Source organism: Lysobacter sp. CCNWLW3 (genome assembly GCF_036697405.1).
GTDB lineage: Bacteria > Pseudomonadota > Gammaproteobacteria > Xanthomonadales > Xanthomonadaceae > Lysobacter.
The window spans coordinates 1-56,743 of record NZ_JBAHWA010000016.1; the positions used below are offsets into that span (position 1 = coordinate 1).

Sequence of the window (56,743 nt, forward strand, 5' to 3'; positions counted from 1 at the left end):
GCTAGCCCTTCTCTTTGGTTACTTTCTCTTGGGCTAGCAAGAGAAAGTGACCCGCACGCGCAGCGGGCGGAAGCCGTGACCTTCGTGACCACCACGCACAGCAAAGGCAAAAGCAAATCCTCCCCAACCCGCCCGGCCAGCAGGCATAGCCGCTGTCGTTCAGCCGCGCACGAACCTACGGTTCGAAAACGCACGGCTTCACCCCTTGATAAAGGAGGGAGCCAAAAGCAGGAGAAGGTGACCAGCTGACACAACAGCCGGAATTCGCGGTCGCGGCTCGCGCCGCTCCTACAGGGAGCCCGGCAAGAGAAAGTGGCCCGCACGCGCAGCGCTTGGGAGATCGCCGCGACCCGGCCAATCCAGCCACCGCCCCACGCATAACCCCGCCACACGCCTCGGCTACACTGCTGCCCTTTCCCAGCCCCGGATCGCGCATGCACACCCGCGCCCTCACCCTGTCCGTCCTCGCCTGCGCGCTCGCGCTGGGCGCCTGCAAGCGCACCGAACCGGCCGCCAAGCCGGCCGAGCCGGCGGCCGCCGCCGCTCCCGCGACCGCCGCAGCCGGCGCCACGTCCGCCGCAGCTGCCGTGCCCGGCGCCGACGACAACCTCAACGCCGTGCTCTGGGTCCAGACCTCGGCCGAATACCGCGCCGCGACCGAAACCGTCTACCGTGCCGCCGCCGACAAGCTGGACGTGGCGCTGAAGCAGAAGAACTGGGACGCGCTGGTGCCCGACGAACGCGGCAACGCCGCCACCGGCCTGGCGCCGGCCGTGGTGATGGACGTGGACGAGACCGTGCTCGACAACTCGCCCTATCAGGCGCGCCTGGTCCGCGACGGCAAGCAGTACGACGAAATCACTTGGGACGCCTGGGTCGCCGAGAAGAAGGCCAAGCCGCTGCCGGGCGTGGTCGATTTCGCCAAGGCCGCCAGCGCCAAGGGCGTGACCATCCTGTACCTGTCCAACCGCGCCGAGCATCTGCAGGCCGCGACCATCGCCAACCTGCGCGCGGTCGGCATGCCGGTGAAGGACGACAGCGTCTTCCTCGGCCTGGGCACCTTCGTCGAAGGCTGCGAACAGAACGGCAGCGAGAAGAATTGCCGGCGCAAGCTGGCCGGGCAGAAGTACCGCGTGCTGATGCAGTTCGGCGACCAGCTCGGCGACTTCGTGCAGATCGTGGCCAACACGCCGGACGGCCGCAGCCAATTGCTGGAGCAGTACCACGACTGGTTCGGCGAACGCTGGTGGATGCTGCCCAACCCGACCTACGGCTCCTGGGAGCCGGCGCTGTTCAACAACGCCTGGGACCAGCCGATCGAAGCACGGCGCGCCAGCAAGCGCGCGGCGCTGAACGTCGCGCCCTGAGTCGACACCTCGCTTATGACATCTCAGCAGAGATTTTACATTTAAAATCAATAACTTATTTTGATCTATTTCAGGTATTGCATTAAGTTAACGGGGGACGTAGTCTGCTCCCGTCCGGCCTCGGCCGGAGCCATGCCACAACTCGAAATCCCGGCTTCGGCCGGTTTACAAGGAGGCCCAGCGCCTCCTTTTTTTATGCGCGCGGCAGTCACGTCAAGCCGGTTGCGCCGGTTGCACGTAGCGGGCGATCAGTACGTCACCGTCACCGTGATGGTGTCGCTGTAGCTGCCGATGTTCGGCGCTTGTGCGCCGACCCGGCCGTAGACCGGCAGCGACTGCGCCGCGCCCGTCCCGGTGCCGGCCAAAGTGTCGCTGCCCAGGGTATTGCCCCAGCGCAAGCTGCGCGGGCTGTCGCGATACAGCTCGTAGACGACGAATTGGCCGGCGCCGTTGCGCATGCGCCGCGTCGTGCCGCTGGCGTGGAGGCCGTTGTTGAGGCCGATCTGCCAGGCGGTGCGGCCGCTGCAGACCAGGCCGATCGACGTGGCCTGGTCCACGTTCGCGGCGATCGGCCCCGGCACGTTGCCGAAAGCGAGGCTGGGTACCGGCTTGGGGGTGAGCGTGCAGCTATTGGGCACCGAGCCGTTGACGGTGAAAGGGAACTGGCTGGAGGCGCCGGGGCTGCCGCCGGAGATGCATGAGGCCGGCATCGGCGGGGTGCCTAGCAGTTGCTCGTCATAGCGGAACTCGATCAGGGTGTCGGCGGCGGCGATGAAGCGATTGCTGTAAGTGCCGGCGTTGAGCCCAGTCTGCGCCGGAATGCGGCCATACAGGGTCACGTTCTGTGTTTCGCTGCCGCCGAGCACCGGCACGGCATAGGTGAATTGCAACAGCACCGGGTTGGGCACCGTGGCATCGCCGCGCGAACCCCAGATCGCCGTGCGCGCAGCGTCGGTATAGAGCTGCATGTTCATCGGATCGCCGAAACCGTTGACGAGGCGGCGCGGGTTGAGCGTGCCGCCGCCGTCGGTGCCGCTGCGGATGCTCACGCACATGTTGACCCTGGCGTTGGCGAGCAGCGACAGGCCGAAGGTGTTGCAGGTGACGGTGAGAGTCGCAGTGGCGTCGGTGACACCGCCGCTGGTCGGTGCGAACGTCATGCCGGTCATGCTGCCGTTGCAGGTGGTCGCCGCCTCTGCGGAGCGCGCGAACAACAACAGCACCGACATCAGGCACAAGGCCGCGGCATGCGGGAGATTCATGGCGATACCTGCCTCTGGCAGATCAGCGGCCCGATGCGCGGCACGCCGCCGCCGGCCGGATACGCGAAGCGCACGCTGCAGGCGCCGTCGGCTGTGTCGACGCGCACCGTGTTGAGCTCCTGCAAGGCGTCCAGATAGGTTTCGCCGTCGTAGCCGACGACCGCGCTCGCGCCCGAGTCCAGATGCACGCGGCTGCCGACCGGCAAGGCCTGGCCGTTGGCGTCGTGCAGCACGAGCACCGCGGCGCGGACTTGCTCGATACCGAAGCGCACCAACGTGCCGGAGCGGTCCTGCGGCGTGGCCTGGACCTCGACCCGGTCCAGGCGCAGATCGGCGGGCAGTTCCATCGGATCGATGCCGATGCGGTTGCGTTGCCAGGCATTGAGCGGCGTCACCAGCAGCATGCCGTCGCGATCGGTGCGGCCGATCGGCCGGTTCTCCAGCAGCACCGGCACCTCGGCGCGGCCGGTCGAAACCACCGCGAACGCGTCGCTGACGTTGCGCGCGGCGAAGGCATGGCCGCCCATCCACACCAGCGAGCCGCTGGCGCTGGCATAGCCGTAGTCGTTGTCGCCCTGGCGGGCGAAGCCGAGGTTGTAGCGACCGAACGAGGTCAGCCAGCCGACTTCGGCCAGGCCGCCCTCTTCGCCGTCGCCGCCGCGCGCCTGCAGGCGCCAGCCGAAACCGCCGTCGCCGGGCATCGGCCGGCTCAGGTCCAGCACCGCTTGGTCGCGATCGCGGTTGCGTTGCAGCGAAGCGCTGACCTGCAGGCGGCGATCCTCGCGGCCGTAGTCCAGGTGCATCGAGAAGCCGAGGTAGACGTTGCGATCCTCGCCGCGATCCAGATTCTGGTTGTAGGACAGGCTCAGCGTCGCCCCGCCCTTGAAGGTGCGAGTCCAGGTGGCGCTGCCGTAGCGGGCCGGTGTTTCGTCGCGATGGATTTCGTCGCGATAAACCAGGCGCACGTAACTCAGGCCCAGGCTGCCCAGGCGGCCGTCGTTCCAGCTCGCCACCGCGCGTTCGCTGATCCGCGCCGGGCCAAGGCCGTAGCGCGAGGCGACATCGCGGTACTCGCCGTGCGTGCGCTGGGTGTCGGCGGCCAGGTTGAAGCGGCCGTTGCTCCAGTTGTAGGCGGCGGCGTACAGCCAACCGGAGTCGCTGCGGTCCTGGCCGTGCGTGAGCGAAGCGCCGAATACGCCGGCGCGCCCGAGCAACCAGATCGCGCCGAGCCCGCCGTTGACCACGCCATCGCCGCCTTCGGCGTGCGCCTCCAAGGTGAACTCGTCGCTGACGCCGTAACGCAGGTCCGCGCTGGCGAGCAGTTCGCTTCCGTACGAGAACGAGCGCAGCGCATAGTCCTCGCGCGCCATGCCCAAACTCAGCGACCAATCCGACAAGCCCTTGGCGAGCAGTTGTTGCGCGGCATAGAACGGAAAGTCGAGTTGGCGGCTGCGGCCGAAGGCGTCGGTGACGATCAGTTGGGCATTGCCGGCGCCGGTGATGCCCGGGACGGTCGCGAGCTGGAACGGCCCCGGCGGCAGTTCGCCGCTGTATTGGCGGATGCCGTTGACGTACAGGTCCACCGCCGACGGCACCGCGACTTCGCCCAGGAAGGTGGGCAGCGGCGTGGTGATGCGATACGGCTGCAGGCCGAAATCGCGGCCGATGCGCACGCCGCCCAGGCGCAGGGGCCGGGTCCAGTCGAGCTGGCCGCTGATCACATCGCCGACGGTCACGCTCACCATCGAGGCTGGCGACGACCAACGCCAGCTGCTGTCCAGGCGCACCGAATCGGTCCGCCGCGGCTCGTCCTGGCTGCGATGGCTGCGCGTCACCGCGGTCTGGCTGAAAACGCCGGCGCCGAGACCGAAAGCGCGCAGTTCGGCGAAGGCGCTGATGCTGTCGCCGCGGTCGTCGCGGCTGGCATAGAAGTCGTAGTTGAGCAGCACGCCGGGCGACGCGGACGCGGTGGGAATATCGACGCCTGGCGTGTTCAGGCGCGTGATCGCCAAGGACAGCAACGACAACGGCGCGTCGATCGCCACGCGTTGCAAGGAAGCGTCGTAGCGCACGCTGACGCCGGCCAGGCTGTCGGGCGCCAGCGATTCGCCGTCCGCATGGCCCTCGAGGACGAAGCCGATCTGGCGCAGGGTCGCGACGCTGGCGAACAAACGGCCGTCGCGCAGCTCGAACGGTTGCGGCGTGCCGTAGGCGGTCTGGTTGAGGCTGACTTCCAGGTACAGCTGCAGCGGCGCGGCCGCGGTGCCGGCCTCGCCGGCATCGGCCGCGATCAACGGCGGCAGCTCCGCCCCATGGCCCGCCGAGGATGCCAAGAGCAGGCCGGCGAACATGGCTTCAGCGAGCCGGCGGGTCCAGCGCCAGGGTTCGCTCGATCGATTCGCCATTGACTCTCGCCTTGAGCGTGCCGGGACCGCGCAGCAATTCGGCCGACTCGGTCAGCGGCCAACGCATGCGTTGACCGGCCAGGGCATAACCGAGCAAGCCCGGCGCGATCGCATGGCGGCCTCCCCGCGCGTCGACGAAGGTCAGGTCGGCCAACTGCGCGTGCTGGCTGCCACGGTTGTGCACGGCCAGGCGCGTCTGCGCGCCGTCGAACTGCAGTTGCGCGCGCAGGTCCGGTGCGATGGTCGCGTCCCCGATCGGAGCCAGGAACACCGGCACCGAGTAGCGCAGTACGAACTGCAGACCGGCCTGTCGTTCCCGATCGCCGGGCGGCAGCTCGTCGACGATCAGCCGGTACGCTTCCTCGGCCGCGGGCGGTGCGCCCAGCCGGATCACGCGTACCAACTGACGCGCGCCCGGCGCCAGCGCAAGCATCGGCGGACTGGCCGCCAGCGCGCGCGTCGCCTCGAAACGTTCCTCGCCGTTTTCCTGGGTCCAGCGGAACACCCGGATCTGGGCATGCAGCGGCTGGTCGCCGGTGTTGCTGAGCCACAGGCCGTCGGCGCGTTTGCCGGCCGGCAGGGTCAGGGAAGTCGGGGTGACCTGCAGACCGGCCGCCATCGCCGGAGCCTGCGCGAACACGCCCGACAGGGCCGCGACGGCGAGCGCGGCGCGAACGGCATGCGCGAGCCAACGGCCGCTCACTCCTACGCTCCGCTCAGTAGGTCACCGTGGCGGTTACCACGTCATTGTAAGTAGCACTGGGAAAGTTGGCGCTCGGCGTTCTGCCGTATACCGGCAGGTTCTGCGCCGCACCCGTGCCGCTGCCTGCCAGGACGTTGCCGCCGCCGCCGACGGTACTGCCCCAGACATCGCCCGCACCGCGCGCGGCGGCGCGATAGAGCTGATAGGGAACCTGGTTGGTGCCGTCGCTCATCGCCCGGGAGTCGACGTCGGCGCCGTTCTGGCCGTTGTCGAGCGCGATCGTGTAGGCCGTGCCCGGCGTGCAGTTCACGGTCAGCTGGCCCTGCTGGTCGACGTTGGTCGCGGATGAGGCGACCGAACCGAAATTGACGTCGGTGGCGGCGACGGTGTGGATGTCGCAAACGCTGGTGATCGTGATGGTGACGTCGAACTGGGTGCTGTCGTCGGCGGCGTGGGCGGGCACGATGCCGGCCACGAAGAGGGCTGCAAGCAGATGACTCGGGGAAAGACGCATAGATCGGTGCTCCTTGCGCTGATCGCGTGCTGACGATCCGGCGTCTTGCCGGATCTGGCTTGTTTACTGACGCATAAAACGTGCCATAGCGGCAACGTAGCTGGACATGAACGCACACACGGTGATCGCGGTCACGAATACGCGCGGAGACCTGTTCAGCTCAATTTCCGTGAACCGTCACAGTTTCATCTTCGCGCTGAAAATTAGGACTAGTAGACGCGATATGTCAGCTATGGCGCTTTCTGAGCGCCCCCGGCCGACGGCTTGTGTCGGCCCGGGCGCACGGCCAAGATGCCAGTCCGCGACTGGGGAGCCGCCACCGATGTTCACCGCCCGACGCGCCCTGGCCGCGTTGCTGCTGATCGTCGTCGCCTGCGGCGGCTGCGATCGCGCGCCGCCGACCGGCCACGACGCGCCGCCCAAGCTGCCGGCCGAGGCGGTGCAGCAGTTGGTGCGCGACCTGCGCCGCAACGATCTGGCCGGCTATGCGCGCCATGCGGTGCCGCCGGTCCTGCACGACCGTCTCGAAACCGCCTGGCGCGAAGGCCGCACCCTCTGGCCGCTGACCGAGCTGCCGCTGGAAGACCGCCTGCCCGGCTTCCTGCAGGCCCTGGCCGCACCGGGCGCGGAGAAGAAACTGCAGGCCGTCTACCAACGCCAGTTCGCCGGCGCGCACGCCGAACTGCGCTCGGCCGCCGCCACTTTGGGCCTGTTCGCGACCCAGTACGTGCGCAGCGAGGGCGACTACAGCGCCGAAGAGCGCGACCACTACGCCCAACTGATCGGCGCGATCAGCGCCTGGGGCCAGCGCGCGCCGTTGGGCGATCCCAAGCGCGCCCGCATCGCGATCCCGCAGCTGGCCGCGGCCGCGCGCCAGACCGGCCTGACCGGCCCCGACGCGCTGTCCATCACCGGCATGGACCGCAGCCTGGAACGGCTGGGTCCGTTCTTCGGCCGCTTCAAGCAGGTGCTGGTCGGCTATGGGCTGGATATCGACGCCAGCCTGGACCGGGTCGAGGCGACCCTGGCCGAACAGACCGGCGACAGCGCGCGCGTGCGCATCCGCTACACCATGGCCGGTCAGCCGATCGATGCCTATGTGCGGGTCGAACGCCACGACGGCCGCTGGTACCTCAGCGACGTGCTGCGCCACGCCGAAACCGAAGCCGCGCGCAGCGTCAGCGCGCGCAACGCCGACTCGCGCGCGCCGGTCGCCAAGACCGCGCCCTAGCGCGGGCGCCGCGCGCCGCGTCCGATCGGGGCGGCGGCACGCGGGATGCCGCCGCATCCGCGCAAGCAGCCCCAATCCGAATGGGCATAATGGCGCCGATGCCGAAACAAACGCCCCTGCCTTTCCCCGACGCCGCACCGGCCCGTCCGGACGACGCCCCGCCCAGCGCGACCCCTGAAAGCGAGCCCGCGGCCCAGGCCACCGCGCCCGGCTCCGCGCCCGCCGCAGACTCGACCGCACCCTCAGCCGACACCGCACAGAATGCGGAAGGCGGCATATTCGGCGCCGATGTCGGCGCGTTAACGGACGAATCTGTGCAGAACCAGAATTCAGCCACCCCGCCCGCCGACCCGGTTGGCGCTCCGGAATCGTCGGCCACCGCCGGCGACGCCAGCCCGGCCGCGCACGCCGCCGACCCGGCCCTGCCCGAGCACGCCCACGCGATCGAACCCGAGCACGACCCGTCCCAGCCCGAGCTGCCGATGCCGCCGCCGGCGCCGTCCGCGGCCGAAGCGCGCCCGCTGCCGCCCGCGCGCCGGCCCTGGTGGGCCAAGCTGCTCGGCCGCCTGATGGCGCCGTGGGTGCAGCTGACGATCGAGCCCAAGTCGCCGTCCGAGCACGTCGCCGAGGAATGGAACGGCCGCCCGGTCTGCTACGTGCTGGAAGACTACGGCCTGTCCAATGCCCTGATCCTGGAGCGCGCCTGCCGCGAGAGCGGCCTGCCTTCGCCGCTGCAGCCGCTGCCCGGCGATCCGCTCGGGCGCAAGCGCGCCTACGTGGCGCTGTCGCGCCGCAACGCCGGCGGCACCCTGGCGCCGCTGCAGTCGCTGGGCGAATCCCTGGGCGGCGCCGCGCCGCAGCCGCCGCCGGCCAAGACCCATTCCGGCTCGCTCGCGCGCCTGCTCGACGCGCACCGCGCCGATCCGGAGCTGGACGTGCAGCTGGTGCCGGTGTCGATCTTCGTCGGCCGCGCGCCCGACCGCAGCACCGGCTGGTTCTCGGTGCTGTTCTCGGAAAACTGGACCCTGGTCGGCCGCTTCCGGCGCCTGCTGGCGATCCTGCTCAACGGCCGCCACACCCTGGTGCGGTTCTCGCCGCCGGTGTCGCTGCGCGGCATCGTCGCCGAGGGCCTGCCCGCCGAACGCACGGTGCGCAAGCTCTCGCGCGTGCTGCGCACCCACTTCCGCCGCATCCGCGCCGCGGTCATCGGCCCCGACCTGTCGACCCGACGCCTGCTGGTGGATCAGGTACTGGCCTCCGAACCGGTCAAGGACGCGATCGCCGACCAGGCCCGCCGCGACAACAGCTCGCCGGTCGACGCCTGGAAGAAGGCGCACGCGATCGCCTACGAGATCGCCGCCGACTATTCGCACCCGGTGGTGCGCTCGGCCAGCTTCCTGCTCACCCCGGTGTGGAACCGCATCTACCGCGGCGTATTGGTCCACCACCTGGACAAGCTCAAGCAGGAAGCGCCCGGTTTCGAAGTGGTCTACGTGCCCTGCCACCGCAGCCACATGGACTATCTGCTGCTGAGCTACCTGCTCTACACCAAGGGCATCGTGCCGCCGCACATCGCCGCCGGCGCCAACCTCAACCTGCCGGTGGTCGGCACCATCCTGCGCAAGGGCGGCGCGTTCTTCCTGCGCCGCAGCATCCGCGGCAGCGCGCTGTATTCGGCGGTGTTCTCCGAATACGTGGCGCAGCTGGTCGCGGGCGGTTATTCGATCGAGTACTTCATCGAAGGCGGGCGCTCGCGCACCGGCCGGCTGCTGCCGCCCAAGGGCGGCATGATCGTGATGACCGTGCGCGGCTTTCTGCGCCAGCCCACGCGGCCGGTGCTGTTCCAGCCGGTCTACATCGGCTACGAGAAGCTGATGGAGGGCAACAGCTACCTCGACGAGCTGTCGGGCAAGCCCAAGGAAAAGGAATCGATCTGGCAGCTGCTGTGGGGCATCCCCAAGGTGCTGCGCTCCAACTACGGCCAGGTGGTGGTGAACTTCGGCGAGCCGATCCGGCTCAACGACGTGCTCGCCGAGCACGCGCCGGAATGGGATGGCCGCCCGGTCGGCGAGGACGACAAGCCGCAGTGGCTGTCGGACACCGTCGCCGCGCTGGCCGAGCGCATCCAGGTCAACGTCAACCGCGCCGCCGACGTCAACCCGATCAACCTGCTGGCGCTGGCCCTGCTGTCCACGCCCAAGCACGCCATGGGCGAGGCCGACCTGCTGGCCCAGATCGCGCTGTCCAAGACCCTGCTGGCCGAGCTGCCCTACTCCGACCGCGTCACCGTCACCCCGCACACGCCGCAGGAAATCGTCGCCCACGGCGAAGAGATCAACGTGCTCGAGCGCATCGCCCATCCGCTCGGCGATGTGCTGGGCGTGGACGGCGAAGACAAGGCGGTGCTGCTGAGCTATTTCCGCAACAACGTGCTGCACCTGTTCACCGGCGCCTCGTGGATCGCCTGCTGCTTCCAGCACAACCGCCGCATGAGCCTGGCCGGCGTGCTGCGCCTGGGCCGCAGCGTGTATCCGTTCCTGCAGGCCGAGCTGTTCCTGCCCTGGACCGAGGACGAGTTCGCCCAGCGCCTCACCCTTACCGTCGAAGTGTTCATCCGCGAAGGCCTGCTGGAACGCGTGAGCGAAGACGACGGCGGCATCCTGGCGCGCAACGCCGGCCAGACCGACGAAGTGTTCCGCCTGCGCGCGATCGGCCACTCGCTGCAGCAGGCCTTCGAGCGCTACTACATCGCGATTTCGGTGCTGGTGAAGAACGGCGCCGGCACCATGTCGGCGGGCGAACTGGAAAGCCAGTGCCAGCTCGCCGCCCAGCGCCTGTCGCTGTTGTACGCGCCGGCCGCGCCGGAGTTCTTCGACAAGACCCTGTTCCGCGGCTTCATCCAGAAGCTGCGCGAACTCAAGCTGGTCTGGCCCGACAGCAACGGCAAGCTCGCCTTCGACGCACGCCTGGACGCCTGGGCCAAGGACGCCAAGGTCATCCTCGGCCGCGAACTGCGCCACACGATCGAGAAGATCAGCCCGGAGATGGCCAAGCCGGTGGAAGCGCCGGCGCCGGTCGCGACGGCGCAGTAAGGCGCCGGATACTCCGGACGCTGGCGACGACCGCATTGCGATCGTCGCCGGCGCGGCGCGCCCTCAGGGTCGAGACTTCGCCTCGGGCAGGTTGACCTCCAGCGCCAGCGATGCGTTGTCGCTCTCCCACATCGCCGCGTCGATCTTCTCGTGGACCGTCACGAACAGCAGGTACAGGCCTGCCTGCGCCGGGCGGAACGCGATCTCGCCGGCGGCGTCCGCGCGCAGATTGCTCTCACGCACGTTTTCGACGTCGTACAGGTCTCCGATCCGGTGCGCCACGTAGTGTTCGTTGTCGGCCACCACCACCATACGCGCATGCGGAACCGGCTTGCCGTCGCGCAGCACCCGCAGGCGCAGCTCGCCGCCCAAGGCCAGGCGATTGGGCGACGACAAGGGGATGATCTCCACGCCTTCGTTCATCGGTCGCGGCGTATAGCCGGGCTCGCCTTTCGCCAGGTAGACATCCGCACGGCTGGCGTACTTCAGCGAGGTGGCCACGCCCTGCTTGCGCGCGATGTCGTCGGAGAAATAGAGCTTGCCTTCCGCGGTTTCGACGGCCTTGTAGGTCGGGCCCGGACGCACGCCGGTGCTGATCCGGTAGGTACCGTCGGACGCCAGCACCGGCTCCAGGTAGACCGCGCCACGGGTTTTCGCGCTGGCCTTGATCGGATCTCGCGTGCCGTCCGGCGCGGTGATCGAGAAGTTCGGCGAGTCCATCGCGAAGTCGGCCTGGAACGGAAACTCCGTGAAGGCGGATTCGACCTGCACCCGCGCGTTGAGCACGTTGAACTGGTTGGGCTTGAGGAACGGAACGTGCGCGCTAGCGGATGCGGCGGCAAGGCACAGGGCCAGGCCACCGAGGGTGGTCTTCAATCGGGTCATGGGGGATCCGGAATAGGGGCGGAATCGCGCCGACGATTCTAGTCCGGCGGCAGCGCAGGCACGATGCGACTTGCTAGGATGCGCCGTCGTCACCGAGGAAGGACCCGATGAGCGTTTCCGCCGCCAGCCCAGCCTCCGCGGCCTCCATGCAACTGCCCGTCGAACGCGCATGGCTGGAGATCCCGCTGCTCAGCGCCCGCCTGCTGTGGCGGCACTGGCCGGTGCTGGCGTTCTGGTTCTTCGCCCAGCGAGTCTGCTACGACCTGTTGATGGATCTGGCGGTCAAGCTCGACGAGCGTTCGATGCTGAAGCGCAAGGACCAGCACGCGCAATCTTAGAATCGAATGGCACGCAAACACTCTTTCCTCAACCGAGATGCATAGTAAGCCGACTCAGCTGCTGGGCGTCAGGCTGCGCGTCACCTGGCCGATGATGCGCTTATTGCATGTGGGATTTTTCGGCTGCTGCTATATGTTGACAGTGCAAGTAGTAGGTAACGCCACAACTCAGATGCCGAAACGCATAAAAAATGTGCATGCACTTCTCGATCACTGACCATTTTACTGACCGACGTGTTGGTTGTGATACAACTCGGAACTTCAGTTCATCAGTTCATAGGACGTCGGCAATGAAATTGGCAAATGTCTTTTTGGCGCTTGCGCTGACCTTTTCCCTTGGACAGGCTACCGCAGCTGACCTCATTAACGTCAACGTTGCGCAGCTAATAGAAGAGTTGGCGGATCTCGAGCAAAAGTGCGCGACTAGCTGTAGCTCTGCGGACAGGGCACGCATCGAATCGCTTAAGCGCTTACTTCAAGACCTCCTTGTCGAGGAGCCGAAAGACGGTGGCGGCTGGTAGTCTTACTTCGCTTGCCAAGCAGAACGAAGCAGCTTTCAGCCCTGCTGTCGCCCTGCCCAATTAGCCCCGTCACTCAGGGCCGGCTCGCCGGGAAGCAACACGCTTTTCAGGCGCGCGATACAGTTTTTTAGGTGCGTCGGTCGCCGGCACCGGCTACAGGAGAGCAGCCCGCCGGATTTTCGCGCTGGCCTTGATCGGCCCTCGCGTGCCGTCCAGCGCGGCGATCGATAAGTTCGGCGAGTCCATCGCGAAGTCGGCCTGAAACGGACTCCGCGAAGCGGATTCGACCCGCACGCGCTCGTTGAACGGGTTGTGCTTGAGGAACGGGATGTGCGCGCCGGCGGAAACGGCGGGCAGACACCGGGTCAGGCCGCCAGGGCGGTCTTCAGTCGGGTCACGGGAGGGATCCCGAATATGGGAGACATCGCAACGCTGATTCTAGTCTGCGGCGGCGCAGGCACGACAGGGCTTGCTAGGATGCGGCGTCGCCACAGAGCAAGGATCCGATGAGTGCTCCCTCCGCCAGCCCGGCCTCTGTGACCGCGCACCTGCCCGTCGATCACGCGTGGCTCGAGATCCCACGGCTCGCGGCGCGCCTGCTGTGGCGGCACTGGCCGGCACTGCTGTTCTGGTACTTCGCCCAGCGCGTGGCCTACGACCTGTTGTTGGACGGTGCGATCGCGCTGGCCGAAACCAGCGTGTTGCTGTCTTACGCGGCGATCGCGCTGCTGATCGTGACCCAGCTGGCGGGCACCATTGCCATGTTCCTGGCGCTGCGACCTTCGTTGAACAGTCTCGCCACGCATGGGCGCACGATCTCGGCTGCCCCAAGCCAGCCTTGGCTCGATGCGCTTGCGGTTGCGCTGCTGCCGTTCTTCGCCTACTACGCAAGCTGGGGTCTGCTCGAAGGCGTCAAGCGCGATTTCGCGCTCAACTATATTTTCGGCGTGTCTTTCGAGCATCGCGAGAACTTCAACGACGTGCTGCAGCTGCGCGGGCTGTGGATCGCGTTGCTGGTGGCCTGGGTGGTGCGATACTTGGCCAAGCGCCGCGCCGCGAACAGCGGCCACGCTGCGTGGACCGTTCTGGCCACGATCTGCGAAGCCTACTGGGTGTTCGTAGGCGTCGCCGCGATCGCCAAAGGTCTGGCCTGGGTCAAAACCTGGTGGCAGGCGCGGGTGATCTACGCCGCGATCGCCGACTGGTGGCAGAACCCGTTCCTCGGACTGTTCTCGCTGGCGCCGATCAAGCGCGCACTGGATCCGGCCTGGGACCTTCTGTCCACCGCCGCTGGCGCCGTGGTGATGCCGCTAGTGTGGTTAGCGATCGTCGCCATCTTCTACGGCCTGGATCTGCGTCGCCGGCAACGCCTGGACGGCGCCGACGCGCATCTGCACCAGGTCGGCACGCGCTATCGCAGGCTGCATCTGGTATGGCGCACGTTGGCAGACAAACTCAGCGCCGGATGGACCAGCAAGGGCGTGCCCGTAGTCAACAGCCTGCGCCTGGTGCTGCGCGCCGGATTGCCGGCATTGCTTACCCTGTGTCTGTGCTGGCAGCTGCTCGCCTACGCCGACGCCGCGGCCTGGCGTGTGGCGGTTCATCTGATTGGCGCACACGATTGGCAGACCTGGAACGTGATCGGCCAACCGGTGTCGTTGCTGTTCAACGGCCCGATGTCGGTGCGGCCGGCGCTGTTCACTGAGCTGTTGCGCGTGGTCCTGCTGGCGGCGACCTTCGACCGCGCGATCGCGCGCTTGGGCGGCCGGCCGATGCGACTACAGACTGAAACGCAGGTAATGCCCGGAAGGTTGGACGCCCGACGCCGGCGGCAGCAGTAGTTCAGCGCGCAATTCACGTTCGGGTTGCGCCGCCGGAACCAAGTACAGATGACGGAAGCGGAACGGCCGGTCGGCACGCGCGCGCACACGCTCGAAGTCGCGCCCCAGACGCGAACCGCAGCCGTTGCCGAGCTCGTCGCGCGGCCCGAGCAGCCGCGACAGCGACGTCGACCCCGCACGCCAGCGGCGGCCGTCGGCGTGCGATAACCGGCTCTCGCAGCGGTCAAGCCGATCCGAAAGCGCCGTGGCCCCAGGGATCACCTCGTAAGTCACCGCCAGCAAGGATGCCGGCGCGCTGAGGTAGCCGGCAGCGCCAGGCTTGAGGCCGTCGACACGGCGTACTTCGACCACGCGCCAGCGCGAATCCTCATAGTCGCCCCAATCGCCGGCCGCTACCTCGATCGCGTGTTGCGGCGCGCGCCGCTCCTGTTCGCGCAGCGCGCTGCGATAAGGCAAGGCGAACGCCAGCGAGCCGAGCACCAGCGCACCCAGCAGCCAAAAGCCGTTGCGGCGCAGCCAGCCGCTCGCGGTGGCATCCGTGGGCGAGTTCGTATTCATCGCAAGTCGAGCACCGGTTTGGCTTCCTGCAACAGACGCTGCGTCTTCGGTCCGTCGAGACCGAGGTCGATGTCGATCAGATGGTCCATGGGACCCGGCGCCAGCGGACCCCAGTAGAACTGCAGGTGCGCGCCATGCAGGCGATCCGACGGCACGTCGAAGAAATAGCCGCCGGTGCCGCGTAGTCCGGTCGCGAGTTCCTGGCCGTTGAAGTTACTGCCCGGTAGCTTGGGACGGCTGCTGCCACTGGCCAGATAGACCAGGCCATCGCGTGTGCGAAGCTGTGCGCCGATGTAGCCCGGCTCCTTCAGCGCTTCGGCTTCGGTCAGCGCCGACAGCCAGATCCCGTCGGGCTTGAGCATGCGCGGCTGCGGATGCAGGTAGTCGCCACGCACCAGATAGGCGCGCGCCAGGCGTATCCGCTTCACTTCTATCGCGAAGTTGCGCGCCTCCACCCTCTGCGCTATAGCCCCGGGCAACGTCAGCGGCGCGAGCTTGGCCTCGTAATCGGGCTCGGCTTTGCGCAGATAGACGATCGCGGCCAGCGTCAGCAACGAGGTCGCGACCAAGGACCACCGAATGGGCAAGCGGCGCGCGCTCGGCTCGGTGCGCGCGTTCATGGCGTCGCCGTCCCGGTTCGGTCGTCCACGGTCAGCAGCAGTCGGGTGTCGGGCTGTTGCTGGATCCACGCGGTTTCGCCCGTCAGGTAGGTGCGGGCGACGTAGTCGCGTCGGTAGGTGCCCCAGGCGGTACCCGGCGCCAGGCGCTCGCCGGCACGCAACTTCCAGACCAGATCGAGCGTAGTCGGCAGGCGCGGCTGCAGGGTCACGTCGAAGCCATGGTCGTCAGCGCGCAGCAACACGTCGGCACGACGCTCGCCGGAACGGCCATCGGGAAGCCAGACCAAGTCCTGCTGTAAATAGGCGATCGCGGCGATGCCGCTTTCGGTGAGGTTCTCGGCGCGTAACTGCAGTACCAGGTAGCGCTGACCGGAGCGGTCCGGCGGGCGCCCCGGCTGCGCGTCCGTTAGCCACGCACGCAACGGCGTGAGCGCTAGCGCGCCGGTGTCCACGCGCGCGCCGGCACCAGACTGCGGATGCTTCTGCGCCGATTGAGCTCGGCCGAAGCCGCCCAACGCGGCGGTGACCAATGCGGTCAGGGCCAGGGCGACCACCGCGGTCCTCGTGGCGCGATGGCGCCACAGCGCCTGCAATTGCTCGCGGTCCCGTCCCTGCCCTGTCATGCGCGATCGTCCTGGATCATCCGTAGCCTCGGCTCACGCCGGCTCGTCGGGAATCAACGCGCTTTCCAGGCGCGCGATGCAGTCCTTCAGCCATAGCTTGCGCTTCTTCAATCGTTTGACCGTGAGTTCATCGGCGTCGGTGTCCTGGGCCAGGCGGTCGATGGCGGCATCCAGGTCGCGATGCTCCAGCCGCAGTTCGGCCAGCTTGCGTGCTATTTCGGCGGGATCGTCGCTTTCGCTCATGTGCTGAGCTTAACGCGCGACGATGGCGTCGCCATATCTCCTTGAGCCGTCGCTTTCGGTGTCGACATCGAGGCGCCGTAGCGCATGCGTAAAACCGCTGTGGCCATTACGCGCCCAAGCCGGCTCGGGAGGCGCGGGCCGGCCGCTGTCCGGCGCCTGAATAGTAAAAATTTCGTTCATATTTAGTTAGAAGATCGTTTGCCTATCCTGCAGCCGCGGATCGCCCGCACACCAAGGAGAGGTCTGATGGATCGGTTTTCGAATCGCCTGGTTCTGATATCCGCTTTCGCGTTGCTCGCCTGCACCTCGCCGCTGGCCGCGGCCAAGAACGTGGTCATCCAGGGCGAGCGCGGCACCCGCTGGTGTTGCCCGGACGGCAAGAAAGGCCCCGACTGCAAGCAATTCCCGGCCAGCGTTCCGCTGGGCGCCGACTGCAAGCTCAATATCGCGATCGTCCCCGACCCCAGCATCACCCCAGCCCAGGCGCCCGTGCGCGACAGCCACGAGCTGACGCTGAAGCCGGTGGCGGAGGAGAGCCCGGCCCCGGTTCGCGGCAGGGAAGCACCCGCGCGCAAATGATCGCTCCCGCCGACCGCCTCGCAGAACGGGCGGCGGCTTTCGGCGGCAGGCGTCGGTTTTGCCGCCACGACGGCGCGGTCCACCGCGCCGTTCGTTTGTGCGCGGACCTGTCGCGGCCCAGGCTCGGATCGCAGCCGCCCCATGGCTGCCCGTAGAATGGACGGTCTGATGAGCACCGTCCTGCCCCTAGCCGAACCCCTGCGCCACGTCCGCGCCGACCAGCGTCGCGGCCACCAACATCAGCGCCTGGCCAAACGCCTGCGCCACCAGGTCGGCCGCGCGATCGCCGACTTCGGCATGATCGAGGACGGCGACAAGGTCATGGTCTGCCTGTCCGGCGGCAAGGACAGCTACACCCTGCTGGACATCCTGCTGCAGCTGCGCAAGAAGGCGCCGGTGCGGTTCGAGCTGGTCGCGGTCAATCTGGATCAGAAGCAACCCGATTTCCCCGAGCACGTGCTGCCGGCCTATCTGGAATCGGTGGGCGTGCCCTACAAGGTCCTCGAGCAGGACACCTACTCGGTGGTGACCCGGGTCGTGCCCGAGGGCAAGACCATGTGCTCGCTGTGCTCGCGCCTGCGTCGCGGCGCCCTGTACAGCTACGCCGAGCAGGAAGGTTTCACCAAGATCGCGCTGGGCCACCACCGCGACGACCTGGTCGCGACCTTCTTCCTCAACCTGTTCTTCCACGCCAAGCTCAGCGGCATGCCGCCCAAGCTGCTGTCGGACGACGGCAAGCACGTGGTGATCCGGCCGCTGGCCTACGTGCGCGAGGACGACATCGCGCAGTACGCCGCGGCGCGCGAGTTTCCGATCATCCCTTGCAATCTGTGCGGCTCGCAGGAGAACCTGCAGCGCAAGCAGGTCAAGAAGATGATGGACGTCTGGGAACTCGAGAGCCCGGGCCGGATCGAAACCATCGCCCGCGCTCTGGGCGATATCCGCCCTTCGCAGCTGTCCGATCCCAAGCTGTTCGATTTCCTCGCCCTGGGCCGCCTCGGCCAGTCGCCGCTGCCGGACGCGCACGCGTGGCTCGCCGGCGAACCGCACGAACCGGAAACGGGCACCGAGCCTGCGGCCATGTAAGGCCCGGCCGCGGTTCGGCTCCGTTCCCCTTCCTCACTTTTCGGGACTTCGATGTTCTTTCGCAATCTGACGCTGTTCCGCTTCCCGACCACCACCAAACTCGACGAACTCGAAGCAGGCCTGGAGGAGTGCAAGCTCAAGCCGGTCGGCCCGCTGGAGCTGTCTTCGCGCGGCTTCATCTCGCCCTTCGGCCGCGACGCCGAGGCCATGTCGAACCGCATCCAGGACGCGATCTGGGTGAGCGTCGGCGGCGAGGACCGGCTGCTGCCGGGCTCGGTGGTCAACGACATGCTGGCCAAGAAACTGGCCGAGATCGAGCAGAAGGAAGGCCGCAAACCCGGCAGCCGCACCCGCAAGCGGCTCAAGGACGAGCTGATCGTCGACCTGCTGCCGCGCGCCTTCATCAAGCCCAGCCGCACCGACGCCCTGCTCGACCTGGAGCACGGCATCGTCGTGGTCGACACCTCCAGCCGCAAGAGCGGCGAGAACGTGGTCAGCGAGATCCGGCGCGCGCTCGGCAGCTTCCCGGCGCTGCCCTTGAACGCCGAAGTCGCACCGCGCTCGATCCTGACCGGCTGGCTCGCCGGCGAGCCGCTGCCCGAAGGCCTGAGCCTGGGCGAGGAATGCGAGCTGCGTGATCCGATGGAACAGGGCGCGGTGGTCAAGTGCCAGCGCATGGAGCTGCAGGGCGACGAGATCAACAAGCATCTGGAAACCGGCAAGCAGGTCACGCGCCTGGCGCTGAACCTGGACGACCACGTGTCCTTCGTACTCGGCGAGGACCTGGTGATCCGCAAGTTCAAGCTGCTCGACGGCGCCGTCGACACCCTGGAGAACACCGAGCGCGACGACCTGCGCGCCGAGCTCGACGCGCGCTTCGCGCTGATGAGCGGCGAGGTCAAGCGCCTGTTCAACGTGCTGGAGCCAGCGTTGAAGTTGAGCAAGGCCGAGGCCTGAAGCCCGCGGCGCGGATCGCCTGTTTGGGTACGCAACGCCCTGCGCATTGAAAGGCCCTCTCCCGCTGGCGGGGTGAGGGGCAGCGCTTGCGAGCCATCGGCTCGCGCTGCGCCGAACGCCCGATCGCCAGGCGATCGGGCCGGGGTGCGGGTTGGGGTGAGGGTCTGCACGCGAGCGTGCAGCTCCGACCTCGCACGCTACCCTCGGCCGCCCTGCGGGCCCCTTCTCCCGCAAGCGGGAGAAGGGAAATCAAACGCCTTGCGCATCGAGAGCCTCTTTCCCGCTGGCGGGAGCGAGGATCGGCCTTGCGACGGAGCAAGGCCGCGATCGCCCTGCCCCGCAACCGTCATTCCCACGCGCTATCCTCAGCGCATGGCGGAACCGCATCCATGACCAGCCTGCTGCGCCTGCTGACCGGCCAGTCGCGTCCGGTCGCGCGCGGGGTCGAGCGCGAGACGATCACGGTCGTGCTCGACGACGGCCGCAGCGTCGACGTGCTGCGCGTGCGCGATCCGCGCGCGCGCCGGCTCAAGCTCAGCGTCGACGAACGCGGCGCGCGCCTGACCCTGCCGGTGCGGGCCAGCGATCGCGCCGGCGAGCGCTTCGTGCGCGAACACGGCGCCTGGCTGGCCGCGCAACTGGCCAGCACCCGCAGCGAACACGCCGCGCTGCAGCCGCACGTGGATACGCAACTGCCTTTGCGCGGCGAGCTGCGCTCGCTGCGCTGGAGCGTCGGCCGCTACCTGCGCATCGCCGAGGATGCCGACGGGGCCATCGCCATCGTCGCGCCCGAGGCGGTCGCACCGGCCGCGCTGCGGCGCGCGCTGCGCGATTTCTACGAAGCCCAGGCCCGCGCCGACATCGGCCGCTGGCTGCCGAAATACCTGCACGGCCTGCCGCGCGCGCCCGCGCGCATCCGCCTGCGGGTGATGTCCTCGCAATGGGGCTCGCTGTCGCCCGACGGCGCGCTGTCGCTGGACCTGGCCCTGGTGCTGGCGCCGCCGGCCGCGTTCGAGTACGTGCTGGTGCATGAGCTGTGCCACCTGATCCACGCCGACCATTCGCGCGCGTTCTGGCGCGAGGTCGAAGCGCGCTGCCCGTACTGGCGCGATCAGCGTGAGTATTTTCGCGCCGAGGGTCGCCCGCTGAAGGCGGCGCTGAACGCGCTGTGCGGCAAGATCTGACCGCCCCGGCTTTCAGGTAGGAGCGGCGTAAGCCGCGACCGCGCAGCTTCGGCCATGAAGCAGGTCGCGGCTCGCCCCGCACCTACCCCGCGTCGCGAAGCCTCGCTCTCCGTGGGAGCGGCGTAAGCCGCGATCGGAAGCTCGCGTAGCTTCGGTCTGGACCGCGGGCGGCCGAAATCGCGGCTTACGCCGCTCCTACAGGAAGCAGGCGACCCTTACAGCGGCCGGGTCAGAAAATCGCCGATCGCGGCCATGACCGCGTCCGGGTCTTCCATGTGCAGGTGATGGCCGCCGGGCACCGCCGCGCTTTCGCCGTGGCGCAGCAGCGCGATGCGCGCATCGCGCAATTCGGCGTTGAAGTACTGGAACGCGGGCTCGACGTAGATCACCCGGGTCGGGCACTGGATCGACGCGACCACATCGCGGACCTGGGCCTCGGTCATGCGCACCGCGGTGGCCAGGGTCAGGCGCGGATCGCTGCGCCAGACGTAGCCACCGGCCGCGTCGTCGGCGTAGCGGCCCGCCGGCACCGGGGCGATGCCGCGTTCGACCAGCAAACGCGCCACCGGCTCGCTCAGGCCGTTGGCCTGCATGCGCGCGCGCACCGCGGTGGCGATGTCGCCGAACACGCGCAGCTGCTTGCCGGACAGCGCGGCCTGGTCGGCGAAGGCCTCGCGCAGGCGCGCGGCGGTGCGCGTTTCGGTTTCGGACAATCCGCCCAGGGCCTCGATCAGCTGCAGGCGCTCGATGCGCTGCGGCGCCGCGGCGGCCATCAGGCTGGCGGTGGCGCCGCCCATCGAATGACCGAGCAAGGCGAAGCGGTCCCAGCCCAGCGCGTCGGCGACCGCGAAGGCGGCGCGCGCGGCGGCGACCAGGGTGTACTCGGCGGCCGGCGGCAGGTGCGCGCTGACGCCGTGGCCGGGCAGGTCGGGCGCGACCAGATCGAAGCCGGCCAAGTGCGGCGCCAGGGGCGCGAAGCTGGCGGCGTTGTCGAGCCAGCCGTGCAGCGCGAGCAGGCGCGGCGCGCCGTGGACGTTGTTGCGCAGGCCGCCGAGGCGGCCGAACGGCGTGTCGACGGCGAACTCGCGCAGCGCCGCGCCCGTGCGCTGGCCGTCGCCGCTCATGCCCAGGCCTCCAGTTCGCGGCGCGCGATCGCCGCCAGCGCCGCGGCGTGCTCGGGGCTGTCGTTGAGGCAGGGGATGTAGCGCAGCTCGCCGCCGCGGCGGGCGAAATCCTCGGCCAGCATCATCGCCACCTCTTCCAACGTCTCCAGGCAATCCACCGCGAAGCCCGGCGCGACCACGTCGACCCGATGCACACCACGCGCGGCCAGCGCCTCCAGCGTGGCCGCGGTGGCCGGCTCCAGCCAGCGTTCGCGGCCGAAGCGCGATTGGTAGCTCAGGGTCCAGGCGTCGTCGGCCAGGCCCAGCGCCTGCGCGATCGCGCGCGCGCCGGCCTCGCATTGCTGCGGATAGGGATCGCCGTCGTCGGCCAGGCGCTGCGGCAGGCCGTGGAAGGAGAACAGCAGGTGTTCGCCGTCACCGTTGGCCTGGCGGTGGGCGCGGATCGAATTCGCGACCGCCGCGACCCAGCCCGGATCGCGGTGGTAGTCCTCGACCATGCGCGTGGTCGGGCCTTCGCCGCGCGCGATCACGTCGGCCACCGAGGCCGAGGTCGAAGTCGAGTACTGCGGGTACAGCGGCAGCACCAGCAGCCGGCGCACGCCCTCGGCGCGCAGCGTCTGCAGGCTGCGGCGCAGCGAGGGCTCGCCGTAGCGCATCGCGGCGAGCACGCGCGCCTGCGGCAGTTCGCGCTGCAGTGCGCGCGCCAGGCGCCGGGTGTAGACGGCCAGCGGCGAACCGCCGTCCTCGCCGGGCAGCCAGATGCTGGCGTACTTGTGCGCGACACGCGACGAACGCAGCGGCAGGATCGCGAAATGCAGCAAGGGGCACCACAGCCAGCGGGTCAGGCTGACCACGCGGCGGTCGTGCAGGAATTCGGCCAGATAGCGGCGCACCGCGGCCGCGGTCGGGGCCTCGGGCGTGCCCAGGTTGACCAGCAGCACGGCGGTGTCGGGCGCGGCTCCGGAGGCGGAACCGGCGCTCGAATCGGGGGTATTGGGGTCGATGCTGGCGTCGGCGGGCATGCCTATAGGATGACAGCACCGGCGCGGCCGGGCAGCATGCGCGGGTCGCGACACCGCATCGCCACGGTTCCGTGGCGATTCATCGCCGCGTTACTAGCCTGAACCACGGCGCGTCCTCGCGGTCGAACGCGTGCGCCATCCCTCTGCAGTTCCAGTATCCCCCGCCGGAGTCCGTCCATGTCCCGTCCGTCGCGCCTCGCCGTCCTCGTGCTCAGCCTGAGCTTCGCCGCATCCGCCGTCGCCGGCCCCGATGAGGACGCCCGTGCGCGCAACGCGGTGCGTGTGCTCGGCGACATCCAGCAGATCCCGGAGTCGGCGATTCCCGACAAGCTGTTCGACGAGGCGCGCGCGATCGTGGTCGTGCCCGACACGCTCAAGGTCGGCCTGGTGCTGGGCGGCCGCCGCGGCCACGGCCTGGTCTCGGTCAAGAACCCCGACGGCACCTGGTCCAACCCCAGCTTCGTCAAGCTCACCGGCGGCAGCGTCGGCTTCCAGGCCGGCGTGCAGTCCTCCGACATCGTGCTGGTGTTCCGCGGCGAGCGCGGCCTGGATTCCATCGTCAACGGCAAGGTCACCCTGGGCGCCGACGCCGGCGTCGCCGCCGGCCCGGTCGGGCGCAGCGCCGCGGCCGCCACCGACGGCCAGCTCAAGGCCGAGATCTGGTCCTGGTCGCGCGCGCGCGGCCTGTTCGCGGGCGTGGCCCTGGACGGCGCCGTGCTGCAGATCGACGATCAGGCCAACCAGGTCGTGTACGGCAACGGCACCACTCCGCGCATGATCTTCGAAGGCCGCTCGGCGCAGGCGCCGTCGGAAGCGGTGGTCGATTTCCGCGACCGCCTGGAGGAAGCCAGCGCGACCGCGCGCGCCAACCGCCAGGAAGAGCCGCGCCCGGCCACCGGCGCCACCGTCTACCCCTCCACCCCGGCTGCCGCGCCGCAGGCCGCACCCGTCGCTCAGCCGGCCGCGCCCACCGAACCGGTGAACGATCCCAACCAGCCCAAGGTCGAGCCGCTGCCTTAAGCGCCGCGGCGACCTGTTCAGGCCCACCATGCCCGCGGTCACGGGTTCCGTAACAAGGCTTGCGGTATCCTGAGCGTCCCAACTCTGGCGGAATCACACATGGGCGGTTTGAGTCTTTGGCACTGGCTGATCGTGCTGGTGATCGTGGTGCTGGTGTTCGGCACCAAGCGCCTGAAGAACGTGGGCCAGGACCTCGGTGAAGCGGTGAAGGGCTTCAAGAAGGGCGTGCAGGACGAGGACAAGCCGGCCGCGCAGCTCCCCGACGAAACCCGGCGCGACGACGCCAACGCGCAGACGCGCAACGACGAACAAACCCCGCGCTGATACGCCTTAGCGTCCCCCACGACGTTTCCGGCGCGCGGTCATGTTCGACATCGGCTTTTCCGAAATCTTCGTCATCGCGGTCGTGGCCCTGCTGGTGCTCGGCCCCGAACGCCTGCCCAAGGCCGCGCGCTTCGCCGGCCTGTGGGTACGGCGCGCGCGCGCGCAGTGGTATTCGGTGAAATCCGAACTCGAGAACGAGCTGGCCGACGAGGAACTGCGCCGCAGCCTGCGCCAGACCCAGGCCGATCTGCGCGAGGCCCAGGAAAGCCTGCGCAACCAGATCCACGACAGCCGCGACACCGTCCAGCGCGAACTGCGCGAGGCCGAGCGCAGCGTCGAGGCGCTGAACGAGGCGCCGACCGCCGAGCCCACCGCGCTCCCCGCCGCTTCCACCGCACCGGCCCAAGACGATGAGCGACGCTGACCCGCGCGCCGCCAGCTCGGCCGAGGACGAGGCCGGCGCCGAGCCGCGCCTGCTCGATCACCTGATCGAGCTGCGCGCGCGCCTGCTGCGCGCGGTGGTCGGCCTGCTGATCGTGTTCCTGGCGCTGATGCCGTTCGCCTCGGAGATCTTCTCGCTGCTGGCCGGCCCGCTGCTGGGCAAGCTGCCCGAATCGGGCAAGCTGATCGCCGCCGATCCGGCCGGCGGTTTCTTCGTGCCGGTCAAACTGGCCTTCTTCAGCGCGCTGTTCCTGACCGTGCCGTGGCTGCTCTACCAGGCCTGGGCCTTCGTGGCGCCGGGCCTGTACAAGCGCGAGAAGCGCCTGGCCCTGCCCTTGCTGGCCTCGGCGGTGACGCTGTTCTACGCCGGCTGCGCCTTCGCCTACTTCCTGGTGCTGCCGGCGGTGTTCGGCTTCCTGGTCAAGTTCACCCCTTCGGTGGTCGCGATGACCCCCGACATCGGCAAGTACCTGGACTTCGTGCTGGTGATCTTCCTGGCCTTCGGCGCCAGCTTCGAGCTGCCGGTGGCGCTGGTGATCCTGGTCCTGCTCGGCTGGGTCACCCCGCAACAGTTGAAGGAGGGCCGCGGCTACGCCGTGGTCGGCATCTTCATCATCGCCGCCGTGATCACCCCGCCGGACGTGGTCTCGCAATTGATGCTGGCGATCCCGATGTGCGTGCTGTACGAGCTGGGCATCATCGCCGCCGGATGGGTCAAACCGCGCGAGCCGGAAACGGCGGGCTGATCGAGCTCGCGGCGCCGATCATCGCGATCGGCCGCCGTGTCGCCGTGGTAGCGGGTCGCGGCTCACGCCGCTCCTACCCCCAAGCGAAACGCCCCCCTGTAGGAGCGGCGCAAGCCGCGACCGCGCCACCGCACTCGCGTCGAGGCTTCTCTCCCGGCGCAAATCCGGGCGCTGCGGTCGCCCCTCCAGCGCTCCTATCGAATCCGCCAGATTCGGCAAAGCGCCCACGCACCGCGTATTCGCGGCCCCGCGCGCCTGCTCCGCACCCACCGACGAGACGCAGCGATGCATTCGCGCCGCTGACGCGTTTGCTGCAATGCACAATAATGCCCAGTCTCCCCTGTTGCGGATCCCGCCATGCCCGACTCCGGCATCCCGATGTCGCCGACCCTGTCGCGGCGCCAGATCGGCCTGATCCTGTTCGCCCTGGCCATGGGCGGCTTCGCCATCGGCACCAGCGAATTCGTGGTGATGGGCCTGATGCCCGACATCGCGCGCGGCCTGGGGGTGACCGAGCCTCAGGTCGGCCATGTGATCAGCGCCTATGCGCTGGGCGTGGTGGTCGGCGCGCCGCTGCTGGCGATCCTGGGCGCGCGCCTGCGCCGGCGCAGCCTGCTGCTGGCGTTGATGGCCTTCTACGCCCTGGGCAACATCGCCAGCGCGCTGGCGCCGAACTACCCGACCATGCTGCTGTTCCGCTTCATCGCCGGATTGCCGCACGGCGCCTACTTCGGCGTCGCGGCGCTGGTGGCGGCCGCGATCAGCCCGCCCGAACAACGCGGCGTCGCGGTCAGCCGGCCGCTGCTGGGCCTGGCGATCGCGTTGCTGATCGGCAACCCCTTCGCGACCTGGCTGGGCCAGGTGCTGGACTGGCGTTACGCCTTCGGCCTGGTCACCGCGATCGCGGCGCTGACCGTGGCGATGGTCGCGCGCACCCTGCCGCCGGACCCGGCCGAGCCGCGCCAGGACCCGATCCGCGAACTGCGCGACTTCAACCGCGCGCCGGTATGGCTGACCCTGGGCATCGGCGCGATCGGTTTCGCCGGCATGTTCTGCGTGTTCGGCTATCTGGCCCCGACCCTGATCCACGTCACCGGCGTGCCCGAGTCGTGGACGCCGGTGGCGCTGATCGCGTTCGGCATCGGCGGCATCCTCGGCAATCTCGCCGGCGGCTGGCTGTTCGATCGCCTGCAGTTCCGCGCCGCCGCGGCGGTGCTGCTGTGGTCGACCCTGTTGCTGTTGGTATTCCCGATCGCCGCGCACTCGGTGTGGGCGGTGCTGCCCGCGGTGATCGCGGTCGGCACCATGGGCGCGCTGGCGCCGGTGCTGCAGGCGCATCTGATGGACGTGGCGGCCGAGGCGCAGACCCTGGCCGCGGCCTCCAACCATTCGGCCTTCAACGCCGCCAACGCGCTCGGCCCCTGGCTGGGCGGCATGGCGATCACCGCCGGCTACGGCTGGACCTCGACCGGCTACATCGGCGCCGCGACCGCGGTGGCGGGATTGCTGATCTATCTGTGGGCGCGGCGCGATCTGCGCCGCGGCGCGGCCCTGCAAGCGGCGGCCTGATCCAGGGCTGCGCCGCTCGCGGCGCGAGCGCCATGCGGTCCGACCGTGGCCAGGCCGGAGGTTGCGGCCGTCAGGCCTCGATGTGGCCGTTTCCGGCCGGCGGCGGCACCGGCGCGTCTTCGTCGCCGAAGGTGTCGCGCCACGCCAGATAGCTGCCGCCGACCAGCACCACCAGCACCGCCGCGCCGAAAGCGGCGTACAGCAGCACCGACAGCAGCGCGCCCAGAATCGGATGGATCAGGCTGCCGATCACGGCCGCCAGCAGGCCGAGCACGCCGACGATCAGCGCGGCCAGCAGCATGGCCGCCGTGAACAGGCCGCCGGCCAGCAGGTTGGCGCCGACGTTGAACACCGATGCGCGCAGGCTGGCCTTGACCGCGTCGACCAGGCCGGCACGGGAAAACAGGATCAGCGGAATGCAAAGCAGCAGCAGGGTGTAGGTGAAATAGTTGAAGACCAGCTGCACCAGCATCATCAGGCCCGGATGGTTGGGCTGCGGCATAACCGGAGTACCGCCGGTCATCACCGTGCGCATCGCGGTCATGTAGTCGGTCCAGTAATCGTCGCCGGCCAGCAACACCACCAACAGGATGCTCGCCGCCGCCAGCACGATCTGGATCACGCCCAGCAGCGCCAGGGGGCCGGCCTTGCGCAGGCGGAACGGCGCGAACAGATCGCGTGCGCGCACCGGGCGGCCGGCCTCGGCTTCGCGGATCACGTGCATCAGGCCGCCGAGCAGGATCGGCAGCACGAACACCAGCATCAGGAACAACGGCGCCATCGCGGTCAGCACCCGCGCCGGATCCGGCGACGCCGTCGCGCCCTCGCGCACGCTCGCGGCAAACGGCAGCACGAACAGCAAGGTGAGGGTGTACAGCGTGGCGATGAACAGCAGCGCCGCACCGAACACGGCGCGCGGATTGCGCGCGCCGATATTGACGGCCTGCATCAGCCATTGAACGCCCTGGCTGAGCGGCACCTTGCGAATCTGCATCATTCCGATCTGTTCCCCGGCCTGTAGGCCTGTAGTTGCCGCGAACCGCGATCTTGCGTCGCCGCCTCAGCGGCCGTGCAAACCGCGCGCGTGGTGGACGAACCGGCGCAGCACGCGGCGCGCGTGCGGCGTGGCGGCGATGTTGCCGGCGATGGTCTTCGGGCAATGCCCTTCGCGCTGCAGCGCGACCTTGCGCGCCTGCACGTAGCCGCGCATGTGGGTGGCGCTGAACTCGGGATGGAACTGCACGCCCCAGGCGCGATCGCCCCAGCGGAAGGCGTGGCAGGCGTCGTGCACGGAGCGCGCCAGCACGGTCGCGCCGTCGGGCGCGCGCAGCACGGTCTGCAGATGGGTGGCCTGGGCGTCGAACCGCGTGGGCAGGCCGGCGAACAGCGGATCCTCGCTGGCCTGCGCATGCAGCTCCAGCGCGATCGTGCCCATCTCGCGGCCCTGCGGGTGATCGCCGACCTCGCCGCCCAGCGCATGCGCGAGCAGCTGGTGGCCGTAGCAGATGCCCAGCAGCGGCATGCCGGCGTGGGCGGCGTCGCGCAGCCAGGCCGCGCTGCGCTCGCTCCACTCGGCGCGGTCGGTGACCATGGCGCCGGAGCCGGTGACGATGGTGCCGGCGAAGCCTTCGCGCGTGCCCGGCAGCGGCTCGCCGGCCTCGACGTTGACCGTGATCGCCTCGTCGCGCTCCAGACCGGCGGCCACGCGGATCCAATGCGGAAAGCCGCGGTGGCGGCGCATCGTGGCGACCGGTTGGCCGGTCTCGAGGATCAAGAAGGGGGCGCTGTTCATTCCTGCGGGGGCAATACCGATACGACTTCGGGAATTGTAGTCAATCCCAGGGCCACCTTTTCGGCCGCGGCCACCCGCAACGAGCGCACGCCCTCGGCGGCGGCGGCGCGATTGAAGTTGGCCAGGTCCATGTCGGGCCGGATCAGCCGGCGCAGGCCGGGGCTGATCGGCAGCAATTCGTACAGACCGACCCGGCCCAGATAGCCGGTGCGGCGGCACTCCAGGCAGCCGACCGGGGCCTGCGCGCCGGCGCCCGAGGGCGCGGCCTGGCCGGCGCCGAGCAGGGTCTGCCACTCGGCCTCGCCGATCGGGCTGGAGCGCTTGCAGTGCGGGCACAGGGTCCGCACCAGGCGCTGCGCGAGCACGCCGTTGAGGGTGGAGGCGACCAGGTAGTGCGGCACGCCCAGGTCGAGCAGGCGGGTGATCGCCGAGGCGGCGTCGTTGGTATGCAGGGTCGACAGCACCAGATGGCCGGTCAGCGCAGCCTGCACCGCCATCTGCGCGGTCTCCAGGTCGCGGATCTCGCCGATCATGATGATGTCCGGGTCCTGGCGCAGCAGGGTGCGCACGCCGCTGGCGAAGTCCAGATCGATCGAGGGCTGGACCTGCATCTGGTTGAACTCGGGCGCGATCATTTCGATCGGGTCCTCGACGCTGCAGACGTTCACGTCCGGCGTCGCCAGCTGCTTGAGCGTGGAATACAAGGTGGTGGTCTTGCCCGAACCGGTGGGGCCGGTCACCAGCACGATGCCGTGCGGGCGTTGCACCAGGTCGTTCCAGCCCGCCGATTCCTGGGCGCTGAAACCGAGCTGGTCGATGGTTTTCAGCGCGGTATCCGGGTCGAACAAACGCGCCACGCACTTCTCGCCGAACGCGGTGGGCATGGTCGACAGGCGCATTTCGACCTCGCGCCCGCCCGGCGAGCGGGTCTTGATGCGGCCGTCCTGCGGGCGCCGGCGCTCGGCCAGGTCCATGCGCCCCAGCACCTTGATCCGGCTGACCACCGCGTTCATCACCGGCGGCGGCATCTCGAACACCTTGTGCATCACCCCGTCGATGCGGAAGCGCACCCGGCCGATGTCGCGGCGCGGCTCCAGGTGGATGTCGGAGGCGCGCTGCTCGTTGGCGTACTGCAGCAGCCAGTCGACGATATGGACGATGTGATGATCGTCGGCGCCGACCTCGCCGACCCGGCCCAGTTCCACCAGCTGCTCGAAGCTGGGCATGCCGGTGTTCTGTTCGCGATTGCCGTCGCGGGCGCCGCGCACCGAGCGCGTGACGCCGAAGAACTCCATGGTGTAGCGGTGCAGGTCCAGCGGATTGACCACCGCCAGCTCGATCTCGCGCCGGGTCAGGTGGCGCACGTCGGGCAGCCAGTCCAGGTCGTTGGGCTCGCTGGTGGCGATCAGCACGCGATCGGCGCTCACCGCCAGCGGCAGGATCCGGTGCCGGCGCGCATAGGCGTGCGAGACCACCGCGGTCGCGGCGGGCACGTCGACGCGGGTCGGGTCGATGCGCAGATAGCGCAGGCCGGTGACCTGGGCCAGCCACTCGCTCAGCCGTTCCAGGCCCAGATCGGTGCCCGGGGTCTGCCCGGAGGCCAGCTTGAGGTTGGCGATCAGCACCAGCGGATGCACGTCGCTGGCGTGGCGGGCGCCGGCGGGCAGCTGCACGCGCTTGACGTCCTCGGCGCCGATCAGACCGTCCTCGGCCAGGGCCGCGGCCACGCGTTCCAGGCTCAGGCGGCCCGGCGGCAGGCGCGAGGCGCCGCGTCCGCCAGCCGACGCGGGGTCCGATCGTTGCCGCTGTTCCACCAGTACCGCTCCTGCCTGCTCAGACACCGTGGGGGCGGCCGCTATACTAGCGCGCCCCGTCCACGACACTCTTTGAACATGTCTGCGAATTCGCGAGCGAACGGGAACGACGCGCCGACCTTCCAGCAGCTGATCCAGCGCTTGAACGCCTTTTGGGCGGATCAGGGCTGCGTGCTGATCCAGCCGCTGGATCTGGAAGTCGGCGCCGGCACCTTCCACCCGGCCACCTTCCTGCGCGCGCTGGGCCCGGAGCCGTGGAACGCCGCCTACGTGCAGCCCTGCCGCCGTCCCACCGACGGCCGCTACGGCGAAAACCCCAACCGTCTGCAGCGCTACTACCAGTACCAGGTGGCGATGAAGCCCAGCCCCGACAACATCGTCGAGCTGTACTTCGATTCGCTCAAGGCGCTGGGCGTGGACCCGCTGGTGCACGACCTGCGCCTGGTCGAGGACAACTGGGAATCGCCGACGCTGGGCGCCTGGGGCCTGGGCTGGGAAGTCTGGCTCAACGGCATGGAAGTGACCCAGTTCACCTATTTCCAGCAGGCCGGCGGCCTGGAATGCCGGCCGGTGCTGGGCGAGATCACCTACGGTCTCGAGCGCCTGTGCATGTACCTGCAGAACGTCGACAACGTGTTCGACCTGGTCTGGACCTACGGCCCCGACGGCACGCCGGTGACCTACCGCGACGTCTACCACCAGAACGAAGTCGAACAAAGCGCCTACAACTTCGAGCATGCCGACGTGGCCGAACTGTTCCATCGCTTCGACGCCTGCGAGCGCGAGGCGCTCAAGCTGATCGAACTGGGCCTGCCGCTGCCGGCCTACGACCAGGTCTGCAAGGCCAGCCATTCCTTCAACCTGCTCGACGCCCGCCGCGCGATCAGCGTGACCGAGCGCCAGCGCTACATCCTGCGCGTGCGCCGCATCGCCCAGGGCGTGGCCGAGGCCTATCACGCGCAGCGCGAGAAGCTCGGCTTCCCCGGCCTGAAGCGCGCCGATGCGCAGGAGGCCGCGTGATGTCCGACGCCACCTCCATGCAGCCGCTGCTGATCGAACTGGGCACCGAGGAACTGCCGGTCAAGGCCCTGCCCGGCCTGGCCCAGGCTTTCTTCGACGGCGTGATCGACGGCCTGGCCAAGCGCGGCATCGCCTTCGAACGCAACGGCGCCAAGCCGCTGTACACGCCGCGCCGCCTGGCCGTGCTGCTGCCCGGCGTCGCCGTGGAGCAGCCGGAACAGAAGTCGGAAGTGCTCGGCCCCTATCTCAACATCGCGCTCGACGCCGACGGCCAGCCGACCAAGGCCCTGCAGGGTTTCGCCGCCAAGGCCGGCATCGACTGGACCCAGCTGGAGAAGACCAGCGACAACAAGGGCGAGCGTTTCGTCCACCGCGCGACCAAGCCCGGCGCGCGCACCCGCGACCTGCTGCAGGGCGTGATCGGCGACGCGCTGGCCGCCATGCCGATCCCCAAGCCGATGCGCTGGGGCGGTCACGACTACGGTTTCGCCCGCCCCGCGCACTGGCTGGTGGTGCTGCTGGGCAAGGACGTGGTCGAGGCCGAAGCGCTGGGCGTGCGCAGCGATCGCATGAGCCGCGGCCACCGCTTCATGCACGACAAGCCGGTGTGGTTCAGCACGCCGTCGGACTACGTCGAGTTCCTGCGCGGCGCCAAGGTGCTGGTGGATCCGGACGAGCGCCGCGAGCGCATCGTGCTGGAGGTGCAGGCCGCGGCCAGCGCCAACGGCGGCAGCGCTCGCATCGACGAGGGCATCCTGGAAGAGGTCAACGGCCTGACCGAGTGGCCCAAGGCCATCGCCTGCAGCTTCGAGGCCGGGTTCCTGGCGGTGCCGCAGGAAGCGCTGATCGCGACCATGGAAGCGAACCAGAAGTTCTTCCCGGTGCTGGATGCGAACGGCAAGCTCAGCGAGCGCTTCGTCGGCATCGCCAACATCGAAAGCCGCGACGAGTCGGAAGTGCGCAAGGGCTATGAGCGGGTGATCCGTCCGCGCTTCGCCGACGCCAAGTTCTTCTTCGTCGAAGACATGAAGCAGGGCCTGGCTTCGATGAACGAGGGCCTGAAGACGGTCAAGTACCAGGACAAGCTGGGCACGGTCGCCGACAAGGTCGCGCGCGTGGCCGCGCTGGCCGAGGCGGTCGCCGAGGCCGCGGGTGTGGACCCCAAGCTGGCGCGCCGCGCCGCGGAACTGTCCAAGGCCGATCTGCAGTCGCGCCTGGTCAACGAGTTCCCGGAACTGCAGGGCATCGCCGGGCGCTATTACGCGGCCGTCGAGAACGAGCCGCTGGAACTGGCCGCCGCGCTGGACGAGGCCTACATGCCGCGCTACGCGGGCGACGCGATCGCGCCGTCCAAACTGGGCCAGGTGCTGGCGATCGCCGAACGCCTGGACACCCTGGCCGGCGGCTTCGCCGCGGGTCTGAAGCCGACCGGCAACAAGGATCCGTTCGCGCTGCGGCGCAATGCGCTGGGTTTGGCACGAACAATTATCGAGTCAGGCCTGGAGATAGATGTGCGCGCGTTGCTAATCGCGGCGCTTGGTGAGGCAACACTGCAAGCCCAAGTACTTAAGGACGAACAGCTGATTGAACTCGTTCACAAGGCACGAGAATTCGCTCTTAATGACTTCGCAATCGATCTCTCCTTAAGTGCCACCGCGCCAAAGATAGATTACGTGGGTAAGCTCGTTTCTCTCTTTCTCGAGACCTATGAGTTTGTTGTTGACCGCCTACGTAGTTACTTCGCGGACCAGAACGTGCCAGTTCAGCAGTTCGAAGCGGTGGCTGCGCTTCGTCTTGGCTCATTAGGAGACTTCGACCGCCGCCTCAAGGCCATCGCCGAATTCGCCAAGCTGCCCGAGGCGCAAGCCCTCGCCGCGGCCAACAAGCGCATCCGCAACATCCTCAAGAAGGTCGAGGGCGAACTGCCGACCGCGATCGATCCGGCGCTGTTCGCCGAGAACGCCGAGCGCGAACTGGCCGTCGCCGTGGACGAGGCCGTCGCCGACACCGATCCGCTGCTCGCGCAGCGCGACTACGTCGCCGTGCTCGGCCGCCTCGCGCGCCTGCGCCCGCAGGTGGACGCCTTCTTCGACGGCGTGATGGTCAACGTCGACGACATGGCCGTGCGCAACAACCGCCTGGCCCTGCTCAAGCGCCTGTCGGACCGGCTGGGCAGCGTCGCGGCGATCGAGCACCTGTCGATCTGAATCGCAACCGCGTTGAGCCACGCGCCGCTCTGCTGCCCCCTTGGAAAAAGGGGGCGGCGGGCGCGTAGCGCACGCGGGGGATTTGCTGTTGCTGTTGCTGTTGCTCTTACGCGTAAAAGCAAATCCCCCTAGCCCCCTTTTCCAAAGGGGGGGAAGCAAATGCAAAGGGTGTGGGCATGCATTCGATGCGCCTGCACATTGCATCACGCGCGCTTAACACGATGCTCGGCCGCCACGCGCGCGCAAGCAATGCCCGTCCTCGTTGGTTATCCTGCCCGCATGCCCCCGTTCCCCCGCCTCGCCCTCGCCGCCGCCCTGACCCTTGGTGCCGCCGGCGTGGCCCAGGCCGCCACCGTGACCTCGGTGGAAATCCGCGGGCTGGACGAGCCCATGACGATCAACGTGCGCACCTCGCTGTCGCTGGTGGACGCGATCGGCAAGGATCTGTCGGGCCGGCGCCTGGGCTATCTGCTGCGCGAGGCCGAGAACGAAACCCGCGAGGCGCTGGAACCGTTCGGCTATTACTCGCCCACCATCAAGGTCGAGGACACCCGCAGCGGCGGCAACGGCGGCGCGCGCGGCGCGGCCGCCGCAACCCAGGCGGCGGCCACGACCGAGGCGGGCGCGGCCGACGCCAGCGCCGGTTCGGGCAGCACCGACTCCACGAGTTCCGATTCCAAGAGTTCCGATTTCAAGAGTTCCGATTCCACGAGCACCGATTCCAAGAGTGCCGACCCCAACAAGTCCGACGGCACCGAGCCCGCCGACACGAGCTCCGCCGTGGACACGCCCAGCGAGGCCCTCAACCGCGCCGAGCGCGCCAACGCCGCCCAGGAACGCGCGGCCGCGGACCCCGCCGATCCCAATGCGCCCGCGCGGCGCTCCAACGCCAAGGTCGCCGTGATCATCACGGTCGACAAGGGCGAACCCGTGCTCGTGCGCCGTTCCGACGTCGCCATCCTCGGCGCCGGCAGCGAGGACCGCTACCTCAAAGAAGACCTGGCCGCGTTCAAGCCGCAGCTGGGCAACGTCTTCGATCACGAGATCTACGAAGCCAGCAAGACCAAGATCACCCGCCGCCTGGCCGAGCGCGGCTACTTCGACGCCGATTTCACCTCGCGCCGGGTCGAGGTCACGCGCGCCGAGCGCGCCGCCGACATCGACCTGGTCTGGAGCAGCGGCGACCGCTACGACATGGGCCCGATCAGCTTCGAGCAGACGCCCAAGCGGATCATCCGCGACAGCCTGCTCGACAAGCTGGTGTACTGGGAACAGGGCAGCTACTACCACCAGGGCAAGCTCGACCGCTTCCGCGAATCGCTGGCGCGGCTGGACTACTTCGCCAGCATCGACATCGAACCGCAGCCGGAGAACGCGGTCGACGGCGAAGTGCCGGTCAAGGTGACCCTGACCCCGGCCAAGCGCAGCATCTACACCGCCGGCGTCAGCTTCGGCACCGACAGCGGCGCCGGCGTGCGCATGGGCGTGGAGCGCCGCTACGTCAACGATCGCGGCCACAAGGCCCTGGCCCAGGTCGACTGGGCCGAGAAGCGCAAGACCGCGACCCTGCAGTACCGCATTCCCGCCTTCACCTGGCTAGACGGCTGGTACACCTTCAGCGCCCAGCTCGCCGACGAGCAGACCGACTACATCGATTCGCGCCGGATCGAGATCGTCGCCAGCCGCAGCGGCCAGATCGACCGCCACTGGACCGCGACCGCGTCCATTCACGCCCTGCGCGAGCGCTGGGCCTATGCGGTCGACGACGACGACGACGACAGCACGCCGGTCGATTACCGCATCGCCACCTTCACCTATCCCTCGCTGCGCGCCGAGTACGTCAACGCCGACGACCGCATCTATCCGCGCAACGCCTTCGGCGCGACCGTGATGCTGCGCGGCGGCGTGGAAGGCGCCGGCTCCGACGCCAGCTTCGCCCAGGCCCACGCCAGCGCGCGCTGGTACCGCGGCCTGGGCGCGCGCAGCCGCCTGATCGCGCGCGGCGAACTCGGCCACACCTTCACCGACGCCCTGATCGACATGCCGCCCAGCCTGCGTTTCTTCGCCGGCGGCGATCGCAGCATCCGCGGTTACGCCTGGCGCGAGGTCGGCCCGCGCATCCCGGGCAGCGACGGCAAGCAGTACGCGCTGGGCGCCAAGAACGTCGCCACCGGCAGCCTCGAGTTCGAGCAGTACTTCAACGACAGTTGGGGCGCGGCGGTGTTCGTCGACAGCGGCAGCGCCTTCGACGGCACGCCCGACTGGCGCACCGGCGTCGGCGTGGGCCTGCGCTGGCGTTCGCCGGTGGGGCCGCTGCGCGTGGACATCGCGCGCGGCCTCAACGATCCGGACTCGGGCTTCCAGCTTTATCTCAACATCGGCGCCGATCTCTGATCCACGCCCCAGGACAGACCGCACACGGACATGAGCGACACGCCCCAGACCGCCGCAGAACTGCTAGCCCAGCGCCGCCAGCGCCGACGCGCGGCCGCGCGCCGCTGGGCCTGGCGCAGCAGCTTCGTGGCGGGCGCGTTGACCCTGCTGATCGCGTTCGCGGCGTATTGGCTGCTGGCCACGGTCGGCGGACGCAACGTGCTGTTGAACCAGATCAAGGCGCGCCTGCCCGCCGACGCGACCTTCAGCTGGCGCGACGCCGACGGCCCCGCCTCCGGTCCGCTGACCCTGCGCGGCGTGCACTTCAACTACGAAGGCATCGACTTCCGCGCCGAGCGCATCTACGTCGATACCGCGATCCGGCCGCTGCTGGGCCGCAAGCTGCGCCTGGACGCGCTACAGGTCGAGGACGCCACGCTCGACATGCCCAAGAGCAAGGAGCCCTTCAAGTTCCCCAGCTGGCCCGAAGTGCTGCCCGACATCGCGCCGCCGCTGGCGCTGCAGGCCGACGACGTGCGCGTGGACCGCATGAAGATCAGCCAGGCCGGCGAGCACATCATCGACATCCGCAAGCTGCGCGGCGGCCTGGATGCGCAGAGCGGGCAGCTCAAGGTCGAGAAGCTGGCCATCGACAGCGACCGCGCACGCATCACCCTGCACGGCGAGTACGTGCCGCGCGACGACTACCGCACCGACTTGGTCGCCACCGCGGTGCTGCCGGCGCGGGCCGGCCGCACGCCGCCGCGCCTGGGCCTGGTCGCGCAAGGCGATCTGTCGCGCATGAACGTGGCCGTGTCGGGCTATGCGCCCGGCCCGCTGCGCGCGACCCTGACCCTGCGCGGCAAGGACGATCCGCGCTGGCAATTGCGCGCCAAGGCTGACGCGCTCGACATTGGAATGCTGCTCTCGCCCGAGGCCGCGCCCAGCGAAACGCCGCTGGCGGCGCAGGTCGACATGCACGGCGTCGGCGGCGCGGCCGAACTCAGCGGCCGCTTCGCCCAAGGCGAGCTGCGCGCCGAGATCCTGCCGTCCAAGCTCCGCCTGGAAGAACAGGTGCTGGACGTGCAGCCGCTGGCGCTGCGCATCTTCGACGGCACCGCGACCTTGCGCGGCCACGCCGATTTCACCGACGCCGACAACGGCCGTTTCAAGTTCGCGGTCAATGCGCGCGGCCTGCGCTGGGGCGGCGCCGCGCCCGCGCCCAGCGCCAAGATGCCGGTGGCGCCGGCGGCCGCGACCACGCCGGCGATCGTCGCCGACGCGGATCTGGGTTTCGCCGGCACCGTGCAGGCCTGGGCGGCGATCGGCAACGCCCGCATCGAGCGCGACAAGCAGGTCGCGACGGTGCGCTTCGACGGCCTCGGCAACGACCAGGGCATGAAGCTCAAGGCCTTGCAGGCGCAGATGCCGACCGGCCGTCTCGACGGCAAGGGCGAGGTGGCCTGGGCGCCGAAGCTGGGCTGGAACTTCGACGCCACCCTGGCCGGTTTCGACCCGGGTTATTTCGCGCCCGACTGGAAGGGCGCGGTCAACGGCAAGCTGGTCACGCGCGGCGACACCCGTGCCGACGGCGGGCTGGAAGTGGCGGTCGATGCCAGCCAGCTCGGCGGCCGCCTGCGCGACCGCCCCTTGCAGGGCAGCGGCCGTTTCCTGATGCACGGCGCGGCGACCGGCAAGAGCGACGACGCCTACGAAGGCCAGGTCGCGCTGTCGCTGGGCGGCAGCCGCATCGACGCCAAGGGCAAGCTCGCCCAGACCCTGGACCTGGACGCCAAGTTCTCGCCGCTGCAGCTCAACGACCTGCTGCCGGACACCGCCGGCAGCCTGCGCGGCACGCTCAAGCTCAGCGGCGCGCGCACCGCGCCCAACATCGACGCCGACCTCAGCGGCAGCGGCTTGAAATACGGCGACTACCGCGCCGAAACCCTGCTCGCCAAGGGCAGGCTGCCCTGGACCGGCCGCGGCGGCGCGATCGAAGTGCGCGCCAGCGGCCTGGACATCGGCCTGCCGATGGACACGGTCGCCATCGACGCGCGCGGCGCGGTGGAAGCGCTGCAACTGCAGGGCAACGCGCGCGGCGAGATCGGCACGCTGGAACTGTCCGGCCATGCCGACAAACGCGGCGCGACCTGGCAGGGCGCCTTGGCGAGCCTGCAGCTGGCGCCGAGCAAGGGCGCCTCCTGGCGCCTGCAGCAGGCCGCGCAATTCCGTTGGGACGGCAGGAACGGCGCGCTCAGCAACGCCTGCCTGGCGTCCAGCGGCGGCGGCTCGCTGTGCGCGAACGCGGATTGGCCGCGGCGCGGACTGGACGTGAAGGGCCAGGGCTTGCCGCTGACCCTGGCCCAGCCCTACCTGCCCGAACGCGCCGACAAGCGGCCGTGGCTGCTGCGCGGCGAGATCGCGATCGACGGCGAGTTGCGTCCGGTCGGCAACGCCTGGCGCGGCCAGGCCACCGTGAGCACGGCCAGCGGCGGCATGAAGTTCAGCGAGCGCTCGCGTCGCGAGCCGGTGCGTTACAGCAACCTCAACCTGCGCGCGAACTTCGACCCGCGCCGCATCGAGGCCGACCTGGACGCGGTGGTCAACGACGACGGCCGCCTCGATGCGCGCATCGCCACCGGTTGGGACGCATACTCGCCGCTGGATGGCGAGATCGCGCTCAACATCGACGAGCTCACCTGGGTCGAGCTGTTCTCGCCCGACATCGTCGAGCCCAAGGGCAAGCTCGACGGCCGCATAGGCCTGGGCGGCACGCGCGACGCGCCACGCCTGAGCGGACAGGCGCGCCTGAGCGAATTCAGCACCGAACTGCCGGCGCTGGCGATCGCGCTGCAGGACGGCGACGTGCGCCTGGACGCGCAGCCCGACGGCAGCGCGCGCATCGTCGGCAGCGTGCGCTCCGGCGAAGGCAGGCTCAACATCGACGGCACGCTGGGCTGGCAGGGCGACGATACCCCGCTGGTGCTGAGCCTGCGCGGCAAGAACGTGCTGATGTCGGACACGCGCGACCTGCGCGCGGTCGCCGATCCCGACCTGACCGTGCGCTACGCCGCCAAGCAGCCGCTGCAGGTGACCGGCGCGGTCGGGATTCCGTCGGCGCGCATCGATCTGGAACGCCTGGACCAGGGCGTGTCGGCGTCGCCGGACGTGGTCGTGCTCGACCCCGTGGATCCCGAGGACACCGGCGACTCGCCGCTGGATCTGGACCTCACCCTCGCGCTCGGCGACGACGTCAAGCTCAACGGCTTCGGCCTGGACGGCAGCCTGGAAGGCCAGATGCGCGTGCGCGCGCGGCCCGGCCGCGAGATGACCGCCAGCGGCCGCCTCGATGTCGACGGTCGCTACCGCGCCTACGGCCAGAAGCTGCAGATCACCCGCGGCCATCTGGCCTGGTCGAACGGCCCGGTGTCCGATCCCATCCTCGACGTGCGCGCCGAGCGCGAAGTCGGCGAAGTCACCGCCGGCGTCGACATCAGCGGCCGCGCCAGCGCGCCGCAGGTCAACGTGTGGTCCAACCCGGCCAGCTCGCAATCCGAAGCGCTGGCCTACCTCGCGCTGGGCCGCCCGCTGTCCAGCGCCAGCGGCGACGAGAGCCGTCAGCTCAACGCCGCCAGCGCCGCGCTGTCGGCCGGCGGCAGCCTGCTGGCCTCGCAGCTGGGCGCCAAGATCGGCCTGGACGACGCCGGCGTGATGGAAAGCCGCGCGCTAGGCGGCTCGGTGCTGGGCGTGGGCAAATACCTCTCGCCGCGCCTGTACGTGGGCTATGGCGTGTCCCTGCTCGGCACCGGCCAGGTGCTGACGCTGAAGTACCTGCTGCGCAAGGGCTTCGATATCGAGATCGAATCCAGCACCATCGAGAATCGCGCGTCGATCAACTGGCGCAAGGAAAAGTGACGCGGCGCATCGGGCGCCGCGCCCTGCCCGGAGACGCGACGTGCACGTGAGCGTGGAAACCGCCGAACAGACCCGATCGCGCCTGCACCGCGTGATCGCGACGGCGCAGTTGCAGGTGTTGCCGCAGGCCTACGCCTATGTCGAAACGCCGGCCAGCCAGTTTCCGTCGCCGCACCTGGCCTCCGCCATCGCCTTGGTGCGCGACGAGCAGGTCTGGAGCGCGCTGGTCCCGGCCGACGACGACGCGGGCGAACGCTACGTGGTGTTCTCGTTCCACTTCGCGCCCGACCTGGACAATTCCGGCTTCGTCGGCTGGCTGGCCTCGCATCTCAAGGCCACCGTCGGCACCGGCGTGCTGGTCGTGTGCGGCCACAATCGCGCGCGCGGCGGCATATTCGACTACTGGGGCGCGCCCGAATCGATGGCCGCGCCGGTCCTGGCCGAGGTGCGCAAGCTGCGCGCGGCGGGTAGCGCCGGCTAGGCCGCCCCATCGCGAGCGGCCCGGAATTGGCGACGTTCGTCATCGAATTGAGGGCCGTCTGCACTGGCATCAAGCTTAGCCCAGCGGCGACACTGCCGGTATCCGTCAGGGACTCCGAGGACCGCAACGCGTGACCACCGTGATCGAAACGCAACGCCTGCTGCTGACCGAACTGGCGCCGCCGGACGCGGACTTCATCGTCGAACTGCTCAACGACCCGGCCTTCCTGGCCAATATCGGCGACCGCGGCGTGCGCGATCGCGACGACGCCTTGCGCTATATCGCCAACGGCCCGGGCGCGAGCTACGCCAAGCACGGCTTCGGCCTGTGGCTGGTGCGTAGCAAGGCCGACGGCGAGCGCCTGGGCCTGAGCGGGCTGCTGCGGCGCGACACCTTGCCCGATGCCGACATCGGTTACGCCTTCCTGCCGCAGCATCGCGGCCAGGGCTATGCGGTCGAGGCCTGCACGGCGGTGATCGCGCACGCGCGCGGGCCCTTGAATCTGGCGCGCGTGCTGGCGATCGTCTCGCCCGGCAACGAAGCCTCCACGCGGGTGCTGGAGAAGATCGGCCTGCGCTACCAGCGCAGGACGCGATTGAGCGACGACGCCGAGGAACTGCTGCTGTATTCCACCGAGGCCTGAGCGCTCAGCGCGCGACGATGCGCGCGCCGTGCAGGCTCGGGCGGCCGTCGGCCACGTCGGTCCACAGCGCATAGGCCGCCGCGCCGGACAGGGCCAGCTGCGGAAAGCCGGTGGCGCGGCCGCGGCCGCGCAGGCGCGCGACTTCCAAACGCTGCGGTTCGCCGGACAGGTCGGCCGCATAGCGCGCGAGCTGCAGCGATTGCCCCTGCGCGTCTTCGCGCAACCACAGCACCCACACCGCGTCCGCGTCCATGGCGACGTCGACGCGGCCTTGCAGCTGCGCGCCCTGGTCCAGCACCCGCGGCGCGGCATAGGAATCGCCGGCGTCCTCGCTGCGCGCGAGCTTGAGCGTGGGCGTGTCGCCGGCCGCGGTGTACCAGGCCACCACCGCCCGCGATCCGCGCGCGGCCACCGCCGGGCCGTTGACCGGGCAGGCCGGCATGGTCCAACGGTCGGGATGCACGGCGCGCGCCGCGCCCCAGCCGCCGGGCCCGCGCCGCAGCGCCGAGATGTCGCGCAGCTCTTCGACCGAGCGATCGCGGTACACCAGCAAAGCGCCGCGCTCGGTCAGCGCGACATCGGTCTGGCAGCAATCGCAGGTCATGCGGTCCAGCTCGACCTCGTCGCTGCGCCGCAGGGCGCCGTCGACGATCGCGCTGCGCAAGGCCATCGCGCCGCCGTGGGCGTCGTGAGCCGCGTGCGCGTCGGCCGCGGGCGCGGGTGCGCTGTGGCGGCCGTCCAGCCAGGCGATGCCCAGGCGGTCGGCCGCGGCCGGCCATAGCGAGACGAAGCCGTGCTCGGTCGGGGTGCCGTCGTCGTTGACCAACAGCGGCTCGGACCAGGTCGCGCCGTCGTCGGCCGAACGCACCAGGGCGATGTCGTAGGCATACGGCGCGCTCGCGGACTTGCGCAGCCAATGCGCCCACAACGCGCCGTCGGCGGTGGCCATGACATGCGGCGTATCGGCCCAGTTGACGAACCAGTCGCGCCCGGCGGCGACCTGCGCCGGCGCCGACCAGGTCGCATGGCCGGTATCGCGCGACTGCGAGAGCAGGAGGCGGTGCGCGCCGCCCTGCGATTCGATCCACGACAGCAGCAGGCGTCCGTCCGCCGTGGCGACCAGATCGGGTTGCGCGGCGACGGCGCCGGCCGGCAGCGACCAGGCGCTGGCGCTCAGTCGCGCGGCCGGCGCTGGCGCGGGGGCGTCGGTCGCGACCGGCGGCGGCGCCTGGCTGCGGCCGCAAGCGGACAAGGCGAGGACGAGCGCGATCGCGAAGGCAGGCGTGGGCTTCATTGCGGCAGGGTAATCCAGCCGCGGGGTGCGGTGGCAAGCGTGCGGCGGGCGCCGCGAGCCGATGCGGTTCGCCTTCGGCTCACCGCATCCTACGGGGCGCCGGCGATCGGCTGCCTCAGGCGACCCGCGAGCGGCGTGCGCGGGTCAGGTGCACCAGCAGCAGCGAAATCGCCGCCGGGGTCATGCCCGGGATGCGCTGGGCCTGGCCGACGGTTTGCGGACGCACGCGCTCCAGCTTCTGCTGCACTTCGGCCGACAGGCCGTGCACGCCGGCGTAGTCGAAGCCGTCCGGAATCGCGGTGCCTTCGTTGCGCTGCTGGCGCGCGATCTCCTCGCGCTGGCGCTCCAGGTAGCCGGCGTACTTCACGCCGATCTCGACCTGCTCGGCCACCGCGGCGTCGTCCACCGCCGGCCCCAGCGAGGGCAGGCTCATCAGCTGCGCGTAATCCAGTTCGGGACGCTTGATCAGGTCCAGCGCGCTGGTCTCGCGGCTGAGTTCGATGCCCAGCGTCTGCGTCACTTCGCGGCCCAGGGCGTTGCCGGGCGCGGCCCAGACCGCGGCCAGGCGCGCGCTCTCGCGCTCGATCGCCTCGCGCTTGCGCGCGAAGGCCTGCCAGCGCGCGTCGTCGACCAGGCCCAGCTCGCGGCCGGTCTGGGTCAGGCGCAGGTCGGCGTTGTCCTCGCGCAGCTGCAGCCGGTACTCGGCGCGCGAGGTGAACATGCGATAGGGCTCGCTGGTGCCGTGGGTGATCAGGTCGTCGACCAGCACGCCCAGGTAGGCCTGGTCGCGGCGCGGGCTCCAGCCTTCGCCGCCGTGCGCATGGCGCGCGGCGTTGACACCGGCCAGCAGGCCCTGCGCGGCGGCTTCCTCGTAGCCGGTGGTGCCGTTGATCTGGCCGGCGAAGTACAGGCCGGCGACGGCCTTGGTTTCCAGCGTGGTCTTGAGGCCGCGCGGGTCGAAGTAGTCGTACTCGATCGCATAGCCGGCGCGGGTGATGTGGGCGCGCTCGAAACCGCGGATCGATCGCACCAGGTCCAGCTGCACGTCGAAGGGCAGCGAGGTGGAAATGCCGTTGGGGTAGATCTCGGCCACGTCCAGGCCCTCGGGCTCGACGAAGATCTGGTGGCTGGCCTTCTCGGCGAAGCGCACCACCTTGTCCTCGATCGAGGGGCAATAGCGCGGCCCGGTGCCCTCGATCTGGCCGGTGTACAGCGGCGAGCGGTCGAGCGCGCCGCGGATGATCTCGTGGGTGCGCTCGGAGGTGTGGGTGATCCAGCACGAGACCTGGCGCGGGTGGTCGGCGCGGCTGCCGATGAAGGACATCACCGGGCGCGGATCGTCGCCGGGCTGCTCCTCCATCACCGAATAGTCGAGCGTGCGGCCGTCGATGCGTGGCGGAGTGCCGGTCTTGAGGCGGTCGACCACGAACGGGCCTTCACGCAGGCGCGCGGCCAGGGCGGTCGCCGGCGGGTCGCCGGCGCGGCCGGCGGCGTAGGTGGTCTGGCCGACGTGGACCTTGCCGGCCAGGAAGGTACCGGCGGTCAGCACCACCGCGCGCGCATGGAAGCGCAGGCCGGTCTGGGTGAGCACGGCGCGCACGCGGCCGTCGCCGAACTCGATGTCGTCGACCGCGGCCTGGAACAGGGTCAGGTTGGGCTGCGCCTCGACCGCCCGCCGGATGTAGCCGCGGTACAAGCCGCGGTCGGCCTGGCAGCGGGTCGCGCGCACGGCCGGGCCCTTGCTGGCGTTGAGGCGCCGCCACTGGATGCCGGCGGCGTCGGCGGCGCGCGCCATGATGCCGCCGAGGGCGTCGATCTCCTTGACCAGGTGGCCCTTGCCGATGCCGCCGATGGCCGGGTTGCAGCTCATCGCGCCCACGGTCTCGACCGAGTGGGTGAGCAGCAGGGTGCGCGCACCGGCGCGCGCCGACGCCAGCGCGGCCTCGGTGCCGGCGTGGCCGCCGCCGACCACGATCACATCGTATTGGTAGAAAGAATCGGTCATCGCAGGGTCCGGCGCCGCGGGGCGGCGGGCGGAATTTTAGGGCATGCCGGCGCGGGGCGCCCGGGCGGGGAAAGTTGGCACGGTTCCTGCGTCATAACTCTTGCACCCAGCGGGGCAGGCGCTAGACGCCGGTCGGAATTGGAACAGGGGCTGGCCAAGCGCTCGCGGGGGAAGCAGGGGGCCGAATGTCGGGGGACATTCGGCCCCTTATTTTTTTTGCGATTCGGGCGCGCGATCCGCGCAATCCATCAATCTGAGGCCGGCTTGGCGCGTCCTGCGCGCGGAGCGCTGGGTCTTGCGCGGCGGCCCGAAGAGGGCGCCGACGCCCGACGGGGACGGAACAGGGGGGATCCGTGATTCCTCGCCGGGCGCCGACATAGCAGCTTGTCTTACCGACTACGTCCAAATGCGACGCAGCCGGTCAATACCCGTAGATTGCGGTCAGTCCGGCTTCGATGCAAGACCCTGGGATGTGACCGGAAACCCGCTTGTGAAAGCGCAAAGCGGCGCATGCGGAAGCGGCGCCGGCGAAGGCGCCGTTCCCGGAGCAGGGCGGATCATTGCTCGTGCGTGGCCGGCCGGCTGCCGCGGCTCTCGACGGCGCGGCGGAAGGTCTGCTGCATCGGCGAGCCCTCGCGGCGCGGCGGCGCGCTCTGGATGCGCGGCATCGGCTGCGCCGGCACATAGGTCGGCGGACGGCCGCCGTCGGCGTGCTGGCGGCGGATGCCGTCCAGGTTGCGCCAGGGCGAGCGGTCGTTGTCCGGACGGCCCGGCGGCGGCGGATTGGTCGGCGGCTGGCCCGGATTGATCACCACCGGCGGCCGCGGACGGTGCGGACGGTGATAGCCCGGGTAGCCGTAGCCCGGATAACCCGGGTAATAGCCCGGATAACCGTAGCCGTAGCCCGGCCGGTAGCCGTAACTGTAAGGATACGGATAGCCGCCGTAGCGATAGCCGAAGCGGTAGGCCTCGCCGTACGGGTAGTAGCCGCCGTAGGAGCCGTAGTAGCGGTATTCGGTGCTCGGCTGACCGTAGTAATAGTCGCCGCGCGCACCGTCGCGGTACACGTAATCGGGATAGCAACCGGCCAGCAGGACGGCGGCTACGACGGGCAGGATCAGTTTGCGAATCATGGCTGGAACCCCCCAGGGTGTGCCGCCAGCTTCGGCCCGATGCATTGAACTTGGGCTTAACTCGGCGGGTGGCCGGAAACCCCATCCTGACCGGTTCAGGTCCGCGCTACCAGTGTCGGCGCCGCAACCGACCGCATATGCAATTGCCGGCCCGGCGCGGCGGTGCCAGCATGCCGGTCCGCGGCCGCGCGCAGGCGCGCCGCCCCCGCCCGCGAGCCCCCATGACCCTGCACCGCACCTCCGGCCAATGGCGGCTGGGCCTGTTGCTGACCCTGCTCACCGCCGCCTGCTGGGCGACGCTGCCGATCGCGCTCAAGATCGTGCTGGAAACCCTGGACCCGATCACCCTGACCTGGTTCCGGTTCCTGGTCGCGGCCGGCCTGACCGGCGCCTGGCTGGGGCTGCGCGGCCGCCTCGGCGGCTACCGCGGCCTGGGCCGGCGCGGCTGGGCGTTGCTGGCGGTGGCCGCGCTGATGCTGATCGGCAACTACGTGCTTTATCTGCTGGGCGTGCAATACACCTCGCCGGCCAATGCCCAGCTGCTGATCCAACTGGCGCCGCTGCTGATGACCCTGGGCGGGATCTGGGTGTTCGGCGAGCGCTTCCGCGCCGCGCAATGGCTGGGCCTGGCCCTGCTGCTGATCGGGCTGGGGCTGTTCTTCCGCGACCAGTTGCTGCATGCCTGGGCCGGCGAGGCGGCCGGCGCCGGCGCCGCGCACAGCGGCGACTACCTGCTGGGTTCGGCCTTCGTGATCGTCGGCGCGGTGGTGTGGGCGGCCTATGCGCTGTTGCAGAAACAGTTGCTGATGAAGCTGGGCTCGATGCAGATCCTGTTGTTCATCTACGTCGCCGCCAGCGTCGCGCTGCTGCCGTTCGCGCGGCCGGCGAGCCTGCTGCAGCTGGACGGCTTCCACTGGGCGATGCTGGCCTATTGCGCGCTCAACACGGTCGGCGCTTACGGCGCCTTCGCCGAGGCGCTCGCGCATTGGGAGGCCTCGCGGGTGTCGGCGATCCTGGCGACCACGCCGCTGCTGTGCATCGTGGCGGTGACCGTGGTGCACGCGTTCTGGCCGCAAATGCTGGCGCCGGAACGGATATCGACCCTGGGCTGGCTGGGCGCGGCCCTGGTCGTGGCCGGCTCGGCCGCGGTCAGCCTGCTCGGCCGCCGCGGCGCGGACGCCGAACGCGCCTGAACGCCGCCGTCGCGCCGGCATGGAGCGCGGCGGCGCCGGTGCGCTAGTCTCGCGACGATGAGCGAACTTCCCCCGAACCCCGCCTCCGCGCCCGCCCCTGCCCTGCCCGGTTTCGGCGACGTGCTGGCCGCGGCCGCGCGCATCGCCCCGCATGCCCACGCCACGCCGGTGCTGCGCTCGCGCTCGATCGACGCGCTGGCCGGCTGCGAGTTGTATCTCAAGGCCGAACACCTGCAACGCATCGGCGCCTTCAAGTTCCGCGGCGCCTGCAATGCGGTGTGGTCGCTGTCGCAGGACGAGGCCGCGCGTGGCGTGGTCACCCACTCCTCCGGCAACCACGGCGCCGCGCTGGCGCTGGCCGCGCGCACCCGCGGCATCGCCTGCCACGTGGTCGTGCCCGAAGGCGCGGTAGCGACCAAGCTGGCCGCGATCGAAGCCTACGGCGCCACCCTGCACCGCTGCGCGCCGGGCATCGACGCGCGCGAGGCCAAGTGCGCGCAGGTGCAGGCCGAGACCGGCGCCGAACTGGTCCATCCCTACACCGATGCGCGCGTGATCGCCGGCCAGGGCACGGCCGCCCTGGAACTGCTGGCCGCCACGCCCGCGCTCGATGCCTTGATCGCGCCGGTCGGCGGCGGCGGGCTGGCCAGCGGCACCGCGATCGCGAGCGCGGCGGTGTCGCCGTCGACGCGCTTGTTCGTGGCCGAACCGGCCGGCGCGGCCGAGACCCACGCTTCGCTGCAAGCGGGTAAACGCATTACGGCGTTCGTACCGGACACGATCTGCGACGGATTGCGCGGCACCTTGGGCGCGCCGAATTTCGCGCTGCTGCAGCGCTATGCTGTCGAAGCCCTGGTGGTCGACGACGCCGACACCGTGGCCGCGATGCGCTTGTTCCTGCAGCGCGCAAAACAAGTGCTGGAACCCTCCGCTGCGGTCGCCTTGGCTGCGGTATTCGCGAACCGTTCGCGTTTCGCGGGAAAAAAAGTCGGCGTGATCCTTTCCGGCGGCAACGTCGATCCCGATGCTCTAGCGAGTCTGTTCGCGCTTTGAATTTCGTCGCCAATGGAAACGGCAGCGTCGTCGACGATGCCGCGTGTTTTATTTGTGACACCACTATCATTTTTTTACGTATGCGACTGGCACGCTGGCTGCCGCAGCGCACCCCACGGCGTTGATTCACTTACGCGGGTGCGCGACGAGATCCGACCATTTCGTTCAAGCACCGAACAACGTTTAGCCGAAGGGGTGGCTGATGGTGGATGTCGAGTTTCGGGTGGTCGCAGACCGCCGCGACGGGCTGTTGCTGGCCCTGGGCCAGACCGTGATCGCGGCGGGGTTCACCCTGTTGCGCCAGCGCATGGTCAACAGCGAGGAAGGCGTAGTGCTGACCATGGTGGTGCGCGGCCCGGAGAACGGGCTGTTGATGCTCGAAGAGCGTCTGGGCACCCATCATCTGGTCAATAGCTTCGAGGCGTCGCCGGTCGACGCCAGCGTCGCCAATACCGTCAGCGCGCCCGCGCCGGCCGCGCCCAAGGCCAACAGCGGAACGACGCCGCCCCGGCCCGCGTCCGACGACGCCACCACCGCGATGGACACGCGCCGGGTCGAATCCCTGTTGCCGCAGCTCGCGCGCGACTACCCCAACATCTTCATCCAGCTGCTGGCGCTGGAACACGACCTGCCGCCGCCGCAGCGCGAAGCGACCCTCCGTTACGTCGGCCAGCGCGTGGGCACCTGGGTCTACAAGCGCGACTACGCCCTGGGCGGCCATCTCGCCCTGGCCGACGCGGTGCGCCATATCGCCCTGCCGGCGATGCGCCAGCTGGTCCAGGCCGAACTCCACGAGGACACCCTGCGGGTCAAGAACAGTCCCTTCTGCCATCGCGGCGAACACGGCGCTTCCTGCCATTTCCTGCGCGGCATGCTCGGCGGCTTGCTCGGCGGACCCCACGGCACCGAGGGAGTGCGCGTCGTCGAAAGCCATTGTCGCAACACCGGCGCGGAGACTTGCTGCTTCGAATTCCACGCCTGAGTACGCCAACCACCACGGGGGACTACCCATGCCGCACGATCACGCCATTCAATGCATCCACGACCCGCTGCTGGTCGTGCTCTCTTACCTGGTTTCGGTGCTGGGCTCGTTCACCGCCCTGCAGCTCGCGATCGCGATCCCGGCCGCGCGCGGCGCCCAGCGCTGGCGCGCGATCTTCGCCGCCGGCGCGGCGATGGGCGGCGGCGCGATCTGGGCGATGCACTTCATCGCCATGCTGGCCTGCCAGATGCAGATCCCGGTGACTTACGACCTGACCATCACCATCGCGTCGGCGGTGATCGCGATCGTGTCCTGCATGGCCGGCCTGGCGATCGCCAGCGCGGGCGTGTTCGGCTGGGGCAAGCTGGTCGTGGCGGGCGTGTTCATGGGCCTGGGCGTGACCGGCATGCATTACAGCGGCATGGCGGCGATGCGCATGCCGGCCGACATCCATTACGACGGCACCCTGGTCTCGGCCTCGGCGGCGATCGCGATCGTGGCCTCGATCGTGGCCCTGTGGCTGGCCTTCAACCTGCGCGGCTGGATGCAGATGCTGGGCAGCGCGCTGGTCATGGGCGTGGCGGTGTGCGGCATGCACTACACCGGCATGCTCGCGGCCAGCTTCGCGCCCAACGACGCCGGCGCGGCCGCGCTGGCCGGCGGCATCAGCGGCGCCAACCTGGGCATGGGCATCTTCGCGGTGACCACGCTGCTGCTGGCCACGGTGCTGACCTTGAGCATGCTGCGCCAGCGCCAGCGCGCGATGGTGCAGATCTGACCGGCCGCGCGATCGCCGCCAGCCGACGAAGGGCCCGCCGACGCGGGCCCTTCGCTTGATGGCGTCGGGCGACGGCTGCTCGGCCGTCGTCCATTCTTCGACCGCGCTCACGCGGCCTGCGCGCGACGCCGGTATCATCGCCGCGTCCCGCGCCCCGATGCAGCCAGGCCCCCGATGAAGATAGACGGTACCCGCAGTCACGACCGCGCCACCGAGGTGGTGCTGGCCTACTACGCCGCCTTCAACCGCGGCGACTGGGACGGCATGCTCGCCCTGCTGTCCGACGATATCGCCCACGACCTCAACCAGGGGCCGCGCGAAACCGGCCGGGCCGCGTTCGCGGATTTCCTGCAACGCATGCAGGCCAGCTACCGCGAGCAGCTGCACGACATCGTGGTGCTGGTCTCGCCCGACGGCAGCCGCGCGGCGGCCGAGTACGTGGTCCACGGCCAGTACCTGGCCAGCGACGCCGGCCTGCCGGAGGCGAGCGGACAGAAGTACGTGCTGCCCGGCGGCGCCTTCTTCGAGCTGCGCGACGGCCGCATCCAGCGCGTGAGCAACTACTACAACCTGCAGGACTGGATCGCACAGGTCAGCTGAGCGCGCCGCGCCGAAGGCCCGGTGCCTGCGACCGGCCCGTAACATCCGCTCCGCTAGGCTGTCGCGGCGTTCGCTCGCCCGACGACCCCGCATGCCTCGACTTCCGCGTTCGCCCGCCTTCTGGATCGCCGCGCTCGCGCTGACGCTGGCGCTGTGCTTTCTGGGCAGCCGCGGCATCTGGGACCCCGACGAGGGCCGCTACACCAACGTTGCGCTGAACATGCTCGACACCGGCGACTGGATCAATCCGCGCCGCAGCCACGAAGTCGCGCATTGGACCAAGCCGCCGCTGACCTACTGGGCGATCGCGTCCGCCGTGGCGGTGTTCGGCCACCATGCCTGGGCCGCGCGGCTGCCGGCGGCGCTGGCCTATCTGCTCAGCGTGTGGCTGGCCTGGCGCGTCGCGCGCCGGCTCGCGCCGGGCGCGCAGGCCCAGGCCGCGACGATCTACGCGACCATGCCGTTCACCGTCGGCGCCTCGCAACTGATCACCACCGACTATCTGTTGTCGGCCTGCACCGGGCTGGCGATGTGGGCCTATGTCGAGGCACGCTTCGGCCCGGCCCAGGCCGAGCCCGCGCGCGAACGCCTGCGCGCGCGCGGCTGGATCGCGCTGATGTGGGCGGGCTTCGCGCTCGGCTTCCTGTGCAAGGGGCCGCCGGCGCTGCTTATGCTGCTGCCGATCCTGGCCTTCAACCTGCTCGCGCCCGGCGGCTACCGGATCCTGCAGTGGTCGGGCCTGCTGCTGTTCGTGCTGCTGGCCCTGCCCTGGTACGCCGCGGTGATCGCCAACCACCCCGGCCTGTTCAAGTACTTCATCGGCGACGAGGTGGTGAACCGCGTCACCACCAACGAGTTCGGCCGCCATGGCGAGTGGTACGGCTGGCTGGAAATCTACCTGCCGACGCTGCTGCTGGGCACCCTGCCGTGGACGCCGGCGCTGTGGCGCTGGCTGCGCGCGTTGCCGGCCCGGTTGCGACGCTGGCGCGCGCGTGACGCGCGCCTGGGCGAAGCGCCGGCGCTGCTGCTGGCCCTGTGGCTGGGCTTGCCGTTGCTGGTGTTCTGTCTGGCGCAGTCGCGAATGCCGCTGTACCTGCTGCCGCTGTTCCTGCCGCTGGCGGCGATCGCCGCCGTGCAGCGCCAGGACGAAGGCAAGGGTCTGCCGCCGTGGCCGCGATTGGCGGCGCTGCTCGCGATCCTGCTGGCGCTCAAGCTGGCCACGGTCTATTGGCCCACCCACAAAGATGCGGCGGCCTGGGCCGAGGCGATCCGCGCGCGCGCCCCCGGCCCGGTGCGCGAGGTGGTGTTCGTCGAGGACATGGCGCGCTATGGCCTGCACCTGCATCTGGACACCGAGATCGAGAAGGTTTCGCTGGAGCCGGCGCCGAGTGAGCGCTTCAACCCCGAGTTCGACGAATCGCTGGCGCAGGAACTGGCCGAGCACGAGCCGGATACGGTCTGGATCTGCAAACAGGCGATGTGGCCGCAGCTGCGCGCGCGCATCTCCGCGCTCGGCTATCGCGCGAACGCGCTGGGCACGCCTTACGAGCGCCGGGTGATTTTCGAGGTCGAGTTCGCGCCGCGCCTGGCGCGGCCGCGAGCCGCGCCGCATTGACGCCGCTCAGGCGCCGCGATCGCTGCGCATTTCCTTGGTGCGGTGATCGTCGCCGGCCGCCGCGCGCGCGGCGACCAGACTGAAGGCGACGATGCCGGCGACCACGATCAGCGCGCCGATCAGACTGCGCCCCTGCGGCCAGGCCTCGCCCAGCCAGAGCGCGCCGATCAGGGTCGCGAACAGGATCTCCGCGGCCTGCATCGCCTCGGCCGCGGCCAGCGCGGTAGGGTCGTTGCGGACCATGCCGGTGGCCTGGAAGAACAGCACGGTCGCGATCACGCCCGCGCCCAGGGCCACGCCTGCGGCCAGCCATAGCTGCCCGGCCGCAGGCACGCCGGCCTGCGCGAACGCGTACGCCGCGACCGCGATCCACAGCGGCTGGCTGGCCAGGGTCATGCCGAACACCCGCTGGGTCGCGTTCAGTTCGACGCCGCTGCGCTCCAGATGCAGCAGCAGGCCGCGATTGCCGAGCGGATAGGCGAAGGCCGACACCGCCACGCAGATCAGCGCGATCCAGCCTTCGCGATCCAATCGCCCGCCGCCGTGGCCGAGCTGCAGCAGCAGCACGCCGGCCACCACCACCGCGCCGGCCAGCAAGGCTGGCAGCGGAATCCGCGCGCGCGCGTCGCGGTACAGGAACGGCGCGCACAACATGCCGGCGATCACGGTGAGCTGGAAGGTGCCCGCCACCAGCCACGAGGGCCCGCTGGCCGCGGCCCAGCTCAGGCAGACGTAGAACAGCACGAAGCCGATCCCGCTCCAGACCAGCCACGGCCCCGGCCGCGCGCGGATCGCGCGCCACACCGGCGCCGCGCCGCCCTGCAAGGGCATCACCAACAGCAGCAGCGGCAGGGTGATCAGATAACGCAGCGACGCCGTCCACGCCCAATGCCCGCCGCCGACCGCGGCGGCGCGATTGAGCACGTAGGTGCAGGTGAAGAAGAACGCCGAGGCCAGCGCGATCGCGACCGCGGCCAGGGCGAGACGACGTGGGGTCATGGCGGCGCTCCATGCGCGTGCGCGTCGGGATAGCGACGCAGGCAGTCGAGGACGATGGCTTCGATATCACGCTCGGGTTCGGAATCGAAATGACGCAGGTAATCGGGATAGCGCGGCCACTCGTGCACGTTGCGCGAGCCGCCGTGCACCAGTTCGTTGCGTAGTTCGAACAGCCAGGCGGATTTGTCCGCCGCCGAGGCCAGCGCCGACACCCGGCGCACGCCCTCGACGATGCTGTCTTCGACCCGGCCGCGCACGCCGAACAGCGCGTCCAGGGCGATGAAGTAATGCAGGTAGTAGGCGATGTCGTCCGAGCCCATGGCCAAGTTGACGAAACACAGCGCATTGCCGATCCGCTGCGCGAGCTCCGGAGGCAGGGCCGCGCGCGCGAGGTTCCAGGCGCGGATCCGCGGCGCCAGCAACGCAACTTCGTTCTCGTCGCCGTAGCAGGGATAGATCAGGCCCAGATCGGACAGTTCGTAACCGCTGCGCAGCGGGCCGTCCTGCAGTAGCAGACAATGTTCCTGCGCCACCTGGGCGACGCGATGACGGCGGCGGCCCTCGCTCCAGAATGCATACACGGCAGCCATCGCCTGCTGCGCATCGCGCTTGTAGCGCTGGCGCACGCCTTCCTTGCTGCCTTGGTAGTCGCCGACCAGCCAGGCATGGAACAGGCCGCCGCGGAAGCCGATCGTGCTTCCGGTGAGATGGCCGGTCAGCGGGCTCCATTCGGCGAGCAGGCGGCCGCCGTCCAGCGATTGCCAATAGGCTACGTCGTCGGGCCGGACGATGCGCAGATTCGCGAATCCCAGATCGGCGCTCGCGCCGACGATCCGGTACAAGGGATGGATCGCGATCCAACGCCCGCTGTCGCCCGCCAGTTGCGCTTCCATCGCGGCGTGCAGCCTGTCGACCGCCTCGGTCTCGGCGACGGCGAGACGGTCGAACAAGGCGCCCGCGCGCGCCGCAAGCACGCCTTCGAACACGCCCGCATCCAGGCAGCGCTCTTGCAGGGTGCGCTGGATCAGCTCCACCACATGCGCCAGCTCGTGATGGCCGCGCTCGGCGCGCTCCAGATAACTGGCCGCGAGCAGCTTGGCGCAGCGTTCGCCGCGCGGCGTGCGCCACCAGGTGACGGTGAGGCTGGGGGCGATCGGGTGCAGATCGACGGCGATGAAGCTGGTCTTGAGTCCGCCCTCGGGCGGGCTGCCCAGGCGGATCTCGCGCAGCAGCGACAGCCAGCCGGCGCGCAGCGCGCGCATGCTCAGCCGCGTCTCCGGATCGGAATCTTCGCCACCGGCACCTGCACTTCGTCGACGCCGCCGACGCGGATCGGCGTGCCGGGCTGCGGGCCCCAGGCGTGGGCGTAGACCACCTCCCAGGTCGCAGGCAGGCGGCCGTCGGGGCGACGCAGGGCCTCGTAGGCCTGCGCCGCGCGCGCGAAGCGGGCGCGGCCGGTGAGGCTGCGGCGGCGCTCGCGCATGGCGTTGGTCGCGCCCAGGGTGCGCAGCTCGCGCATCAGGCCGCCGAGGTCGTCGTGGCCGAGCACGAATTCGTCGCGGTCCAGCACCGGGTCCTTGAAGCCGGCCGCGATCAGCGCGTCGCCGAATTGCGCGATCGACGGGAACAGGCTCACGTGCGGCGCGTTGTCGGCTTCGGCGAAGGCGCCGCGCAGCTCGAACAAGGTGTCCGGGCCGAAGGTCGACACCAGCAGCAGGCCGCCGGGCTTGAGCACGCGCCGGAACCCGGCGAACACCGCCGGCAGATCCTCGACCCATTGCAGGCACAGGTTGGAATACAGCACGTCGATGCTGGCGTCGCGCAGCGGCAGCGCGCGCGCGTCGGCGCAGATCGCCTCCGGCCGGCGCGCGCCGCCGAGGAAGCGCGGCAGGCCGCCGCCGGCGTTGTGGCGGGTTTCCTGCAGCATCGGCAATGCCAGGTCCAGCGCGATCAGCTGCGCGCGCGGCCAGCGCTTTTGCATCGCGATCGCGGCGTGGCCGGGGCCGCAGCCGACGTCCACCACGACCTCGGGCGCGCGCTCGTCGAGATAGTCCAGGGTTTCGGACAGGCGCGCGCCGACTTCGCGTTGCAGCGCGGCGGCGCCGTCGTAGCCGTGCGCGGCGCGCGAGAAGGCGCGGCGTACCTGGCGGTGGTCGAACAGATCGGTCATCGGGAATGCGGGTTCGGTGGTGCGCGTTCGTCGTGGGCGCGACGGACGCGCAGTGGGGGAATTACGGCGTGGCCGCGGCAACGCTCACCGGCGGCAGCGCGGTGGCGAAGTCGTCGACCAAACGCGCGACCTGTTCGGCCGCGCTCAGGAACGGGGCGTGGCCGGCGCGCTCGAGCACGACGCTGCGCGCGGCGGGCGCGAGCGCGGCCGCGGCCGGCATCGCGCCCGCCGGCACCAGGCGGTCGCGGCGTCCGGAGATCCACAGGCTGGGCACCGCCAGCCGCGGCAGTTCGGCGCGCACGTCGATCGCATCGAGCAGGCGCAGGCCTTCCTGCAGGGCGTGCTCGGCCGGCTCGCCGCGCTCGAAGGCCTGGCTGCGCAGCTTGCGCAACTCGTCCTGGGCGCTGGCCGAACCCAGCGCTTCCAGGGCCAGGAAACCTTCGAGCGTGCCGCGGAAATCGCGCTGCAGGGCATCGCCGAAATCGCGGAACAGATTCGGCGACACCCCGTGCGGCCAATCGGCGCCGGTCACGAAACGCGGCGAGGACGCGATCATCACCAGACCGCGCACCTGCCGCGGATGGTCGAGCGCGGCGCGCAGCGCGAACTGCCCGCCCAACGACCAGCCCAGCCAGACCGCGCCGGGAATGCGCGCGACCAGCTCGGCGGCCAGCGGCGCGGGCTCCAGCGGCATGCGCTCTTCGCGCGCATGGCCGTGCCCGGGCAGGTCGATCAGGTGCAGGGTGTAAGCGTCGGCCAGGCGCTCGACCAGCGGCGCGAACAGGCCGCCGTGCATGGCCCAGCCGTGGATCAGCGCCAGCGAGGGTCCGCTGCCGAGGGTATCGATATGCATGTACTACTTCGCTTTTACGTTGCGATCGTCGGCGAAGCGCCGTTCCACGATGCTGCCAAGAAACCAAACCGCGATGCCCGGCAACATCCAGGCGGTGAGCAAGCTCACCCCCCAGCGCGTGCACTCGAACACCTTGTCTTGCACGTTTACGTCGTTCTCGATGATGCGCACCATGCCGATCAGAGCCGCGCCGAGCACCAGCTCCAGCCCGACGATGAACAGCGAGTTGCCGTGTTCACGCAGATGCCGGTAGCTTTCGATGAGCCCACCGCGATCCTCGTTCTTCGCGCGTGCCTCGGCCAGCCGCTTCATGCCATCGTAGATCCGGTCGTTGTAGACCAGCATCACAAACGCCGCGACGTACTCCAGGGCCAACGTCAGCAGCACCGCCCAGAAGATCAGCCCCAACAGAAAACCCTCGCTTTCTACGTTGCGGGTTACGCCCCTGAAGACCGAAACGATCAAGAACATGCTGAGCGCGGCGAACACAAAACACAGTACCCATCGCCATTCCAGGAACCAATTACTCACCGCGCCGCGGGCCGCTTCGCGCACCGACTGCGCGCGGCCGATCGCGAAACGGCTGGCATGCAGCACCAGTATCGGAACGCTCGCGATGTAGCACAGCAGAAGTCCGTAGCCCAGTAATAGAGACGCGCGAGGAATCGTCGGCTCATCGCCCAGCCCGAACAGCATCACCTCGCGCAAGGAAGGGCTGATTCGCACGGTCTGGCTGATCACGAACGCGCCCACCAGGGTGCCGATCGCGTAGCGCACGAAGTAGAACTCCCACCAGCGGGTGTTCGATGCCATGCCCAGCCCTCAGTGCGCGTCGGCCGGTCGCCGCAGCGCGGCCAGGGCCGCGACCGCGTCGGCGGCGCGTTCGACCGGCACCAGCAGATGATCGTGATGCAGGCCGGCGAGCATGTTGCAGGCGATGCCGCGTTCGCTCAGTGCGGCCGCCACCGCGGCGGTCAGGCCGACCGCGTCCAGCGCCGAATGCACGCTCAGGCTCAGCCAGGCGGCGACGAAGTCGTAGCCCAGGCCGCGCGCGTCGGCGTCGGCGCGCGCGAGCACGTAGCTGGCGCCTTCGTCCTCGCGCACGCTGGCGTGGGCCAGCGCGGCCAAGGCCGGATCGTGCTGCGCGCTGGCGACGAACACGTATTCGCCCGCGCGTTGCGCGACTTGAAGGCTGGCGAGCATCTGCGCCAGATCGCGCTGGGCGACCGGGCGCGCGGCGACGGACGCCGCGGTCATGGTGCGGGCGTGGCGCGCAGCTCGGCGGCGGCGACCGCCGGGGCGCGGCTCAGGCCGGCGCGCTCGGCGGCGCGCGCGAAGGCTTCGATCAGGCCGTCGACGTCGGCCGGCGTATGCAGCGCCGACAGCGTCACCCGCAGCCGGGCGCGGCCTTCGGCCACGGTCGGCGGACGGATCGCCGCCACCCAGTAGCCGCTTTCCTCCAGCGAACGCGCCATCGCGATCGCGCGCGCGTCGTCGCCGCAGATCACCGGTTGGATCGGCGTGCTCGACGGCTGCAGCTCCAGGCCCAGCTTGCGGGCACCGTCGCG

The 56,743-nt window shown here is 69.7% G+C and carries 51 protein-coding genes and 1 pseudogene (1 of these 52 cut by a window edge); 27 read left to right on the forward strand and 25 right to left on the reverse strand.

What is annotated here, in order from left to right; translation table 11 throughout:
• The first annotated feature begins 434 nt into the window (after positions 1-434).
• The gene (locus V1318_RS18000) at positions 435-1,367 is read left to right on the forward strand and encodes a 5'-nucleotidase, lipoprotein e(P4) family (RefSeq protein WP_332941119.1); all 933 of its coding nucleotides are present in this window, start codon (positions 435-437) and stop codon (positions 1,365-1,367) included.
• 248 nt (positions 1,368-1,615) lie between these two features.
• Here V1318_RS18000 and V1318_RS18005 read toward each other — a convergent pair whose 3' ends face one another.
• Genes V1318_RS18005 through V1318_RS18020 form a run of 4 tightly spaced genes read right to left on the reverse strand, consistent with a single transcriptional unit; the run spans position 1,616 to position 6,251 of the window.
• On the reverse strand, positions 1,616-2,629 hold the full coding sequence (locus V1318_RS18005) for a spore coat U domain-containing protein (RefSeq protein WP_332941120.1): 1,014 nt from the start codon (positions 2,627-2,629) through the stop codon (positions 1,616-1,618).
• On the reverse strand, positions 2,626-4,980 hold the full coding sequence (locus V1318_RS18010; RefSeq protein ID WP_332941197.1) for a fimbria/pilus outer membrane usher protein: 2,355 nt from the start codon (positions 4,978-4,980) through the stop codon (positions 2,626-2,628). The genes V1318_RS18005 and V1318_RS18010 overlap by 4 nt, the downstream gene beginning before the upstream one ends.
• Positions 4,981-4,984: 4 nt before the next feature.
• Positions 4,985-5,737 (reverse strand): molecular chaperone, encoded by a 753-nt coding sequence (locus tag V1318_RS18015; RefSeq protein ID WP_332941121.1) that lies wholly within the window; start codon positions 5,735-5,737, stop codon positions 4,985-4,987.
• A 13-nt stretch (positions 5,738-5,750) separates the two neighbouring features.
• Positions 5,751-6,251: a spore coat U domain-containing protein gene (locus tag V1318_RS18020; protein WP_332941122.1), complete on the reverse strand. Its 501-nt coding sequence runs from the start codon at positions 6,249-6,251 to the stop codon at positions 5,751-5,753.
• 322 nt (positions 6,252-6,573) lie between these two features.
• Between V1318_RS18020 and V1318_RS18025 the strand changes: the two genes are divergently transcribed.
• The gene (locus V1318_RS18025) at positions 6,574-7,482 is read left to right on the forward strand and encodes a hypothetical protein (RefSeq protein ID WP_332941124.1); all 909 of its coding nucleotides are present in this window, start codon (positions 6,574-6,576) and stop codon (positions 7,480-7,482) included.
• Positions 7,483-7,796: 314 nt separating this feature from the next.
• Entirely contained in the window at positions 7,797-10,574 is a 2,778-nt protein-coding gene (plsB, locus tag V1318_RS18030; RefSeq protein WP_332941125.1) for a glycerol-3-phosphate 1-O-acyltransferase PlsB, read from the forward strand.
• A 63-nt stretch (positions 10,575-10,637) separates the two neighbouring features.
• Here the strand turns inward: plsB and V1318_RS18035 are convergent, their stop codons facing one another.
• The gene (locus V1318_RS18035; RefSeq protein ID WP_332941126.1) at positions 10,638-11,459 is read right to left on the reverse strand and encodes a DUF4198 domain-containing protein; all 822 of its coding nucleotides are present in this window, start codon (positions 11,457-11,459) and stop codon (positions 10,638-10,640) included.
• 107 nt (positions 11,460-11,566) lie between these two features.
• Here V1318_RS18035 and V1318_RS18040 point away from each other — a divergent pair, with 107 nt between their 5' ends.
• From V1318_RS18040 to V1318_RS18050, 3 genes are all read left to right on the forward strand, one after another.
• Positions 11,567-11,797 carry a hypothetical protein gene (locus V1318_RS18040; protein WP_332941127.1) on the forward strand — a complete coding sequence of 77 codons (231 nt, stop codon included), beginning with the start codon at positions 11,567-11,569 and terminating at the stop codon, positions 11,795-11,797.
• A gap of 290 nt (positions 11,798-12,087) precedes the next feature.
• Entirely contained in the window at positions 12,088-12,318 is a 231-nt protein-coding gene (locus V1318_RS18045; RefSeq protein WP_332941128.1) for a hypothetical protein, read from the forward strand.
• 536 nt (positions 12,319-12,854) lie between these two features.
• Positions 12,855-14,159, forward strand: coding sequence for a hypothetical protein (locus V1318_RS18050; RefSeq protein WP_332941129.1), 1,305 nt, complete (start codon positions 12,855-12,857; stop codon positions 14,157-14,159).
• Here the strand turns inward: V1318_RS18050 and V1318_RS18055 are convergent.
• The 5 genes from V1318_RS18055 to V1318_RS18075 form a co-directional block, all read right to left on the reverse strand.
• Entirely contained in the window at positions 14,097-14,639 is a 543-nt protein-coding gene (locus tag V1318_RS18055; RefSeq protein WP_332941130.1) for a hypothetical protein, read from the reverse strand. The genes V1318_RS18050 and V1318_RS18055 overlap by 63 nt on opposite strands.
• A 74-nt stretch (positions 14,640-14,713) precedes the next feature.
• Positions 14,714-15,337 (reverse strand): hypothetical protein, encoded by a 624-nt coding sequence (locus tag V1318_RS18060; protein ID WP_332941131.1) that lies wholly within the window; start codon positions 15,335-15,337, stop codon positions 14,714-14,716.
• Entirely contained in the window at positions 15,334-15,891 is a 558-nt protein-coding gene (locus V1318_RS18065) for a hypothetical protein (RefSeq protein WP_332941132.1), read from the reverse strand. Before V1318_RS18065 ends, V1318_RS18060 begins: the two co-directional genes overlap by 4 nt.
• Positions 15,892-15,993: 102 nt before the next feature.
• Entirely contained in the window at positions 15,994-16,203 is a 210-nt protein-coding gene (locus tag V1318_RS18070) for a YdcH family protein (RefSeq protein ID WP_055907361.1), read from the reverse strand.
• A gap of 9 nt (positions 16,204-16,212) precedes the next feature.
• Positions 16,213-16,383, reverse strand: a complete 171-nt coding sequence (locus V1318_RS18075; RefSeq protein ID WP_332941133.1) for a hypothetical protein — start codon at positions 16,381-16,383, stop codon at positions 16,213-16,215.
• 66 nt (positions 16,384-16,449) lie between these two features.
• Between V1318_RS18075 and V1318_RS18080 the strand changes: the two genes are divergently transcribed.
• The 4 genes from V1318_RS18080 to V1318_RS18095 all read left to right on the forward strand — a co-directional run bounded on the left by V1318_RS18080 (position 16,450) and on the right by V1318_RS18095 (position 20,009).
• Complete coding sequence (locus tag V1318_RS18080) at positions 16,450-16,782, forward strand: hypothetical protein (protein WP_332941134.1); 333 nt, start codon at positions 16,450-16,452, stop codon at positions 16,780-16,782.
• 156 nt (positions 16,783-16,938) lie between these two features.
• Complete coding sequence (gene ttcA, locus V1318_RS18085) at positions 16,939-17,868, forward strand: tRNA 2-thiocytidine(32) synthetase TtcA (RefSeq protein WP_332941199.1); 930 nt, start codon at positions 16,939-16,941, stop codon at positions 17,866-17,868.
• Between the two features lie 51 nt (positions 17,869-17,919).
• Positions 17,920-18,825: a recombination-associated protein RdgC gene (locus tag V1318_RS18090; protein ID WP_332941136.1), complete on the forward strand. Its 906-nt coding sequence runs from the start codon at positions 17,920-17,922 to the stop codon at positions 18,823-18,825.
• Between the two features lie 389 nt (positions 18,826-19,214).
• A complete protein-coding gene (locus V1318_RS18095; RefSeq protein WP_332941137.1) occupies positions 19,215-20,009 on the forward strand; it encodes a SprT family zinc-dependent metalloprotease in 795 nt (264 codons plus the stop codon).
• Positions 20,010-20,224: 215 nt separating this feature from the next.
• Here the strand turns inward: V1318_RS18095 and V1318_RS18100 are convergent, their stop codons facing one another.
• A complete protein-coding gene (locus V1318_RS18100) occupies positions 20,225-21,133 on the reverse strand; it encodes an alpha/beta hydrolase (protein ID WP_332941138.1) in 909 nt (302 codons plus the stop codon).
• Positions 21,130-22,155, reverse strand: coding sequence for a ferrochelatase (gene hemH / locus V1318_RS18105; RefSeq protein ID WP_332941139.1), 1,026 nt, complete (start codon positions 22,153-22,155; stop codon positions 21,130-21,132). Before hemH ends, V1318_RS18100 begins: the two co-directional genes overlap by 4 nt.
• A gap of 177 nt (positions 22,156-22,332) precedes the next feature.
• Between hemH and V1318_RS18110 the strand changes: the two are divergent.
• The 5 genes and pseudogenes from V1318_RS18110 to V1318_RS18130 all read left to right on the forward strand — a co-directional run.
• Positions 22,333-23,028, forward strand: a pseudogene (locus tag V1318_RS18110) (lipid-binding SYLF domain-containing protein); the annotation flags it as partial.
• A 246-nt stretch (positions 23,029-23,274) separates the two neighbouring features.
• Positions 23,275-23,499, forward strand: a complete 225-nt coding sequence (tatA, locus tag V1318_RS18115; RefSeq protein ID WP_056177630.1) for a Sec-independent protein translocase subunit TatA — start codon at positions 23,275-23,277, stop codon at positions 23,497-23,499.
• A gap of 40 nt (positions 23,500-23,539) precedes the next feature.
• Entirely contained in the window at positions 23,540-23,923 is a 384-nt protein-coding gene (gene tatB / locus V1318_RS18120) for a Sec-independent protein translocase protein TatB (RefSeq protein ID WP_332941141.1), read from the forward strand.
• Positions 23,910-24,686 (forward strand): twin-arginine translocase subunit TatC, encoded by a 777-nt coding sequence (tatC, locus tag V1318_RS18125; protein WP_332941142.1) that lies wholly within the window; start codon positions 23,910-23,912, stop codon positions 24,684-24,686. Before tatB ends, tatC begins: the two co-directional genes overlap by 14 nt.
• Positions 24,687-25,043: 357 nt before the next feature.
• On the forward strand, positions 25,044-26,255 hold the full coding sequence (locus V1318_RS18130) for an MFS transporter (RefSeq protein WP_332941143.1): 1,212 nt from the start codon (positions 25,044-25,046) through the stop codon (positions 26,253-26,255).
• Between the two features lie 70 nt (positions 26,256-26,325).
• Here V1318_RS18130 and V1318_RS18135 read toward each other — a convergent pair whose 3' ends face one another.
• The 3 genes from V1318_RS18135 to V1318_RS18145 form a co-directional block, all read right to left on the reverse strand.
• Complete coding sequence (locus V1318_RS18135; RefSeq protein ID WP_332941144.1) at positions 26,326-27,249, reverse strand: hypothetical protein; 924 nt, start codon at positions 27,247-27,249, stop codon at positions 26,326-26,328.
• 66 nt (positions 27,250-27,315) lie between these two features.
• Positions 27,316-28,047 carry a glutamine amidotransferase gene (locus V1318_RS18140; RefSeq protein ID WP_332941145.1) on the reverse strand — a complete coding sequence of 244 codons (732 nt, stop codon included), beginning with the start codon at positions 28,045-28,047 and terminating at the stop codon, positions 27,316-27,318.
• Positions 28,044-29,861 (reverse strand): GspE/PulE family protein, encoded by a 1,818-nt coding sequence (locus V1318_RS18145; RefSeq protein WP_332941146.1) that lies wholly within the window; start codon positions 29,859-29,861, stop codon positions 28,044-28,046. Before V1318_RS18145 ends, V1318_RS18140 begins: the two co-directional genes overlap by 4 nt.
• Before the next feature lie 78 nt (positions 29,862-29,939).
• Here V1318_RS18145 and glyQ point away from each other — a divergent pair, with 78 nt between their 5' ends.
• The 6 genes from glyQ to V1318_RS18175 all read left to right on the forward strand — a co-directional run bounded on the left by glyQ (position 29,940) and on the right by V1318_RS18175 (position 40,500).
• A complete protein-coding gene (gene glyQ / locus V1318_RS18150; RefSeq protein WP_332941147.1) occupies positions 29,940-30,881 on the forward strand; it encodes a glycine--tRNA ligase subunit alpha in 942 nt (313 codons plus the stop codon).
• On the forward strand, positions 30,881-33,088 hold the full coding sequence (glyS, locus tag V1318_RS18155; RefSeq protein ID WP_332941148.1) for a glycine--tRNA ligase subunit beta: 2,208 nt from the start codon (positions 30,881-30,883) through the stop codon (positions 33,086-33,088). The genes glyQ and glyS overlap by 1 nt, the downstream gene beginning before the upstream one ends.
• Before the next feature lie 279 nt (positions 33,089-33,367).
• Positions 33,368-35,482 (forward strand): outer membrane protein assembly factor, encoded by a 2,115-nt coding sequence (locus V1318_RS18160; protein ID WP_332941149.1) that lies wholly within the window; start codon positions 33,368-33,370, stop codon positions 35,480-35,482.
• Positions 35,483-35,512: 30 nt separating this feature from the next.
• Positions 35,513-39,376: a translocation/assembly module TamB domain-containing protein gene (locus V1318_RS18165; protein WP_332941150.1), complete on the forward strand. Its 3,864-nt coding sequence runs from the start codon at positions 35,513-35,515 to the stop codon at positions 39,374-39,376.
• 40 nt (positions 39,377-39,416) lie between these two features.
• Positions 39,417-39,857 carry a DUF6196 family protein gene (locus tag V1318_RS18170; protein ID WP_332941151.1) on the forward strand — a complete coding sequence of 147 codons (441 nt, stop codon included), beginning with the start codon at positions 39,417-39,419 and terminating at the stop codon, positions 39,855-39,857.
• Positions 39,858-39,987: 130 nt separating this feature from the next.
• Positions 39,988-40,500 (forward strand): GNAT family N-acetyltransferase, encoded by a 513-nt coding sequence (locus V1318_RS18175; RefSeq protein ID WP_332941152.1) that lies wholly within the window; start codon positions 39,988-39,990, stop codon positions 40,498-40,500.
• A 4-nt stretch (positions 40,501-40,504) separates the two neighbouring features.
• Here V1318_RS18175 and V1318_RS18180 read toward each other — a convergent pair whose 3' ends face one another.
• The 3 genes from V1318_RS18180 to V1318_RS18190 form a co-directional block, all read right to left on the reverse strand.
• Positions 40,505-41,794 (reverse strand): sialidase family protein, encoded by a 1,290-nt coding sequence (locus tag V1318_RS18180; RefSeq protein WP_332941153.1) that lies wholly within the window; start codon positions 41,792-41,794, stop codon positions 40,505-40,507.
• Between the two features lie 115 nt (positions 41,795-41,909).
• A complete protein-coding gene (mnmG, locus tag V1318_RS18185) occupies positions 41,910-43,799 on the reverse strand; it encodes a tRNA uridine-5-carboxymethylaminomethyl(34) synthesis enzyme MnmG (RefSeq protein WP_332941154.1) in 1,890 nt (629 codons plus the stop codon).
• Between the two features lie 557 nt (positions 43,800-44,356).
• Complete coding sequence (locus tag V1318_RS18190; RefSeq protein WP_332941155.1) at positions 44,357-44,932, reverse strand: hypothetical protein; 576 nt, start codon at positions 44,930-44,932, stop codon at positions 44,357-44,359.
• A gap of 221 nt (positions 44,933-45,153) precedes the next feature.
• On the opposite strand from V1318_RS18190, the gene V1318_RS18195 reads away from it, so the two are divergent.
• The 6 genes from V1318_RS18195 to V1318_RS18220 all read left to right on the forward strand — a co-directional run bounded on the left by V1318_RS18195 (position 45,154) and on the right by V1318_RS18220 (position 51,153).
• Positions 45,154-46,125, forward strand: coding sequence for a DMT family transporter (locus tag V1318_RS18195; protein ID WP_332941156.1), 972 nt, complete (start codon positions 45,154-45,156; stop codon positions 46,123-46,125).
• Between the two features lie 57 nt (positions 46,126-46,182).
• Complete coding sequence (locus V1318_RS18200; protein WP_332941157.1) at positions 46,183-47,178, forward strand: pyridoxal-phosphate dependent enzyme; 996 nt, start codon at positions 46,183-46,185, stop codon at positions 47,176-47,178.
• Positions 47,179-47,380: 202 nt separating this feature from the next.
• Positions 47,381-48,160 carry a hypothetical protein gene (locus V1318_RS18205; protein ID WP_332941158.1) on the forward strand — a complete coding sequence of 260 codons (780 nt, stop codon included), beginning with the start codon at positions 47,381-47,383 and terminating at the stop codon, positions 48,158-48,160.
• Positions 48,161-48,188: 28 nt separating this feature from the next.
• Complete coding sequence (locus V1318_RS18210) at positions 48,189-48,938, forward strand: MHYT domain-containing protein (protein WP_332941159.1); 750 nt, start codon at positions 48,189-48,191, stop codon at positions 48,936-48,938.
• A gap of 174 nt (positions 48,939-49,112) precedes the next feature.
• A complete protein-coding gene (locus tag V1318_RS18215) occupies positions 49,113-49,538 on the forward strand; it encodes a ketosteroid isomerase-related protein (protein WP_332941160.1) in 426 nt (141 codons plus the stop codon).
• A gap of 91 nt (positions 49,539-49,629) precedes the next feature.
• Positions 49,630-51,153, forward strand: a complete 1,524-nt coding sequence (locus tag V1318_RS18220; protein ID WP_332941161.1) for a glycosyltransferase family 39 protein — start codon at positions 49,630-49,632, stop codon at positions 51,151-51,153.
• Positions 51,154-51,159: 6 nt separating this feature from the next.
• On the opposite strand, the gene V1318_RS18225 is transcribed toward V1318_RS18220, so the two are convergent.
• From V1318_RS18225 to bioF, 7 genes are all read right to left on the reverse strand, one after another.
• Positions 51,160-52,152: a multidrug resistance efflux transporter family protein gene (locus V1318_RS18225; RefSeq protein ID WP_332941162.1), complete on the reverse strand. Its 993-nt coding sequence runs from the start codon at positions 52,150-52,152 to the stop codon at positions 51,160-51,162.
• The gene (locus V1318_RS18230) at positions 52,149-53,414 is read right to left on the reverse strand and encodes a hypothetical protein (RefSeq protein WP_332941163.1); all 1,266 of its coding nucleotides are present in this window, start codon (positions 53,412-53,414) and stop codon (positions 52,149-52,151) included. The genes V1318_RS18225 and V1318_RS18230 overlap by 4 nt, the downstream gene beginning before the upstream one ends.
• 2 nt (positions 53,415-53,416) lie before the next feature.
• Complete coding sequence (gene bioC / locus V1318_RS18235; protein WP_332941164.1) at positions 53,417-54,322, reverse strand: malonyl-ACP O-methyltransferase BioC; 906 nt, start codon at positions 54,320-54,322, stop codon at positions 53,417-53,419.
• A gap of 61 nt (positions 54,323-54,383) precedes the next feature.
• Positions 54,384-55,175, reverse strand: coding sequence for a pimeloyl-ACP methyl ester esterase BioH (bioH, locus tag V1318_RS18240; RefSeq protein WP_332941166.1), 792 nt, complete (start codon positions 55,173-55,175; stop codon positions 54,384-54,386).
• Positions 55,176-55,178: 3 nt separating this feature from the next.
• Complete coding sequence (locus tag V1318_RS18245) at positions 55,179-55,988, reverse strand: hypothetical protein (protein ID WP_332941168.1); 810 nt, start codon at positions 55,986-55,988, stop codon at positions 55,179-55,181.
• 9 nt (positions 55,989-55,997) lie between these two features.
• Positions 55,998-56,432 carry an ACT domain-containing protein gene (locus V1318_RS18250; protein ID WP_332941169.1) on the reverse strand — a complete coding sequence of 145 codons (435 nt, stop codon included), beginning with the start codon at positions 56,430-56,432 and terminating at the stop codon, positions 55,998-56,000.
• Positions 56,429-56,743 carry the final stretch of an 8-amino-7-oxononanoate synthase gene (gene bioF / locus V1318_RS18255; protein WP_332941170.1) on the reverse strand. The gene runs 918 nt beyond the window's last position, so the window shows 315 of its 1,233 coding nt (coding positions 919-1,233); its start codon lies beyond the right edge, outside the window; its stop codon occupies positions 56,429-56,431. Before bioF ends, V1318_RS18250 begins: the two co-directional genes overlap by 4 nt.

Coding starts and splice junctions, on each gene's coding strand:
- V1318_RS18000 (WP_332941119.1), top strand. CDS start 435: ATGCACACCCGCGCCCTCACCCTGTCCGTCCTCGCCTGCGCGCTCGCG.
- V1318_RS18005 (WP_332941120.1), bottom strand. CDS start 2,629: ATGAATCTCCCGCATGCCGCGGCCTTGTGCCTGATGTCGGTGCTGTTG.
- V1318_RS18010 (WP_332941197.1), bottom strand. CDS start 4,980: ATGTTCGCCGGCCTGCTCTTGGCATCCTCGGCGGGCCATGGGGCGGAG.
- V1318_RS18020 (WP_332941122.1), bottom strand. CDS start 6,251: ATGCGTCTTTCCCCGAGTCATCTGCTTGCAGCCCTCTTCGTGGCCGGC.
- V1318_RS18025 (WP_332941124.1), top strand. CDS start 6,574: ATGTTCACCGCCCGACGCGCCCTGGCCGCGTTGCTGCTGATCGTCGTC.
- V1318_RS18035 (WP_332941126.1), bottom strand. CDS start 11,459: ATGACCCGATTGAAGACCACCCTCGGTGGCCTGGCCCTGTGCCTTGCC.
- V1318_RS18040 (WP_332941127.1), top strand. CDS start 11,567: ATGAGCGTTTCCGCCGCCAGCCCAGCCTCCGCGGCCTCCATGCAACTG.
- V1318_RS18045 (WP_332941128.1), top strand. CDS start 12,088: ATGAAATTGGCAAATGTCTTTTTGGCGCTTGCGCTGACCTTTTCCCTT.
- V1318_RS18060 (WP_332941131.1), bottom strand. CDS start 15,337: ATGAACGCGCGCACCGAGCCGAGCGCGCGCCGCTTGCCCATTCGGTGG.
- V1318_RS18070 (WP_055907361.1), bottom strand. CDS start 16,203: ATGAGCGAAAGCGACGATCCCGCCGAAATAGCACGCAAGCTGGCCGAA.
- V1318_RS18075 (WP_332941133.1), bottom strand. CDS start 16,383: ATGAACGAAATTTTTACTATTCAGGCGCCGGACAGCGGCCGGCCCGCG.
- V1318_RS18080 (WP_332941134.1), top strand. CDS start 16,450: ATGGATCGGTTTTCGAATCGCCTGGTTCTGATATCCGCTTTCGCGTTG.
- ttcA (WP_332941199.1), top strand. CDS start 16,939: ATGGACGGTCTGATGAGCACCGTCCTGCCCCTAGCCGAACCCCTGCGC.
- V1318_RS18090 (WP_332941136.1), top strand. CDS start 17,920: ATGTTCTTTCGCAATCTGACGCTGTTCCGCTTCCCGACCACCACCAAA.
- V1318_RS18095 (WP_332941137.1), top strand. CDS start 19,215: ATGACCAGCCTGCTGCGCCTGCTGACCGGCCAGTCGCGTCCGGTCGCG.
- V1318_RS18100 (WP_332941138.1), bottom strand. CDS start 21,133: ATGAGCGGCGACGGCCAGCGCACGGGCGCGGCGCTGCGCGAGTTCGCC.
- hemH (WP_332941139.1), bottom strand. CDS start 22,155: ATGCCCGCCGACGCCAGCATCGACCCCAATACCCCCGATTCGAGCGCC.
- tatA (WP_056177630.1), top strand. CDS start 23,275: ATGGGCGGTTTGAGTCTTTGGCACTGGCTGATCGTGCTGGTGATCGTG.
- tatB (WP_332941141.1), top strand. CDS start 23,540: ATGTTCGACATCGGCTTTTCCGAAATCTTCGTCATCGCGGTCGTGGCC.
- tatC (WP_332941142.1), top strand. CDS start 23,910: ATGAGCGACGCTGACCCGCGCGCCGCCAGCTCGGCCGAGGACGAGGCC.
- V1318_RS18130 (WP_332941143.1), top strand. CDS start 25,044: ATGCCCGACTCCGGCATCCCGATGTCGCCGACCCTGTCGCGGCGCCAG.
- V1318_RS18135 (WP_332941144.1), bottom strand. CDS start 27,249: ATGCAGATTCGCAAGGTGCCGCTCAGCCAGGGCGTTCAATGGCTGATG.
- V1318_RS18140 (WP_332941145.1), bottom strand. CDS start 28,047: ATGAACAGCGCCCCCTTCTTGATCCTCGAGACCGGCCAACCGGTCGCC.
- glyQ (WP_332941147.1), top strand. CDS start 29,940: ATGTCTGCGAATTCGCGAGCGAACGGGAACGACGCGCCGACCTTCCAG.
- glyS (WP_332941148.1), top strand. CDS start 30,881: ATGTCCGACGCCACCTCCATGCAGCCGCTGCTGATCGAACTGGGCACC.
- V1318_RS18160 (WP_332941149.1), top strand. CDS start 33,368: ATGCCCCCGTTCCCCCGCCTCGCCCTCGCCGCCGCCCTGACCCTTGGT.
- V1318_RS18165 (WP_332941150.1), top strand. CDS start 35,513: ATGAGCGACACGCCCCAGACCGCCGCAGAACTGCTAGCCCAGCGCCGC.
- V1318_RS18180 (WP_332941153.1), bottom strand. CDS start 41,794: ATGAAGCCCACGCCTGCCTTCGCGATCGCGCTCGTCCTCGCCTTGTCC.
- mnmG (WP_332941154.1), bottom strand. CDS start 43,799: ATGACCGATTCTTTCTACCAATACGATGTGATCGTGGTCGGCGGCGGC.
- V1318_RS18190 (WP_332941155.1), bottom strand. CDS start 44,932: ATGATTCGCAAACTGATCCTGCCCGTCGTAGCCGCCGTCCTGCTGGCC.
- V1318_RS18195 (WP_332941156.1), top strand. CDS start 45,154: ATGACCCTGCACCGCACCTCCGGCCAATGGCGGCTGGGCCTGTTGCTG.
- V1318_RS18200 (WP_332941157.1), top strand. CDS start 46,183: ATGAGCGAACTTCCCCCGAACCCCGCCTCCGCGCCCGCCCCTGCCCTG.
- V1318_RS18205 (WP_332941158.1), top strand. CDS start 47,381: ATGGTGGATGTCGAGTTTCGGGTGGTCGCAGACCGCCGCGACGGGCTG.
- V1318_RS18210 (WP_332941159.1), top strand. CDS start 48,189: ATGCCGCACGATCACGCCATTCAATGCATCCACGACCCGCTGCTGGTC.
- V1318_RS18215 (WP_332941160.1), top strand. CDS start 49,113: ATGAAGATAGACGGTACCCGCAGTCACGACCGCGCCACCGAGGTGGTG.
- V1318_RS18220 (WP_332941161.1), top strand. CDS start 49,630: ATGCCTCGACTTCCGCGTTCGCCCGCCTTCTGGATCGCCGCGCTCGCG.
- V1318_RS18225 (WP_332941162.1), bottom strand. CDS start 52,152: ATGACCCCACGTCGTCTCGCCCTGGCCGCGGTCGCGATCGCGCTGGCC.
- V1318_RS18230 (WP_332941163.1), bottom strand. CDS start 53,414: ATGCGCGCGCTGCGCGCCGGCTGGCTGTCGCTGCTGCGCGAGATCCGC.
- bioC (WP_332941164.1), bottom strand. CDS start 54,322: ATGACCGATCTGTTCGACCACCGCCAGGTACGCCGCGCCTTCTCGCGC.
- bioH (WP_332941166.1), bottom strand. CDS start 55,175: ATGCATATCGATACCCTCGGCAGCGGACCCTCGCTGGCGCTGATCCAC.
- V1318_RS18245 (WP_332941168.1), bottom strand. CDS start 55,988: ATGGCATCGAACACCCGCTGGTGGGAGTTCTACTTCGTGCGCTACGCG.
- V1318_RS18250 (WP_332941169.1), bottom strand. CDS start 56,432: ATGACCGCGGCGTCCGTCGCCGCGCGCCCGGTCGCCCAGCGCGATCTG.